This window comes from Stutzerimonas stutzeri KOS6, from assembly GCF_000307775.2.
Classification (GTDB): domain Bacteria; phylum Pseudomonadota; class Gammaproteobacteria; order Pseudomonadales; family Pseudomonadaceae; genus Stutzerimonas; species Stutzerimonas stutzeri_B.
In genome coordinates, this window is the sequence record NZ_KK020676.1 from 2,177,471 (window position 1) to 2,233,321 (window position 55,851).

The following is a 55,851-nucleotide window of genomic DNA, read 5'->3' on the forward strand; positions in this document are numbered from 1 at the left end:
CGGGATCAACGACCAGGGGCTACCCGTCATCGTCGTCTACCCTGAATATGCCACCAAGGAAAGCCTGCTGGTCGGTGGATCATTGAAGCAGGCGGTCAAGAACCTGTGGGGAAATCTTCCCGTATTCCGGGATTCGATGAGCAAAATCCCTACGCTTCATGTCCCAATGAACAAGGAACTCATAAAAAAATCCTTGCAGGACGGCGAGTTCATGGTTGGGAGCATGAAGGCCCCAGGCATCTACAGGTACAACCCATAATCAATCGACATATCGGAGCGAATGATCCACGTCATGGCGAAGGTCAACTTTTTTGACAGGCGGGTCATCAAGAAATTCCTTGAGATCACCGCTGTCATCAGCGGTACGCTGTCATTCGTAGTTATTTTTGTTGACGTCCCTACCGAGTGGAAGCTGAAGGCTGGCTTGGCCTTCTTAGTAATACTGGCGCTCACCTACTTGGTGATATGGCTCTGGTCGAACAACCTGAATAGTATCGACATCAATGTCGAGGGCAGCGATGTCGCGATCAAGACTGGAGACATTTTCCAGCAGCCTGGATTGAAGGCAATCGCCTTCAATGAGTATTTCGACACGCAGGTTGATAACAAGATAATTGGCGAGACTTCCCTCAACGGCGTTTTCATCCAGAAGCATCTCGGCGTCCCACTCTCCGAACTGGACCGCCACATCGAGGAATACGCTTTTGATATCAGCGAAGTGCTGGATGAGAACGAGGCCAGGAAACAGGGGAAGAAGAAAAGATATCAGATAGGCACGATCTGCCTGTACAAGGACTACCTCCTGACCGCGTTCTCCAAGTTCGACGAGAACAACAAGGCGCTGCTAACGATGCCGGAGTACCTTGAGTTTCTCATCAATTTCTGGGACAAGGTAAACAACGTCTACGCCCAGCAAAGCGTATCGACCACAATCTTCGGTTCGGGAATCACGCGAATCAAAGGACACAAGAACATTTCCGACGAGGATCTCCTGAAGATAATGCTGTGGACGTTCAGGATCAGCGAAATGCGATTCAAGTATCCCGCGAAGCTGACCATCGTGATCCACAAAGATAAGATTGACCAGATCAATCTTCTTGACATTAAATCCGCTAGGAACGGCGTGTAATTTCCAATAGCGGTTCGGAACGAGCCTGCTTCTCATAGGTGCTGACTGGATAGGTGCTGTACCAACAGCACAGCGCCCCGCCGCGATGGGCGGGGCGCTGCGGCGGTCACGCCGCCTGGGGCTTGCTGCGCGACCAGATCAGGTCGTGCGTGCCGTCCTCGCCTTCGATCAGGCGGGCATAGACCGGAGCCGGGAACGAAGGATCGTCGAGGGTCACGGACTTGTATTCCCGCCCGGCCTCGCTGGTCTTGTTCCATGCCGCGCCGATGTCGTGGCTGGCGGCCTGGAGGCGGAAATCGGGGGCGTTCTCGCTGCTGCCCTTGTCGTTGGGAACCAGCTTGACCTTGACGTTGAGCGTCAGGGTGCGAAGCGTGCCGGTGAAGCCGTCTTTGTCGGTGGTGAAGGTGCCGATGTTGGCCATGATGTTTTCTCCTTTCGGTTGAACAAGGTTCGCGCCCATCGCGTCCTTGTTGTGATCCGGCCGGCGGGGGACGGGCTGGCTGCACCGCTTGCGGTCGCAACGCAGTGGAGAGCCGGGAGGCGAAAAGAATTTGGCCCGCGAGGAATGCGCGCAGCGCAGGGGAAATTGTTTTCGCCGGACGGTTGCAGCCATGAAGCCCGAGGCGCAGCCGCGCCACCGCCAGGATTCACAACGAGACAAGGACGGCCTTGGGCCGGACCGCTCCGAAAGGAGATGGGGCCGGCTCGGCATCCCCGCACGAAGGCTTCTCCGGCTCGCCCACTGACGCGGGCCAGGTCAACCACCCGACGACAGGCGAGAACGCCCCCGCCGCACCTTGCGGCGCCGCTCTTGAGGCGTGGCGTGGAAGCTCCATAGCGATGCCGGGCGGGTTGTCCGTGAACCGTCCTTCGTGACGTGATGGGCAGGAACCGCCAGCGTTGAGGACGGCACGCACCTGCACAACCTGCCGCAGCGAGCGCCAGCGTGTTCGCCAGCGCCCCGCCCATCGCGGCGGGGCGCTGGCCGGGCCGATCCGGCGCAGCCGGTTCGGCGTCATCGAGGGGCGCCAAGCATCGCGCGGCGGGGATAGCCCGCAGGACTTTCCCCTGGAGGCAAGCGAAGCGCGCAGCGCCGCAGGCGCGAAGGCGTGAGGGATTGAAGCCGAATGGCTGTGACGGCAAAGGCGGCACGGGGCGCAGCCCGAAAGCCCGGCGGCGCAGTGCGCCGACACGCCCAGGCTGTTCTATATTTTCAGGAAGCAATCGAAGACAAGCCCATGACCCTCCAGCTCCGACACGAAACCCCGGACGACATTGCCGCCATCGAGGCCGTGACCATCGCCGCGTTCGCTGATGCACCACACACCAGCCACACCGAGCAATTCATCGTGCGCGCCTTGCGTGCCGCCAACGAACTGACGCTTTCCATCGTGGCCGAAGAACATGGGCGCGTCGTCGGTCACGTCGCGCTGTCGCCAGTAACGATCACCCATGAGCACGGGCGAAAGACCGAGGGCTGGTATGGGTTGGGGCCGATCTCCGTCCTGCCGCCAAGGCAGGGGCAAGGCATCGGTTCGCGCCTGATGGAACAGGCGCTGTCTGAACTGCGGGCTATGCAGGCCGCAGGCTGCGTGCTGCTGGGCGATCCAACGTACTACACGCGCTTTGGCTTCCAGGCCCATGCGGGCTTGCAACTGCCGGGCGTGCTGCCCGGCCATTTCATGGCGCTGGCCCTGCATGGGACAGTGCCGGAAGGCATCGCGCACTACAGCGATGCCTTCAACGCCGCCGCCTGAGCCAGCGCGAAGGCGGCGGCGTTTTAATTCGGCTATTGGGCCTTGAACACCGGGCGCGGCCACTGTCGCACCCGGATTTCGCGTCCACCGCGCCCAGGGCGCGGTGCTGATCGCGGTTATTCCTTCGTCTCGGTGCGCCACCACACAAAGCGAAGCGCCCCGGTCGAGGCCGGGGCGCTTGCCTTCAGCGCGGGTCAAGCGGCCAGCGCCTCGGCGGGTTCATCCGCCATTGCTTCGGCATCCTCCGGGGCTTCCTGCTCCGAGCTTTCCTCCTGCGCGGCATCCTGCGGGCTTGCGGCCTTGAAGATAGCGGGCATCCAGCCCGTGCCATCGGCCAGCCGCTCGGCCTCGCTGGCAATGTCGGCCTTCTTGAGTTTCGCCAGCCGGGTGACGGATTCCGGTGCAAACGCGCCCACGGCATCCAGAATCACAGCCTTGGAAACGTGCTTGAAGTAGCCTTCTGCGGTCGGCTTCCACCATGCGGCCATGTCGAGGCCCACGGCCTGCGCCAGTTCCTCGCCGGGCTGGTGCGGCGTGGCACGGGGCGTCACCACGTCCACCGTGGAAGCCACGCACACGGCCAGCAGCCGCACCAGTTCGTCTTGCGACTTCGCCAGCAGCGCGGCGAACAGTTCGGCGCTGTCCTCCGGCAAGGCTTCGCCGGCTACCTGTTGCAGTTCGCGCAGCGCCACGGCGGCAGGCGATTCCGGCCAGTCCGGGGCCATGCCTTCCAGCCGGTCTTGCGCCGTGAGGCGCACGCCCAGCGGCAGGTCGTGGCCGTAGTGGCTGTCCTGCAAGACGGTCTGCACCATGCCATGCACCAGCGCGGCGAGCGCGACGTGCGGATGCCGGGCGACTTCGATTTGCAGCGCGGCGGTGCGGTGGGCGCTCAACCGCTGCGCCAGCCGGTCGGACAGGCTCGCGGCCTTGGGCTGCTCGGCGTCCTCGCCTTCGTCGTCGTTCCCGGCTTCGCCTTCTGCGCTGCCGAAACCCTGCCGCAAGCGCTCCAGCGTGCGCAGCGCCTTGGCTTCGGCTTCGCGCAGCAGCCCGCGATGAATCACGGCTTCTCCCTCACGGTCGAGCGTGACGATGGCACCGGCCACGGCGCGCACGTCCGGGGCGTAGCCCTGCAAGGCTTCCTCTACGGCTTGCAGTTCCCCGGCGACCTGTTCACGGCGCGGTTCCAGCGCTTCGGTCTTGTCCTCGTCCTCGGCGTCGTAGGCTTCTTCCAGTTCGGCGTCGATCTTGTCGAGGCGGCTTTGCAGCGAGGCAATGCGGCGGGCTTCGCGGGCGGTCGGTTCGCGGCGCTGGCGCGGCGCGTTCTGGAATGCCTGCCGCTCGGCGTAGCTCATGTGCGGCACGGCTTCCACCCACGCCCAACCCTCGGCGCGCACGTTCCCGGCCAGCGCATCCAGCTTGCCGCGCACCAGCGTTTCCAGCAGCGCTGCGTCGGTCAGGTAGGTTCCGGCATCGCCTTCCGCGAACAGGTCGCGGCGGATGCCGCCGCCCGCCGCCGTGTAGGCGTCCAGCCCGACGAAGCGCACCAGCGCGTGCGTGGCGTCGATTTCGCGCTCGGTCAGGCGCTCGCGCAGCTTGGACGGGCTGCGCTGCCATTCCGGCGCACCATAGAACGCGGCTTCCTGCGCGGCGTGGTCGTCGGTGATGGTCAAGGCCATCAACTGTTCCAGCGTCACGCTGCCGGCGCGATAGTCGGTCATCAGGCGCGGCGAGACGTTCGCCAGCTTCAAGCGGCGCTGCACCACCAGCGGGGTCACGCCGAAGTCGGCGGCAATGTCTTCCACCGGGCGACCTTCCTTGACCAGCGCGGCGAAGGCCGCGAACTGGTCGGCGGGGTGCATGGCCTCGCGCTGGACGTTCTCCGCGAGGCTGACGGTGCGGGCGGAAGCATCGGCCACCAGCAGGCACGGCACTTCGTAGTCGGCGGGGATGCGCTTCTTCTTCGCCAGCAGCTTCAAGGCGGCCAGGCGGCGGTCGCCTGCGACGACTTCGTATGGCTCCCCATCGGCGGCGAGGATGACGATCAGGTTTTGCAGCAGGCCGATGCGGGCAATGCTCGCGGCCAGTTCGGGGATGGACTGGCGTGGGGTCGTGCGGGCGTTGCGCTTGGAGCGGCGCGGCAGCAACTGCGAGAGGGGAACCAAGATCAGGTTCTTGGTCGGGTCGGCCACTTCCAGCGGTGCGGCGGCTTCGATGGCGACGGCTTCGGTTTTGAGTACGGCGTTCATGGTGATAACTCCTATCGGTTCAGGGATGCAGCAGCGAGAGAAGCGGCAAGGGCTGCTGCCTGCCCCTGCCGCGTGGGGGTTCAGGCTTTCAACTGGCGCAGGCCATCGGCCAGCAGCCACAGGGCGCGGTTCAGGCGCACGCTTTGGTCAATGCCCTGCACGGGCCGGGTGGTCTGACGGCGGCCATTCGCGGCGCGGGCGGACAGGCCGCCTTTGGTCAAGTTCTCCTGCGTGCGGTTGAACACGCTCCACAGGTCGCGGCGGTCGTCGTCATGGCGGCGCGGCATCAGGATTTGCGATTCCGTGATGGGCGCGGGCTTGTCTTCGTCGTACTTCAACGCCAGCGCAGCGCGGGCGAACACTTCCGATTCCCCGGCGTCCAGCGTGATGGCGCGCATGGCATCGCGGGATTCCTGCGCCCGATCGAAGCCGTGCAGGACTTCGTAAGCGCCTTCGATGACGTGCCCGGCTACGTCGCCCTTGTGCGGCACGCGCACGTCGGCCACGGTGTCGCCGCAGACAAGGCCATTGCTGCAAACGAAGCGGAACATCCCGGCCAGCATCTGATAGCTGCTGGTGCCGTCATGGGAGTTCAGGAGGATGATTTCGTTGGCCTCGCGGCCGTTGATCTGGCTGGCGTGGCGCAGCCGGATCATGTGCTTGGTGTAGTCGCGGCGGTCTTCGTGGCGCACGCGGGTTTGCGTCACCATGAAAGGCTCGAAGCCTTCCCCGCGCAGTTCTTGCAGCACGGTCGCGGTGGGGATGTAGCTGTACCGCTCGGAGCGGCTTTCGTGCGGGGCGTCCGCGAAGATGGACGGGGCCACCCTGCGGATTTGGTCATCGGACAGCGGGTAATCGCTGCGCAGTGCCGGGGAGCGGGAAGCGAAACGGGATGCGAGTTGCATGGTCTTTCTCCTGACAAAAAGAGGTTTGCTGTTCACACCGCACACCGGATTCCTAGATTCGGAAGCCCAGCCTTTCGGCTGTTCGGTGCGGTCGGCACGAGGAACCCGGTTGGCCCTGTTGCCACCGTCTTTCCTGAGTTCATCGCCCGCGACGGTCAGGAGCGCGCGGACGGGGGCCGTCAAGGAGAAAAGCGCAGGGTTGGTGCGGCCCGCAGGCGAAGCCGAGGACACGGCCCTGCGCGCCTTGACGGCACACGGCCGCGGGCTACAGTCGCGGACAAGGTGATGGAGTCAGGGAAGACGGCTGGACATGGCAACGGCCATCCCACACGCCGACCGCACGGCAAGCGAAGCGCGCAGGCCCGAAGCTGGAAGCCGGGCCGGAGGCGTCAGCCGAGCGGAGCGAGGGAACGATGGAAGCCCGTCAGGGGCGAGACGCCGCAGGCGGCTCGATGCGCCACGCGCACGACAGCGCGACCGGCCATGCTTCTTGGCCGGGGACGCACAGCCTTCAAGGCTCGATGCACAAGCTCATGCGCCAGTCATCGGGAAACAGGTTCGACAGCGACTACTGTGGTCTGGCCGATCCGGCGCAGCCGGTTCGGCGGCATCGAGGGGCGCCAAGCATCGCGCGGCGGGGATAGCCCGCAGGGCTTTCCCCTGGAGGCAAGCGAAGCGCGCAGCGCACCAGGCGCGAAGGTATCGGCAACGGGCGCAGCAGAAAAAAAGGTGCGCCGCCCCCGCAGGAACGACGCACCGAAGGCAGCGCGGCGCGATCAGTTCGCCGCCGGCGCCGTCATCGACTGCAACTGGTCGATCACGCCAGGCTCAACGAACACGCAAGCCTGCTCGTCCGCGATCGGCACGTTGAACACCTGCGCGAACACCGTGCGCCGCAGATGGGCCAGGCGGCCCGTGCGATATGCCTGCTCGGGCTTCATGCGGCCACCGGCCTGCGAGCCGCTGCGCTGCGGATCGCATTCGACCAGCGCGACAAAGCCGTCGTCGGACAGTTTCTGATGCTCGGGGCAAAGCCCCCAGCCGGTTGCCGTATGGCGCTCCATGCTCGCGCGCAGGCGCTTGTCCAACAGGACGGCGCCGGTATCGAACGCTGTGCCGCAGACCAAGCAAACGTGCTGTTCGAGGGAAACGTGTGATTTGTCGTGCATGACTGTTCTCCGGTTGCACGGGCGGAATTGCCCGGAACCGTCGCCAGCACGGCGCAGCGCAGCAGTCAGGGGTCAAGGACGGCCACGGGCCGCAAGCGTGCTGGCACGCGCCGCCCTTGACGGCGAGAACGCCGTGATACGGTGAAGGGACACAGCAAGACCGCCCCCAACCCGACACCACCACACCTGTTTTTGGCAAGTGCGTAGCACGCGCAGGCCCGCGAGGGCCGGAGTTGCGCCGCCGGGCGCAGCAAAAAGGGGGCCGAAGCCCCCTCAGTCAAATCAGGCCGCGTTCGGCGAAGGACGTGGTGCTGCCGCCCGCCACGACGATGTGATCCAGCGTGCGGACGTCCACCAACGCCAGCGCCTCCTTGAGTCGCTGGGTCAGCACCTTGTCGGCGCCGCTCGGCTCGGGATTTCCGCTCGGGTGGTTGTGCGAAACGATGACCGCCGCCGCATTGAGCCGCAGCGCCTCCTTGACCAGCTCGCGCGGATACACCGATGCGCTGTCGATGGTGCCGCGGAACATCTCCGCGTACTCGATCAGGCGATGCTGCGTATCGAGGAACAGCACCGCGAACACTTCGTGCTCGAAGCCAGCCAGCTTGGCGCGCAGGTACTCCTTGACTGCCGCCGGCGAACTGAACGAGGCACCACGCTGCATCTTCTGCTCGATGGCGTGGCGCGCGGCCTCCAAAATCTGGTCTGCCGTCGCCAGCAGGTAGCGGCCCTGTGCGTCACGCACCATCAGCGAGGCATCGAACGAGGAAAAGGACAGTTGCGACATGATCGTGCTCCGGTTGCTCGGGCGGAATTGCCCGGAACCGTGGCCAGCACGGCGCAGCGCAAGCAGTCAGGGGTCGCAGACGGCCGCCAGGACGCAAGCGCGCACAAGCGCGCGCCGCCCTTGACGGCGAGAACGCCGTGATACGGTGAAGGGAACAGCAAGACCGCCCACACCCCGCCCACTGCACACAGTCGGCTTTTGGGGCAAGCGGAGCGCGCAGGCCCTCAAGGGCCGGAGGCGTCAGGGATCAAGCCGGATGGCCGCGATTCGGCACGAAGCGCGGGGCGCAGCCCGCGAGCCCGACGGCGGTACGCCGGTACGCGATGAAGACTGTCAGATAAAATAAATAAGCATCGCGTCGACGAAAGATTCCCGTGCAGCGAAGCTATTTTTTCTTTGCTGCGATCATTCATGGCTCACAGCTTTGACACGACCGGAGATACGGCATGACTTTCAAAGCGGACAAATACAACCGATCGGTCAGCCTGAACTGCCCGACATGCGGTAGCACTGAGTTTTCGCACGATGGCGCTGATGGGCAGACGAGCGAGCTGTTCACTTGTGGCAACTGTGGGCTGCAGATTTCCAAGGATGATCTCATCAGAGCCAACGACGAGAACGTGCAAGCGCATGCCAAAGAGATCGGACAAGCCGTCGTCAAGGATCTTCAGAAGGAACTGCACGAATCGCTGAAGAGGGCATTCCGCGGCAGCAAGAACATCAAGATCCGATGATGCCCTTCCCAATCAGTGTTGGTGATGCCATCGCCATAGGCGCTCTTTTGCTGTCCGCGTATGCCACCTGGACGACGTTCAGATTCAATCAGAAGCAGAACAAGTTGATTGAGAGCCAGGATCGCCTGAACAAGCTACTTCTGGAAAAAGAAACCACCGAAGTCCTCAACGTCAAGAAAGCAGACCTGGGCGCGACGTTCATCAAGATCGGCAGCAACAATAGACGGCTAAAAATCTGGAACAAGGGGAAATCGGCCGCGCGCAACGTGTCTTTGTCGTTTCCCGACGGCAACGACTGCCTGGTTCAATCGGACATCGACTCGAAATTCCCGCTAGAGACACTGGACACGCTCCAGTCGGTGGAACTGATTGCCTCCATATCACTGGATAGCAAAAGCAAGCATCCCATCAAGCTGACGTGGAGCGACGATTTCAGCGATCACAACGAGAAGGTGGTCTACCCGACGATCTGAATAGGATGCCTGCGCAAGGCCACTGCCTAGGAATCGAGCTGGCCGTCGGGACAGAGCAGGCCAAACCACCGCTGCAGCTTCTTTTCTCGCGTGGCGAACGATCCTTCCAGCACTCCCAACAGCAGGTAGTGTGCGTCGAGAACATCGTGCTCGATCTTCTCATAGGCTTTTCCGCTCAGTGTGTCGGGTACATGTCCGCCATAGCGGCAATATGCGTCCAACGCGAAAAGCAACTGGACCTGCTGCCAACGAAACAGCGCCCAATCCCGGGTCATGATCGTGACAGGCGGTAGTGGAAGTTCGCCCGGAGGGGCTACCAAGCTCCCGTAGAACTTCAACATGGCATCGGTATCGGTCGCGATGACATCCTCGGCGGCCTCCCGCAGCGACTGCAGCTCCGCGCTGGTGCCTTCCAGAAGATTCGGGATCAAGGTCGGGATCAGGCGTACGCGGTCAAGAAATCGTTCGACATCTTCACGGAGTTCCGCCGTCTGCTCCTGAAGCGCCTCAGCCGCCGAAGGCGGTAGCGCGTAGTTCGTGCTGGCCAGCGCTTCGTTAAACTGGAAGCGAATATCCTCGTACCGCGTAGAGGGCTTCCCGCAGGCTTCGTGCGACTCGATCTCCTGCTTCAGCAACGCCCCCATCTGATGGACCAAGACTACCGGGTTCTCGGTCTTGGGAAACTTGGCGAAGCAGCGCGAGCGTCCTGGCTCTGACGACGAGATCAACTCGTAGAAAAGTACGTCGGCCATCAATAATTGGTGCGACTGCGCGAGCTGCAGGATGTGCGCCGCCGTCGATCCTTGCAGGTAGTTCTTGTCGAGAACAATCGTGGGCTTTGCCATTGATGTCCGATCAGCTAAAGGTCGCCGCCTGGGGCTTGGCTTTCTCCCATGCCTTGCGCGCTGTGCCGTATTCAGCCTTGATGCGGTCCATCTGCGCCAATTCGTCAACCACGAAATCAATCGTCAACGGCACTTCGTGGAAGTCTGGCGAATGGGAGTGAGCATCGATGTATCGGGACAACATCACCATGCGCGTGTGAACCTGTGCAGCAATGCCTTCATCAAAATACACCTGACTGAGCGTGAAGGTGATGTTCTCCCGCCAGCGGCGCACGACATTGCCGAACAGCTTTCGCTGGATGAAGTCCTCATAGGCGGTACGCAGGCTGCCACACGCCTTCTCCAGGCTGTCGCGCTGCTTGTCGCCATCTAGCGTGCGGGCCACGTCGAGGTGCTTTCGTGCGCGATCGTGTGCAGCACCTTCGTAGTGTTCGTGAGGGAAGGCCAGGCTGTCGATGACACCTGGCTCTTCGGCCTCGCCACGCCACACGGTCCGGCCCGCGAAATCGACACCCTTATCCACCGCAGCCGTCGCCAGATAGTTCGTAAACAGGATGTCGTGCGTAAAGACGATCACCTGCCGCTTGGCGGCTTCGTCCACCAGGCGTTGCGCGATCGCCTCTTTGCGTACATGGTCCATCGAGGTCACGGGGTCATCGAACACCACGCCCAAACAGGAACCATTGAGTTCCACTTCGGTGAGGAAGTCGGCCAGTGCCGCTGCTGTCTGTTCGCCCTCGCTCAGCACCGAAGAAGGGTCGATGCCGGCCACGCTGGCGTTGGCAATCTCAATTTTGCGATCAGTCGTTCCAGCATCGCCCGCGAAGCGGAACTGCACCGGCAGCTTCAGCTGCAGGGCGGCGCAGTTGTCCGTGAATCGCGCGATGAAGCCCTGCGCGACCAGTTCTGTGGCCAGCGCTTTCTGCTTGCTGGTCACTTCGCGTTGGGTTACAGCAAAGCTGCGGATGCACGCATTGGCCTTCACCACCCATTTGAGGTCCGCCACCGCCGTGGCGATGGCATCGTACTGGCTGGAGAGCACCTGGCGATCGAGTAACAGCCGCTCCTCGGCCATCAACGACTCCATCAGTACCTTGGGGTCCTTCTGTCGCAAGGCATCGTTGTCGGATTTCAGGCGCTCCACCAACTCCGTGATGCGTACCGAGACCGGGTCATGGTCCAGCATGCTCAAGCCAGGGTCGAAGGCACCGGCAACCGCCCGCACCAATGCTCCGATGACTTCCCGATAGCCTTCGACATGACTGGAAACCGCCGCGGCCATTGCGGCATCCACCTCAGTCAAGGTCCGGCGCGCAACACTGCCCTCGTCGAAGAAGGCTAGACTGATCTTCGACAACTTCGTGCCATACCCTGCGAGCGTTGTCTTGGCCTGGCCCAGCTGCGCTTCGACATCGCTGGTTGCGAACTGATAGAAGCGGGTCAATCGTGCAAGGCCGTCTTCGTCGAGAACCTGATGGCAAAGCACGCATCGGGCCGCATCCGCCTTCGGTGGAAACGCCTCGTCAGGGTAGGCTTCGGCGTTATATGCGATGGCTGCAGCCAGCAGGTCACGCCATGCTGCTGTGCCGATGGGCTGCACCGGCTCCTCGCCCAACTGTGCCGCTGAGAGCGCGGCTGCCTTTTCCGTCAACGACTGAATCTGCTTGACGGCATTGATGATCTGTTCCGCGAGTGCTGGCGATACAGCCGTGTGCAAGCCGGAGAGCGATGCCTTCAGTGCGTCCAGATCGGTGATGCGCTGCTCATTCTGGCGAATGATCTCCTTGGGATCGGTGGTCCTGAGTGTCGCGAGTTGCTGGACAACCGATTCCAGGCGCGCGTGCTCCTCGTCGCCAAAGACGGCCAATGCCTTCAAGCGAACGAGGTTCGTCTGTGCCGTCAGGGTGGCCAGCAGCGTAGCGACTTCGGACGTACTGCCTGGAATCGCGAACTTGTCCGTAGCGTGGGAACGTGGAGCGACGTCATCGCGCAACTTGCGCTGCAGCTTTCCGAAGACCTCCACCATGCGGGGAAAAACATCGAACAGATAGGGCATGACCTGGAAAGCGTTGCGCTCATCCAGATGGACACGCACGCAGGTCGAGTCGAACACCGCGAAGTTGTCGCGCAGCCGCTGGCAAGGCTCCTTGTAGACGAACGCCGTGTTGGAGCCGTCGTCGAAGGCAAACGTCGCGCTCGGCGTGGGTTGCTTGTGTTTGGCCAACTTCACATCGCCAAGAATCGCGGTTTGCTTGGAACGAGTGAAGCATGCGGCTTTCAGCACTCGCGCATAGCCGGACTTGCCCGCACCGTTGGGACCATAGATCACAGTGAGCTTGCGCCCGAAAGTCAGTGTTTCACCCGGCGCCAGGGCGTTGACGCCGGTCAGTGCGGTCATGGCGGTCACTACGCTTGCGGCCGTTGTGGGGCCGCCTTGGATCTGAGGCAAGGCAATGTCCCATGTGGCGCGTGGCATCTCCGCGGGGGCCAGTTGCTGGTCCATCAGGTACTCCCGGTAGACCTCATCCAAAGCCTCGTCCGGGAAATCGACGGCACCGACGAGCTTGACCAGCAGGCACCGCTGCCAGTTGGAAAGCGTCTTGCCCCAAGCGGACAGCGCATCGAAGACATTGAACGCCGCTTGGGACATGAAGACTCCTTGTTTTAAGCCGTCTCGACTTCGTTCACCAACTCGGGGTGGCGATCCAAGACCTTGAATAACTTCGTCAGCGCCGGCATCTTTCGTGAATTGGCGATGAAGCTGAGTTCTACGACCGCGGCATTGAGCAGCCTGCTCAAGGGAGGCATGGTCGCGCTCACGCGTGCCGACGCGGCAGCATCACGCGCGCTTTTTCAATAGCCGTGTAGTAGTTGCTAGCCGCCGCAAGTATTGATGATCGGTGCGCCGCTGTTTCATTTTGTAAGTGTACGGTGACTCCGGACCCTCTGTCAGGCTCCCACACCCCGTCACTGCACGCACCTGTGCTTCGGCAAGCGGAGCGTGCAGGCTCGAAAGGGCCGGAGGCGGCAGGGGTCAAAGCAGAATGACCGCCGCGACTCGGTGCGAGGCGGGGGGGCGCAGCCCGCGGACCCGGCGCCGGGACGGCCTATTCAGTGGAGGCGATTAATTGTCGTATCACGATACGACAATCGAGCAGGACGGCATTGCGATGCCTACGAAAAGGACACGGCCGCTTTCTGCACGCCATCCAGTTTTCTATGGATCAGTGACACCAGGGTCAAGATGTCGAGCGCATCCTGCTCAGACATAGGCCAATTCGTCTTCGGGGCATGGGCCAAGGGATTGCGCACGGCGCCGAACAGCCCGATCAGCAGGTTCGCAAATCCTCTCTGCTCGCTCTTTTCGGACTCGGTGCTCAGTGGCCCCAAGACCAAGATTGGCTGCTGGCCCGCGAACGCCTTGTTCACCAAGTCGCCACCATCGCCGGTTAACCCCGACAATATGCGAATTCGCTCGGCGACACCCTTGCTCGCCTCGAAGACCGCATGAAAATAGTTCTCGTCCAATAGCTCGGCGCGGCAGTAGTTCAAGACCTCTGCATGGACGACCCGGCTTTCCAGCGCCGCTTTGAGACGGCCAGCGCGTGCGCGGGCTGCATCCAACGTCGTCGCCTTGTCGGCATATCCCACCCTGCCATCGTCGCGCACATAGAAGCCCGAGAACGACAGCACGACATTGAGTTCATCGCGCAGCCAAGCAAATGTCCCAGGATCGCGCACGTAGTTCACCGGGTTCATTGCGCGGTTGATGAACATGATCAGATGGTTGCCTCGCTGATGCTTGTTCTGCACCTCGGCAAGCGCGTTGAACAACCGCTTCCACTTCGTCATGCTCGGTGACGGGTCGGCAACCTCCATCTCTTGCAGCAGCCTCCCAATCTGCGTGCCACTCAAGCCGCGCTCGGTGTCTGCAAGCACACGGCAGGCAGCTTCAAGATGCTGCGAGCTGAACGGGTCAATTTGCGCCGCCATTGCCGACCTCTCCGCGTCTATCGAACGGCAACATCGAACGGTGCATGCACCGAGCGGAAGGTGGTGAGGACGCGGTCACGGGCGGCATCCAGTTCGTCGGCCACACGAGAACCGAGCATGTAGGTAGGGCAGTCCGCTTTGCCGCATCCACAATGCCGGATCTCGCCCTCTCGGAGGCGAGAGACGAAAATGCGGCGTAGTTCATCGACCTGACGCACAACCTGGGCCAGCACCTTGCGAACACGCTGATCTCTGATGTGATGGATCGATGGGATGCGCCGGATTTCGGTGCCTTCACGTGTTCTCCACGCGCCGGTGTTGAGTGCTCCGATGGTGTCCTCAACAGCTTGCTGGAAAGCGGGCAGCGAACTTTCCTGCTGAAACGGTGTGCGAAAAGCGGGCCGGTCGAATACAGCGGCCATCAAACCCAGCGCATCGGCGTCGGATAAATCAGGGAAGTCGTCAGCGAACTTGCGGATTTCAGCTTCGCCTTCGGGGAACTCGACGCCCTGGACGAAGCGGTGCAAGAGATATTCGCCACGCAGACGCAAGTTCTCCTCGAACTCGACGCTCGACCAAATCGTCACATGCGCTACGCCAAGTGCAGCAGCGGCATCGCTGATCCGTGTTCTGCTGGCGTCGGAGACTGAACCACGACAGATGAATTTGAAGGCATCTGGCTTACCGCCAGCAGCCGCAACAGCCTTCTCCATGTCGGTTCGGGCTTTCGCCAGGGTCAGGGTGTCACGATTGGCGCACTGGATGATCGTTTTGCGCGCAGGTCGATCGTCAAACTCCTCGATCCCCAAGATATCTCGCCCCTGGTCGCCCCCCGATTGGCCGTGCCAGATCAGATCGCGCCAGCCAGCACGAACGTGATAAGCAAAAGCAAGACGCTCAAATTGAACGCCGCTGTAGTCTTCAAAGTGAATCGGGTGAACGGTGCTCGCCATAGGCATCGAACATCAAGCGGCGTGCGCCGAGGGCGCAGAGGCCAGCGGCTGCACCGCCAAACGCAGGCCCATCGTCTTGAGGATGGCGGTCAAGCTGTTCAGGGCGGGATTGCCCTTCGGCGACAGCGTGCGGTAAAGCTGCGTCGGGTTCAGGTGAGCCTGTTCGGCCACCGCCTGCACGCCGCCGACTGTCTGCGCAAGCTGGCGCAGCACGGTCATCAACTCGGCCTGGTCGCCCTCGGCCAGGATGTTGTTGATGACTTCAAGTGCGAGCGCCGGATCGCTGCGGTACAGCTCGGCCATCGCCTCGTCATGGGGTCTGCTTCTCATTCGTCGGTTCTCCGTTGCCAGTCCTGCCAATAGTCCACCGCCCGGTCAATGTCCGCATCCTGCGTGCGCTTGTCGCCACCGCACAGCAGCAACACCAGCCGCTGGCCTGCTAGGCCGTAATACACCCGATAGCCCGGCCCCACGTCGATGCGCAGCTCCCACACGCCATCGCGGCAGAACTTGTGGTCGCCAAAGTTGCCTTGCTCGACACGGGCCACGCGACGGATGACCGCCACCTTGGCTTGGGCATCACGCAAGCGCCGCAGCCAGTCGGTGTAGAGATCCTTCTGCCCGTCGCCCGTAAGGTAGTGCTCGATCCGGTACATGGTCATTTTCGTTTATAGACGAATGAAAGTCAAGGAGAAGGGGGCGAGCCAGCGCCCACATTTCCGAGACACTGTCTCGGATTTCCTTGTGGGCCGGCTGTGGCAGCGCCCCGCGCAGCCCCCGTGGGCGGCGTCCTTCTCATGCTTCTACCTCTGCCGGGCGCTGCGCGCTCGTGATCGTCTTGCGCCGGGCCGCCACCAATTCGGCCGCTTGCCGCACCGGATCGTCCTCGGTATGGACGTAGCGCATGAACATCGCCACGGTCTTGTGCGCCGTCAGCGCCATGCCGACCTTGAGGGGCACGCCCGAATTGGCAATGTCGGTCGCCGAGCGGTGGCGGATGCCGTGGGTGCCGACCTTCGGTACACCGGCATTGCTGAGGATGCGCCGCCACGCCTGGTAGTACGTATGGGGGCTGAGGGGCTTGCTGTGGTCGAGGATCGCCGGGCAAACGTAGGGCGAATCGCCGTAGCGCGGGGCATTCGTCAGCCGCCGGCGGGCTTCCTCGCTCAAGGGCTTGGACATATCGCCGGTCTTGCTGTCCGGCCAGACCACCCGGCCATTGGGCAGGTCGAGCCAATCCCACTGCAACAGAAGAACCTCCGACATGCGCGCAGCGAACTCGAATTGCAGGCGGACGGCAAGCAGGTGGATGGGATGTTCCAAGCCTTCGGCCTCGGCCTTGTCCAGATAGGCGAACAGCTTGACCATCTGCTCGTCGGTAATGAGCCGGGTCGAACCCTTTTCGGGATACTTGGGCACGTGGCGGCAGGGGTTGGAGCCATCGGGTCGGTAGCCCCACAGTTCGGCCAGGTTGAACATCTTGCGGACGAGCGACAGCACGCGGTTGGCTTGGGTGGGCGACTTCTCCATGCGCTTCATCAGCGCGGTGATGTCGTGGCGCGTGACCTCGTGAACCTTCTTGCTGCCGAAAGCCGGGATGACGAAGCTGTCGATCTGGTACTGGTAGCCGGCCTGCGTACTCGGCTTGTTGTGCAGCTTGGAGTGGTCGTCCATGAACCGGCCGCACAGCTCCTTGACTGTCGGAGCCTTGCGGGCTTCGGCCTTGTCGAGTCCGGGGTCGCCGCCGCGCCGGACTTCGGCCAGCCAGTCTTGCGCCAGCGACCGGGCCTGTTCGACAGTCAGCTCGCCGAACTGGCCGAGTGCCGGCTTGCGCCGCACGCCGGAGTTCGTGCGGTACTGAACCATGAATACCTTGCGGCCGGCTGGTGTAACCTTGCACAAGAAGCCCGGAACGAGCGTATCCCGGAGTTCCACGTCGCAGGTTTGCGCCTGCGCCGTGTCAACGACGGACTTGGTGAGTTTGATCTTCGCCATGAGGTGCTCCTGAAAGGCCCCGATTCCAGGGGCCGGCTAGGAGCCAGGCGGAAGGGAGCCGGGGCGGTTTGCATCGCGCACCGGGATATGATGGAAGACCTTGGCCTGGCGGAAAACCTGCTACAGCAAGCCTCATCCAAGCCCATCGTTAGCCCGGCGCGGATGCCATGCTCTGGCTTAAAATCCCTCATCCGAAAGGGTATGCGGGTTCGACCCCCGCTCCGGGCACCAATCCCCTGCGCGCATCACATGCGCCTCGCAACCATCCATGCCAGCCCCCAGTCTGCTTGTGGAACCATGAGCTCCGCCGTGCCTTGCTGCGCGCGAACATAAAATGACGGCGACCTCTATCTGTAGACTCATACAGTGCTAATATCGATCTACAGATACAGCGGAGATCGATGGCATGACAGCGACGCTTCTGGCTCCCTCTTTAACCAAGGACCAATGCACCATTGGTCTGCGTGCCGCAGTGAACATTCTCGATAAGTGGAAGGCCTCCACGGATCAGGCATGCCGCATCCTGCGGATTTCACGCAGCACTCATGCGCGGGCCAAACTGGGAACTACCGACTGGTCCGTCAGCCTCGACTCCGATCAGATGCAGCGGGTCAGCTTCATTCTCAACATTCATGCGGCGCTGCGGCTCGTCTTCGACAACCCCGACAATCAATACGGCTTTGTGGGGATGCCAAACCACAACGAGTTCTTCAATGGGCGCTCCCCCCTGGAGGTCATGGCTCAGGGGGACATGATCTCGTTGTATGAGTCGTTTCGCCGGATCGATTCACTGCGAGGCGCACAGTGGTAACACCCGCGCAGCTGCCGTTACGGGCCGATGCCAAGGTGCACGCATATCGGTTGGTGAATTCGAAATTTCCGCCGCTCCACCTGTTCGATGACGTGGCCGACGCCGACGAGTTCGACGCGCTGTATCAAGTGCAGGCCCTTACCAATCCGCGGCTGCACAATGAAACCGGACGCCTGGAACTGATACCGCGCGCGGAGATTCCATTCGGCATTCCAGGCTGCTCCTATGCCACCGCCCCGTTCACGCATCTGAATCCGGCTGGCTCGCGCTTCAGTGACGGCAGTTACGGAGTGCTTTACCTGGCCGACACCATGGAGACGGCAGTTGCCGAGGTCCGGTATCACCAAGAACTGTACTGGTCAAACGTCGAGGGGCTGAACTTCGAGCGCTTCGTCTTTCGCGGCCTGTCATGCCTGTTCAACGAGGCCGGACTGCTGGATGCCACCGCCGTGGCACTGTCCGATCCGATCTACGACGCTGACGATTATTCACAGGCGCGCCATTTCGCGAGGCAGGCAAGACAGGCGGGCTTCCCCGGCTTGCGTTACCACTCCGTACGCAAGCCCGGCCAAGACTGCTGGGCGCTGATGACGCCGAGGTCGTTGATTTCCATCGTCCAGACCAGTCATTACGAGATGATCTGGAATGCGGGGATTACCAGTGTCAGTGCGATTGGTGAAGTCTGAGTGTCATTCAGGCACCGCACGAAGGCGCCGGCTCCTTCCAGCTTATGACCGATCATCGGCTATCGGCAGTTGCCAAACAGCTGTAACAAACAGCGCGCACTCTTTGCTCAAGGATCACCCCAATGGCGCAGGGACGCGCCACCCAATCACGATGTGAGGACGCGACCATGAGCAAGCGATCACTCGAAGAACTGGTTACCCGATCGGATATCAGCGCCCTCCAGCCAATGGCTCACTGGCGCCGCGGCCGTCGTGGCGGTAACGACAGGTCGGGGCCGAACGCCGCTGCGCTGATCCAGCGTGCAGCAGGCGATGTTGGCATGCTGCGCTCGATCCTGCCCAGGCACTAACGCAGTCCCCTCTCCTTTCAATCGCTCGCAAAGGCCGCTCCCGGCGCCTCGTCGCCCTCTCGACGATCAGCGCAAACACAGCAGGCAGCCCTTAGGGTTACCACGGGGCAGCAGACGAAATCCGCTTCACTCAGCTGCCCTCACCTTTGCGCCGGACCGTTATCCACCCGCCCCTGCTGTCACCGGCACCCCGCCGGTTACTGCGGGTGACGGGGCAGCCTCAGCGAGATGAAGGCCGCGAGCATCACGAACAGCGACGAAACCCACAGGCAGGCCTGCAGCCCATAGGCCTGGAACACCCAGCCAGAGAGCAAGGTACCGATCAGGCGGCCCATCGCGTTGGACATGTAGTAGAAGCCCACGTCCAGCGAGACGCCATCTTCCTTGGCATAGCTGACGATCAGGTAGCTGTGCAGCGAGGAGTTCACTGCAAACAGCGCGCCGAACAGCAACAGCCCGCCGATCAACACCCACTGAGGCGATACGCCACTCGCCAGGCCGAGTGCGATGGCCGCCGGAAGGGCCGCCAGCAAAGCCGCCCAGATGAAGGCAGCGCGCCCATCCGGCAGTTGCCCGCGGCGCTTGCCGGTGATCGCAGGTGCCAGCGACTGGACGATGCCGTAGCCGATGACCCAACATGCCAGGAAACCTCCGACCATCCAGAAGTTCCAGCCGAACACCGTGCTCAGGTACACCGGCAAGGCGATGACGAACCACACATCACGAGCCCCGAAGAGAAACAGGCGCGCCGCAGAAAGCACATTGATCGCCTGGCTCTTGGACAGGATGTCCTTGAATTTCGGCTTGGCCTTCGCCTTGCCGAGGTCCCTCTTCAACAGCATCAGGCTGCCCAGCCAGATAACAGCCAGCACTGCAGCCATTGCCAGCACGGCGCCGGCGAACCCCAGCAGCGTGAGCAAGGCGCCGCCGAGGAAGAACCCCACGCCCTTGAGCGCATTCTTCGAGCCGGTCAGGATAGCGACCCACTTGTACAGCGTGCCCTGCTGACTGTCGGGTACCAGGAGCTTGATCGAGCTCTTGGCCGACATCTTGTTCAGGTCCTTGGCAATGCCGGACATCGCCTGTGCACCCATCACCCAGGGGACGGTCAGCCATGCGGCTGGCACGGTCAGCATCAGCAACGCCACCACTTGCATCGCCAGGCCAAGGTTCATCGTCCGGTTCAGGCCAAGTCGCGCACCGAGATAGCCGCCGACCAGGTTGGTGATGACGCCGAATATCTCGTAGAACAGGAATAGCGCAGCGATCTGCAGGGGCGAATAGCCCAGCTCATGAAAGTGCAGCACCACCAGCATGCGCAGCGCGCCATCGGTGAGCGTGAAGGCCCAGTAGTTACCGGTGACGATCAGGTACTGGCGCACCTCGGGGGACAGTCGGGCAAGGGCTTGCATGGCGGATTCCGGTTTGGTTGGCCTGGGGGTGACGCGAAGACGAGGACGGCGAAGATGCGGCTCAGCAGAGACGTGGGTGGAGGCGGAGCGGTGGCTGGAGCCCACTCATCGAGGCCGGGGCCGGTTTCGGCCCGTACCTCCCGCGTCACTCCAACCACGAGCACCTCGCCGTTTCAGCCAGCCAGTCCCACCTTGCGCGCCAGTTCGACGGTGCGGTTGGCGTAGCCCCATTCGTTGTCGTACCAGGCGTAGATCTTCACCTGCGTACCGTTGACGACCATCGTCGACAGCGCATCGATGATCGACGAGCGCGGGTCGGTGCGATAGTCGATGGAAACCAGCGGGCGCTCCTCATACCCGAGGATGCCCTTCAGCTCACCTTCGGCAGCTGCCCTGAGCAACTGGTTGACCTGTTCGGCATCGGTTGGGCGTTCGACCTCGAACACACAATCGGTGAGCGACGCGTTGGCCAGCGGCACTCGCACGGCGTGACCATTCAGCTTGCCGCGCAGTTCGGGAAAGATCTCGGCGATGGCAGTGGCCGAACCGGTGGTGGTCGGAATAAGGCTCATGCCCGACGCCCGCGCGCGGCGCAAATCCTTGTGTGGCTGGTCGAGGATGCTTTGCGTATTGGTCAGGTCGTGGATCGTGGTGATCGAGCCGTGGCGGATGCCGAGCTGCTCGTGGATGACCTTGACCACCGGAGCCAGGCAATTGGTGGTACACGATGCGGCCGTGACGATGCGGTGCTTCGCCGGGTCGTACAGGCCGTCGTTCACACCCATGACCACATTCAGCGCACCCGGCTCCTTGACCGGCGCACTGACCACGACACGTTTCACGCCCTGATCCAGATACTGCTGCAGCACCGCGACGGTCTTCATCTTGCCGCTGGCCTCGATGACCAGGTCGCAACCCGACCAGTCGGTTTCAGCAATCGTCTTGTTCGCGCTGACCGTCACACGTTGCCCATCGATCACCAGGCAGTCGCTGTCGAAACCGGCTTCATGCTGCCAGCGGCCATGTACGGAATCGAAATTCAGCAGGTGCGCATGGGTCGCTGCATCGCCTGCCGGGTCGTTGATATGGACGAATTCCAGCTCTGGCCAATCCCACGCCGCCCGCAGCGCCAGGCGTCCGATGCGGCCGAAGCCGTTGATGCCAACTTTGATGCTCATGGATGACTCTCTTCGAAGTGGATGAATCAGGGGGTTCGTGGCGCGAACATGATGATCGCCATGCCCAGCATCGCCACGGCGCAGCCGAGCAGGTCCCACCAGGTCGGGCGGATGCCGTCGACCAGCCACAGCCAGACCAGCGCAACACCGACATACACGCCACCATAGGCGGCGTACACGCGCCCGGCAGCGGTGGGATGCAACGACAGCAACCAGGCGAACAGCGCCAGGGAAAACGCAGCCGGCACCAGCAACCAGATACTCTTGCCGTGTTTCAGCCAGAGGTACGGCAGGTAGCAACCGACGATTTCTGCCACGGCGGTGATGACGAACAGGCCGAGCGTCTTCAGCATGGGGGCCTCGTCACGCGTCGAAGCGTTCGATCCAGCCGACGTGCGCCGGATGCTGGATCGCTCTGGGGCGAAGCGCCTGGACGCTGGCGATGGCGGCTTCGCGCGACACTTGCCGCTCGATCAGGATGCGTGCGGCGATCAGTCCGGTACGACCGGAGCCGCCCTTGCAGTGGATGGCGATGCTTTTTCCGGCATCCAGCAGTTCGTTGATCCGGGTAACGGATTGCGCCCAGGCCTGGTCGAAATCGTCCAGCGGTACCTGTTCGTCGGCTACCGGCAGGTGCAGCCACTCAAGGTCTCGTTCGGTACAGAGCTGCGACAGCTGCGCCACTTCGTTGCGCACCAGCTCCTCGCTGGGCATCAAGGTGATCAGCGCCTCGGCGCCGGCCGCCTGCAGGGTAGCCAACGCCTCGCCGACGCTGGTGGCTTTGCTACCGGGGCACGGTGTTAAGATCAGCCGGGCGGTGCTGCCGGGCACATCGAGAACATCGTAGGGATGGTTGGGCACGCGGGCGATTCCTGATAGTCAGATTGAACGTTGGTTGACGCGACGGGACAGCTCTTCGGCCGACTCCTTGCGCTCCGAATAGCGATCCACCAGATAGTCGGCGCGACCGCGGACCAGCAGGGTGAACTTGATCAGCTCCTCCATCACATCCACCACGCGGTCGTAGTAGGCCGAGGGCTTCATCCGCCCGGCATCGTCGAACTCGAGAAAGGCCTTGGCCACCGAGGACTGATTGGGGATCGTGAGCATGCGCATCCAGCGGCCCAGCACGCGCATCTGGTTCAGCGCGTTGAACGACTGCGAACCGCCACTGACCTGCATGATCGCCAGCGTCTTGCCCTGGGTCGGCCGCACCGCCCCCATTGCCAGCGGCACCCAGTCGATCTGCGCCTTGAATACCGCGCTCATCGAGCCGTGGCGCTCGGGCGAGCACCACACCTGCCCTTCCGACCACTGCATCAGTTCGCGCAGCTCCTGAACCTTGGGGTGGCTGTCCGGCGCATCGTCCGGCAGCGGCAATCCAGCCGGGTGAAAAATGCGTGTTTCAGCGCCGAAACGTTCGAGCAGGCGCGCCGCCTCCTGGACCAGCAGACGACTGTAGGAGCGCTCGCGGTTGGAGCCGTAGAGCAGAAGAATACGCGGCTTGTGCTCCGGCCCTGACGGCAAGCCGAGCGTGTCCAGATCCGGTAGGTCGAACAACTCGGAATCGATATTGGGCAGATCGTCGTACATGTGGCGTCCTGAAATCATTATTGGGGCCGGTGCGCATTTCAACGCAGCCAAGCCATTGTCGAGCGGAATCAGGCGCACACCGCCGAGCGTTCGGGGCGGTTGCGCATGTGTTCGAGGCGCTGCACGTTGTCACTCAGCCAATTTTTATTGGCCGCCAGGATCGGCTGCAGCATGTCGGTAATCCAGTCAGGCAGATGCGGGTGCAACCGGTAATAGACCCATTGGCCCTGGCGGCGGTCTTCCAGCAGTCCGCAGCCGCGCAGCAGTGCCAGATGGCGCGATATCTTCGGCTGGCTTTCATCAAGCGCGCAGGTCAGCTCGCAGACGCACAACTCGCCTTCACGAGCGATCAGCAGCGCGATCCGCCCCCGGGTTTCGTCTGCCAGGCATTTGAATACGGTAGTGGGTGTCAGGTGCTCGACCACGGGAATACCTTCGGCGAAATGTTCTGATCAGCACGGACGCGATCCGCTCATGGACCGTCTGAGCTGCGTGCCGATATGCATCCGGTTGCGCCGCTGCGTGCGGACCGGACATGGATGCTGCCCGCGCCCGGAACGTATGGCCAGGCAAATATATTGCTTATCGTATGAACAAGTAAAGCGCACTGAGCGGGCTTCACACCCAAGGAAAATGCAATCAGCATGCGTTTGCTTCAGTCAGAGCAATGGGCGTATATTCCGATCAGCGTATATAGCCGGATTCGAATATTACCGCTTGCTTCCAGAGAGAGCCCCTGATGACAGCATCCAACGTCTTCGATGTGATCATCATTGGCGCTGGGCAGTCGGCCCTGAGCACAGCCTACTTCCTGCGTCGCACATCGCTGTCCTATCTGCTGCTCGACGCCCAGCACGGCCCCGGCGGAGCCTGGCTGCATGCCTGGGTATCGCTGAAGCTGTTTTCACCAGCTGCCTGGAGCTCGATTGCCGGCTGGCCGATGCCTGCCCCTGGCGAACCGGGCAACCCTGCCCGCAACGACGTTATCGATTATTTGCGACGGTATGAAGACCGCTATCGATTTCCCATCCTGCGGCCGGTTCATGTCGACGCTCTCCGGCACGTGGACGACCTGTGGCAGGTAGAGGCCGGCGACCAGCGATGGCAGGCACGCGCCGTGGTCAGCGCGACCGGCACCTGGAGCAAGCCATTCATACCGCCCTACCAGGGCCGCGAGCTTTTCCAGGGCGAGCAGACTCATTCGGCGCATTACCATGCCCCCTCAGCGTTCGCAGGCAAGCGCGTAATGGTGGTCGGTGGTGGCAATTCCGGCGCACAGATTCTCGCCGAGCTATCCAGCGCCAGCGAAACACTATGGGTCACCCAGCAGCCGCCTGCATTCCTGCCCGACGACGTCGACGGCCGTGTGCTGTTCGAGCGAGCGACCGCACGCTGGAAGGCGCAGCAGGAAGGCCGCAGCATCGACGAGCCGATAGGTGGCTTCGGCGACATCGTCATGGTTCCACCGGTACGCGAAGCCCGCGAGCGCGGCGTGCTGGTGGCCGAGCGTCCATTCATGCGCTTTACCGAGAACGGCGTCGAATGGGCAGACGGGCACCGCGCCGAGCTCGATGCGGTGATCTGGTGCACCGGATTCCGCCCGGCCCTTGATCACCTCCGCGAACTTGATGTCATGGAAGACGATGGGAAGGTGCAGATGGATGGCACTCGTGTCGTGAGACAGCCCAACCTCTGGTTGGTGGGGTACGGCGATTGGACCGGCGCAGCCTCCGCCACGCTGATCGGCGTCACCCGTACCGCGCGAAGCACCGTCGATCAGATCGTCGAAGCGCTCGCCAGGACACCGCGGCAGCAACTGCAATAACCCCGATCATCATGCGAAAAGGTGTAGATATTGATGTCCAACCAATGTGAAGTGGTCGGCAAGAAGGCCGCCGGGGCCCCGCTCGGATTTTTCGAGCGCTACCTGACGCTGTGGGTATTCCTCTGCATCATAGCCGGGACCCTCCTGGGCCTGGGCCTGCCTGCCGCGGCGCAAGCGGTCGGCGCGCTGGAAATCGCCCACGTCAACATCCCGGTCGGGCTGCTGATCTGGGTAATGATCATCCCGATGCTGATGAAGATCGACTTCTCAGCGCTGCGGGAGGTCTATGCGCAGCGGGCGAGCATGGGGATCACGCTGTTCGTCAACTGGGCGGTCAAGCCGTTCACCATGGCGCTGCTGGGCTGGCTGTTCATCAAACATGTCTTCGCGCCCTGGCTACCGGCGGCCGAACTGGACAGCTACATGGCCGGCCTGATCCTGCTGGGCGCCGCTCCCTGCACCGCCATGGTGTTCGTCTGGAGCAACCTCTGCAATGGCAACGCCAATTTCACCCTGACCCAGGTCGCCCTGAACGACCTGGTGATGGTATTCGCCTTCGCCCCGATCGTCGCGCTGCTGCTCGGCGTATCCTCCATCCCGGTTCCATGGGACACCCTGCTGCTCTCGGTGGTGATGTACATCGTCATTCCACTGGCCATCGCCCAGTTCATCCGCACACGCCTGATGAAGCGCGGCGAACCGGCTTTCCAGGCCGTCCTGACGAAGGTTCAGCCGTTCTCCATCATTGCCTTGCTGGCGACCCTGGTCCTGCTGTTCTCCTTCCAGGGCGAAGCCATCGTTGCCCAACCGCTGATCATTGCGATGCTGGCCGTGCCCATTCTGTTGCAGACCTTGTTCATCGCCGCACTCGGCTACTGGCTCAACCGCCGTTTTCAGGTTCGTCACGATGTTGCCGGACCGTCGGCGATGATCGGAGCATCGAACTTCTTCGAGCTGGCGGTCGCGGTCGCCATCGTGCTCTACGGCTTCAACTCGGGTGCCGCCCTGGCGACGGTGGTCGGAGTACTGATCGAAGTCCCGGTAATGCTCTGGCTGGTACGCAGCGTCAATCGCAGCCGCAACTGGTACAACCGCGCGCTCGCAGCTGCCTGAGCGGAGAACCGCCAGCCAGCTGGCTGGCGGGGCCGCGCCGGACGGTGCTGGTCAGGGCTTCAGACCCAGCAGGTACAGCGCTCGACCAAGCACCCGTACCGAGTCCGCATGCTTGCCGGCATGGTGCAACTGCTCACCCTCGGCGCGCAGCTCGCGCACCTGCTGCAGCGTTGCCGCATCTTTCGGCGGATTGGTCTTGAGCTGCTCGTCGATCTTGGCCATGTCCATGGGACAGTGCATGGCCAGCAGCGGCGAGCTGAACAGGATTGCAAAAGCAAAAGCCGGGAGGCGTCGCATGGCTATTCTCCTGTGCAAGAGGCGCTCATGCAGTATAGCCAGCCCCGGCAGAAGCGCTGGCCGTCGAACCTGCCGACATGATCACAAGGGATTTTTTCGCCGCAAAAGAAAAAGCCCCAGACAGATAACCGTCTGGGGCTCTTCAATATGGAGGCCGATGTCGGAATCGAACCGGCGTACACGGATTTGCAATCCGCTGCATAACCACTCTGCCAACCGGCCTCAAAACGAGAGCGCCGCATGAAATCTGCGGCGCAATCTTACAAACTGGAGCGGGAAACGAGACTCGAACTCGCGACCCCGACCTTGGCAAGGTCGTGCTCTACCAACTGAGCTATTCCCGCGTTGTCTTGGTGACGGGCGCCATTCTATACGATCGGATGCTGCCGTCAACCCCTTGATTAAAAAAGTTTTATTTCTTTTCCGTGGTGCTCAGGTGAGGCCAGGCGGCCATCAGGTAATTGATCATGGACCACAGCGTCAGGCCCGCCGCGACGATCAGCAAGGCATAGCCCAGGCCAACCCACATGGTGGGCTGTGGCGGGTTCGCCAGCAGGATCACCAGCGCGACCATCTGTGCGGTTGTCTTCCATTTGCCCAGGCTAGAAACCGCCACCTGGGCTCGCGCGCCCAGTTCGGCCATCCACTCGCGCAGCGCCGACACGACGATTTCCCTGCCGATGATGATCGCGGCCGGCAAGGTCAGCCAGAGGTTCGCGTGCTCCTCGACCAGCAGCACCAACGCGACGGCCACCATCAGTTTGTCCGCGACCGGGTCGAGAAAGGCGCCGAACGGAGTGCTCTGCTGCAGTCGGCGCGCCAGATAGCCATCCAGCCAGTCGGTCAGGGCCGCCACGCTGAATACCGCGCTGGCAGCCAGATAGCTCCAGTAGAACGGGAGATAGAAAAGCAGGATGAAGATAGGTATCAGCAGCACGCGCAGTACGGTGAGCAGGTTCGGGATATTCATCGGTACCACTGATCGAAGGAATTCGGGACACAGTTTACTCACTGTGCAGAGCGGCATAAATCGACTCGGCAAGCTTTTTACTGATACCGGGCGCCTTGGCTATCTCATCGAGGCTGGCCCTGCACAGTTCCTGAAGACCGCCGAAATGCCTGAGCAGTTCGCGCCGGCGCTTCGGGCCGATACCCGGAACATCTTCCAGCGTAGACGTCCGCCGCGTCTTGCCACGCCGCGCGCGGTGACCGGTGATGGCGAAACGGTGTGCCTCGTCACGTACCTGCTGGATCAGGTGCAGCGCCGGCGAGTCTGCTGGCAGGGTGAACTCGTGCGCCGCATCGTTGAGATAGAGCGTTTCCAGCCCGGGCTTTCGAGTCACGCCCTTGGCTACGCCGAGCAGTATGAGATCCGGCACCGCCAATTCTTCCAGCACTTCGCGGGCCATGTTGAGCTGCCCCTTGCCACCGTCGACCAGCAGGATGTCCGGCAGCTTGCCCTCCCCCTCGGCCGCCTTGCGGAAGCGTCGCGACAATGCCTGGTGCATCGCCGCATAGTCATCTCCGGCGGTCACGTCCTCGATGTTGTAGCGTCGGTAGTCCGACTTGAGCGGCCCCTCCGGACCGAATACGACGCAGGAGGCCACTGTCGCCTCGCCACTGGAATGACTGATATCGAAACATTCGAGGCGCATCGGCGGCTCGTCGAGCTCCAGTGCCTCGGCCAGCGCCTCGAAACGCGCCGACAGATGCTGACGGTTGGCCAGACGTGCCGTCAGCGCCTGTTCGGCATTGGTCAGTGCCAGCTGCTGCCAGCGCGCACGAGTACCGCGCACACGGTGGGTAATCGTCAGCTCGAGGCCTCGCAGCTCGACGATGGCATCGATCAAGGTGGCGAAGTCTTCATGCACGGCATTGACGATCAACTCGCCGGGCAGATCGCGCTCGGACGCACCCAGGTAATACTGCTCGAGAAACGCCTGCAAGACCTCGCTGACGCTTTCCTCGATTGCGACCTGCGGGAAAAAATTCTTGCTGCCCAGCACGCGACCACCTCGCACGCTGATCAGATGTACGCAGGCCCCACCCGGACTCACCGTCGCCGCAACGATGTCGACGTCGCCGGAACCGCCTTCCATGCTCTGCTGGTCCTGAACCCGGCGCAGAATGCCGATCTGGTCGCGAATCTCGGCGGCGCGCTCGAAATCCAGGTTCATGGCGGCCTTTTCCATGTTGCGCGACAACTCTTCGGCCAGCGCATTACTGCGCCCTTCGAGGAACATCACCGAGTGCCGCACATCCTCGGCATACTCTTGCGGGTCGACCAGTTTCACGCAGGGCGCCTTGCAGCGCTTGATCTGGTATTGCAGGCAGGGCCGGGTGCGATTGCGGTAATAACTGTCCTCGCACTGACGCACGAAGAAAGCCTTCTGCAGCAGGCTGAGGCTCTCGCGAATGGCGCCGGCGCTTGGATAGGGGCCGAAATAACGGCCGGGTTCCTTCTTCGCGCCGCGGTGGATGCTCAACCGGGGAAATTCGCCTGCCGAGAGAAATACGTACGGATAGGATTTGTCGTCACGCAGGAGGATGTTGTAGGGCGGCCGCCACTGCTTGATCAGCGTCTGCTCGAGCAGCAGCGCCTCGGTCTCGTTCGCGGTGATGGTGGTTTCCACCTGCGCGATCTTGGCCACCAGCGCAGCGGTTTTCGGCGCCTGTCCGGTTTTGCGGAAGTAGCTGGCCAGGCGTTTCTTGAGGTTCTTGGCCTTACCGACGTAAAGCAGTTTGGCCTGCGCATCGAACATGCGATAGACACCTGGCCGGCCACTGCAGGCCGCCAGGAACGCCGAGGAATCGAAGGTTTCTGTCATCAGTTGACGGTATCGACCATCCCGTGGCGAACGGCCAACAGGGCGAGTTCGACATCACTGGTAATCGACAGTTTTTCGAAAATGCGATAGCGATAGGTGTTGACCGTCTTCGGCGAGAGGCAGAGTTTGTCGGAAATGCTCTGTACCTTCTGACAGTTGGCGATCATCAATGCTATCTGGATTTCCCGCTCCGAGAGCAGGTCGAACGGCGACTCGCTGAGTTGCGGCTGGAACGACTTCAGGGCCAGCTGCTGGGCGATCTGCGGACTGATGTAGCGCTGGCCGCCGAATACCATGCGGATCGCCTGGACCATTTCCTCCAGCGCTGCGCCCTTGGTCAGATAGCCCGCCGCGCCAGCTTGCAGCAGCCTCGTGGGAAAGGGGTCTTCTTCACAAATGGTCACGGCTATGACCTTCAGGTCTGGATAGCTGCGCAGCAGCTTGCGGGTCGCCTCGAGGCCACCGATGCCCGGCATCTTGACGTCCATCAGGACGACATCGGGCTTGAGCTCCCGGGCCTTGCGGATGGCATCTTCGCCGGAGTCCGCCTGGCCCACCACCTGCAGACCGGAGATGTCCGCCAGCATGCGGCTGATGCCCGTGCGAACCAGATCGTGGTCATCGACCACCAGCACCCTAATCAAGCAGACACCTCATTGACCGTATTGAAAGCTGGCTGGCTGCTCGCTTTTTCAGGAGCGCACTCTAACAAAAAAAACATCGATCTGGCCGATCCCGGCATAGGTAACTGACCGAGATCATGAGACTCGCGCTACAGCCGACGAACTGCATGATGAACACGGATGGACGGTCAAAGTCATACACCAAAGGGCTATATCTGGGGTAAGCCATGCTCACGTTGATCGCCGCACTGGTGCTGACGGCGACACACCTGCTGGCCGGCAAGCTACACGAGTTGCACAGGTTGCCGCGCAGTCGTTGGTTGTCAGCAGCCGGCGGCGTCGCCGTTGCCTATGTGTTCGTGCATCTGCTTCCGGAACTGGCACGCGGACAGCAGGTGATGGAGGACAGCGGACTACACCCATTGCGCTACCTGGAACATCACGCTTATCTGCTGGCCTTGATCGGCCTGGCCTGCTTCTACGGACTCGAACGGCTGATCAAGTCGCACCGCAGCGAACACCCCGACGAAGCGCCCTCGCATGCCAGCGTGTTCTGGCTGCACATCGCGGCGTTCGCCGGATACAACGCGCTGATCGGCTATGTTCTGGCGAACCGTGACCCCGGGCGAGCGCTCGAACTGATCTGGTACACCGTGGCCATGAGCCTGCACTTCATGGGCAACGATGTCGCACTTCAGCACGACCATCAACAGCTGTTCGCCCGACGCGGGCGCTGGATACTGGCGACTGCAACGCTGGTGGGCTGGGGCTTTGGAACGATCGCCGAGCTGTCCGATCTTGGCGTATCCGCCGTCACGGCATTCATCGCAGGAGCGGTCATTCTCAATGTGCTCAAGGAGGAACTGCCCTCCGAGCGAAACAGCCGCTTCGGCGCGTTCCTGCTGGGGGCGCTTGGCTACTCCTTTCTGTTGCTGCTGGCCTGAGCAATCCCGGTGGCATAGCGCAGTCGACCCAGATCTATCAGCCCGCTTCGGCGCCGCCGGTGCTGCCGTTGCCAGCCAGCAGATGGCTGAGTACCGAACGCATCTTGCCGGGCTTGACCGGCTTGTTCAGCACCGGCACGCCGCAGCCCTGCAACTGCTGGCGACACTGGTCGCTGCGGTCGGCGGTAATCATCACCACCGGCAGCGTATCAGCGAAGTGCTCGCGCACCGCCAGTACGACCTCCCAACCGGTAATACCCTGGTCGAGGTGGTAATCGGCAAGGATCGCGTCCGGCGCAACCCCGTTCAGTGCCGCCAATGCGCTCTGCTCGTCGGTGGCCGTCACTACCGTGCAGCCCCATTGCCCGAGTAGCGCGGCCATGCTGTGCAGAATGCTTTCCTCGTTGTCGATCACCAGCAGCCGCCGCCCAGGCAGCGGGTCGCCCAGTTGCGGAGCGATCACCGGTGCACTGATCCGCTCGCGAGGCACTGCCTCGGCCAAAGGCACGTCGATACTGAAAACCGAGCCGCATCCAGGCCTGGAGCGCACCAGCACGCGGTAGTCCAGCATCTTGGCGATGCGCTCGACGATGGCCAGGCCCAGCCCTACCCCGCTGCTCTTCGCGGACTTGCCGGTCCCAAGCTGGTTGAACTCGAGGAAGATCGAGTGCAGGTCCTCCTGCGGGATACCGCGGCCGCTGTCCCAGACTTCGATCCGCAGGGTCCCGGCGCGCCGCCGCGCCCCGATCAGCACGCTGCCGTGATCGGTATAGCGACAGGCATTGCTGAGGAAATTGCGCAGAATCCGTGTCAGCAGGCGGAAATCGCTCTTGATGGCATAACGGGGAATGTAGTGCTTCAGCTCGAGCCCTGCGGCGGCCGCTACTGGCTGAAACTCGGAAACCAGCGGCAGCAGGATGTCATCCAGTGGATAGACATCTATATCCGGCTTGATCGCGCTCTGATCGAGCTTCGAGATGTCGAGCAGATCGGTGAGCAGATCCTCGGCGCCCTCCAACGCCTGATGGGCACGCTCGACCAGATGCTGCTCGCTCGCTGGCAGGCTGCGCTCGCGCAATGTCGAAACCAGCAGGCGAGCCGCATTGAGCGGCTGGAGAAGATCATGGCTGGCGGCGGCAAGGTATTTATCCTTGCTCAGGTTGGCCGCCTCTGCTGCATCACGAGCTTCACGCAGTTCGCAGGTGCGCTCGGCCACGCGCTGCTCAAGCTCCTCATTGAGTTGCAGCAGGCGCAGCTGCGCCAGCTTGCGTTCGGTCACATCGGCCACGAACCCTTCCACCAGGCCTTCCTCGTCCGGCTTGAGCAAGAGGTTCATCACCACATGGATGGCACTTCCATCCTTGCGTCGCAGAAGCGTCTCGTAGCCGAACAGGCCGTGTTGCCGGCTCAAGATCTGGCGAATCCGCAACAGTTCGTCCTCGCCACCGATGAACAGGTGATGAGACAGATCGGTCAGTACCCATAGCGCCTCGTCAGGGCTGTCGTAGCCCAGCATGCGCGCCAGCGCCGGGTTCGCTGCCCGAATGCCTTCGTGCAGACTCGCCTGAAAGATGCCATGTACCGCATGCTCGAACAGCCATTTGTAGCGGTTGCGCTCGCTTTCCAGCTCTTCCAGGCGCGCCAGCAGCTCGGGGTAATGGCTTTTGCGCGCCGAATGGCTGCCGAAGCCGAGCAGTTGTGTCAGGGCCTGATGCTGGTCATCAGAGGGCTTCGGCATAAACGACCTCGACGTCCCGCTGCGTCGACGAGCGTGGATTGGTGAGAATGCAGGGATCTTGCATCGCATGCTGCGACAGGAACGGGATATCGGAAAGGTTCACGCCGTGCAGACTGAGGGTTTCCCGGAAGCCGATTCGCTGTTTGAGATCGATCAGATGCTGCACCAGCCGCTCGCGAACCTGACGGTGACTGAGCCCGCGCGCATCGATCCCGAGTGTTTCGGCGACCATCCGATAACGCTCCGGCGCGGCGTCGTAGTTGAACGCCACCACATGCTCGATCAATACCGCGTTGCAGACGCCATGCGGCAAGTCGAGGTAGCCGCCAAGGCTATGCGACATGGCATGCACGGCGCCGAGAATCGCGTTGGAGAAGGCCAGTCCGGCCTGCATGCTGCCGAGCATGATCTGTTCGCGCAGGACGATATCCGCCGGGTTGGCGATCATCTGCACCAGGTTGCCGTTGATCAAGCGCATGGCTTCCAGCGCATGCGGATCGGTCAGCGGGCCGTGGCCGGTGGAAACGAACGCCTCGATGGCATGCACCAGCGCGTCGATACCGGTACAGGCTGAAAGGAACGGGTCCATGCTGAGCGTGGTTTCCGGATCGATCAGCGAAACATCCGGCACGGCTGCCTTGCTGACGATGGAAAACTTCATCCGTTCTTCCTGGTTGGAGATGATCACGAACTGCGAGACATCCGCCGAAGTGCCCGCGGTGGTGGGAATCAGGATCAGCGGCGGGCTCGGCACTCGGAGCGTGTCCACGCCCTCGAACTCGTAGATATGACGTCCGTGGGCGGCGACGATACCGATGCCTTTGGCGCAGTCCATCGGGCTGCCGCCGCCGACCGCGACGATCACGTTACAGCCTTCGCTGCGATAAAGCTCCGCGCCCAGCATTACCTCTTCGCAGCGCGGATTGGGCGATACATCCGTAAACAGGCAGTGTGCGATGTTCTGTCGGTCGAGGCTTGCCTGCACATCGCCAACCCAGCCGGCCTTGACCACGCCGGGGTCGGAAACGACAAGCACCTTCCGCGCGCCGAAATTGGCGGCACAGTTACCGACGCTGTGGCGGCAGCCAGCGCCAAAGATGATTTCAGGGGATACGAACTTGCGCTGAAGGCTGATATTCGGGCTCATCAATGCGGCCTTTTTTATTTTTTGTAACAACGGGCACAAGCCTACTGCATTGGTTAGGTAAAGCAATGCGCCTAATGGCTGGCCGAGCCGCCCATCTAGCGCAAAGCGTCAGAGCAACTGCTGGTAGAAACGCCATTCGCGCTCCAGGGCGTCCGCGAGATTGCGTGCTTGGCGCAAACCATGGCGCTCCTCGGGATACAGGCGATATTCCACCTGGATTCCACGGCTACTCAACGCCGCCAGCATCGACTCGGTCTGTTCGGGCAGCACCACGGCGTCCTGCCCCCCCTGCAGGAAGATCACCGGCGCAGCTATACGCCCGGCGTTGTGCAAGGGCGCCCGCTCAAGAAAGCGTTCCGGCACTTGCTGCGGATCGCCGATCAGCCAATCCAGGTAGTCACCCTCGAACTTGTGTGTCACCCGGCGCAGGGCCAGCGGGTCGCTGACGCCGTACAGGCTGGCGCCGCCGCGGAACAGATCGGTAGCCGCCAATGCGCTGAGTGCGGTGAAGCCACCGGCACTGGAGCCGCGGACGAACAGCCGCTGCGGATCGACCACGCCCCGCTCCACCAGTGCCCGTGCGGCCTGACAGGCGTCTTCTACATCGACAACGCCCCACTGTTGGTGCAGGCGCTGCCGATAAGCACGCCCGAAACCACTGCTGCCGCGGTAATTGACATCCACCACGGCGAAACCACGCTGGGTCCAGAACTGGATGCGCGGATCGAACACCGGGTAGCTCGCAGACGTCGGCCCGCCATGGACGAAGACCACCAGCGGCGGCAGAGACTCGGCCTCGCCGCGGCAGTTTGCATTGGCCGGGAGGTAGAAGAAGGCATGCGCGACTTCCCCGTGCCCGGTGGCAAATTGCAAAGCCTGTGGGCGCGACAGCTGCGTGGCCGCCAGCGGCGCCACCCCGCCCGCCAGAATCTGCACGGCACCGCTGGCCCGCTCGATGGCCAGGACAGCTGGCGTGCGCTCCGGCGAACCGGCGATGCAGAACACATAGGTCGCGTCCGCAGCCAGCTGACGGCAGCGGCTGAAGCTGGTCGCCAGCTGACGCTGGCGGCCGTCGGCTGCATGCTCGAACAACAAGCCATAGCCGCTGAGCATGTGTGTCAGCAACAGACCGCCATCGGCCAGCGGCAGGTAACTGCTGGTGCCGAGCTGCCAGGGTGCCGGGGCGCAGTCGAAATCCGTGGTTTGCGCATGGCTGGAAGGAGTCACCAGCTGTCCGCCCGCCTCGACCCAGGGTTGCCAGTACCCCTGGCGGTCACCAAGACAGAACAGGCGTCCATCAGCGGCGAAGCGTGGCTGTTGCAGGGACTCACCACCCGCAGCGCCAGCCAGGCACTGCCTGTTGCCCCAATGCCCGTCGGGCATGCGTTCGGCGAGGCACAGGCGCGTCGAAGTCCAGGGCTGCTCGGGACGGTCCCATTCGATCCAGGCCAGCCGCCCGCCATCCGGACTGAGGACAGGAGACGAATAAAAATCGGCCCCCTCGACCAGAACCCGACGCTCGCCGTTTGCAATGGCCGTGCTCACCAGGCGATGGACCACGCCACCCGCCTGGTGGGACTCCTCCAGCGCCACGATTGCATTGGTGTAGCGGTCATGCTGCAGGTCACCATACCTGCAAGCTGGCTGCCGGCTCAGCACTACGGGTTGCGACGCTACATCTTCGCCGAGCGCCTGCAGGTAGATCTGCTGGTCCGCTTCGTTGACGAAGGCGAGGCCCTGCTCGGTCAGGCAGAACGCACCGCCGCCATACTCGTAGACGCGGCTGCGCACCGAGAAGTCCACCGGGGTCAGGCAACGCGTGCTTCCGGCCCGCCAGAACCACAGCGTGCAGCGCCCGTGGGCGGGATCGTACTCGTTCCAGAACAGCCCGCCCTGCCCAGCGCGCAGCTCGGCATAGTCCTGGCTGGCTGCCGCAGCTGCCTCGGCACTCCAGCTGCTGGGCCAGAAGCCGTAAGGCAGACACTCGGCGGCTGGGTTGGCAGTCGTTGAATCGTGGCTGCTGTGCGACTTCATGCCTTGAGAATCAGCCTGGAGGCCTTCTCGTTGCGCGGCTTTAGCTGATCGAGCCCCAATGCGCCGTAGTCAGCCTGATCACGGGCCGCAAGGATCTTGCCGTGATGCTCGGACTTGCTGCACACGGGGTCGGCATTGGCGGCATCACCGGTGAGCATGAAGGCCTGGCAGCGACAGCCACCAAAATCATGCTCCTTCTCGTCGCAGCTGCGGCAGGGTTCGGGCATCCAGTCGTAGCCACGGAACTTATTGAAACCGAACGAGTGCCGCCAGATGTGCTCGATGCTGTGCTCACGTACGTTAGGGAATTCCACGGGCAATTGCCTTGCACTGTGGCAAGGCAGCGCGGTGCCGTCCGGGGTGATGTCGAGAAACAGGTTGCCCCAGCCGTTCATGCAGGCCTTCGGCCGTTCTTCGTAATAATCGGGCGTCACGAAGATCAGCTTGCACGGATGGTTTTCGGCGGCGAGCTTGTCGCGCCACTCGTTGGTGATGCGCTCGGCACGTACCAGCTGCTCCTTGCTCGGCAGCAATCCGGCGCGGTTCAGTTCGGCCCAGCCGTAGAACTGGCAGGTGGCGAGTTCGACGAAATCGGCTTCGAGCTCGATGCACAGACGAATGATCTGGTCGATGTTGTCGATGTTGTGCCGATGGGTGACGAAGTTGAGCACCATCGGGTAGCCGTGTTTCTTCACCGCCCGGGCCATTTCCAACTTGTGGGCAAAGGCCTTCTTCGAGCCGGCGAGCAGGTTGTTCACTTCTTCGTCGGCGGCCTGGAAGCTGATCTGGATATGGTCCAGGCCGGCCTCGGCGAAGCTGGCGATTTTCTCTTCGGTCAGGCCGATGCCCGAAGTGATCAGGTTGGTGTAGTAGCCGAGTCCGCGTGCAGCCTCGATCAGCTCGGCCAGGTCCTGGCGCACCAGCGGTTCGCCACCGGAGAAGCCCAGCTGTGCCGCGCCCATCTCGCGTGCCTGGCGGAACACCTCGATCCATTCGGCGGTGCTCAGCTCGTCGTGGCTGCGGGCGAAGTCCAGCGGGTTGGAGCAATACGGGCATTGCAGCGGGCAGCGATAGGTCAGCTCAGCCAGCAGCCAGAGCGGAGGGCCGGGCTCGTAGCCGGGCTTAGCGTAGCTCGATCCAGAACCGTTCAACGGCAACCTCCAGGAACGCGACAATATCTTCTTGAATCCCTTCAGCCTCGGGATAGCGGGCCTGCAGATCGGCGACGATGGCGCCTACGCTGCGCACGCCATCAACCTCGGTAAGAACCGCCGCAGCGCTCTCGTTGAGTTTGATCATGCCTTCGGGATAGAGCAACACATGGCAGTTCTGCGCCGGTTCCCATTGAAAGCGGAAGCCGCGGCGAAACGCCGGAACCTGGGTCAATTGGATTTCGCTCATGTCTTTTCTCGTCAATGGGCGGGCCGGCGTCAATCAGGTCCTGGAGGTGGTGGGCTGAAGCCCACCCTGCTGGGCGCGGAGCCACCGTCCGGCCCTGGTCAGAAGCTGATTCCCTTGTGCCAGACGCGCTCGCGGGTCACGGTATGGTATGGCGGACGATCCAGCTCGTAGGCCATGCTCATCGCGTCGAGCATGCTCCAGAGTACGTCGAGCTTGAACTGCAGGATTTCCAGCATGCGCTCCTGGGATTCGCGGGTGCGGTAGTGATCCAGGGTGATACGCAGACCATGTTCGACGTCACGACGGGCCTCTTTCAGGCGCTTGCGGAAATAGTCGTAGCCCGACGCATCAATCCATGGGTAGTGCTGCGGCCAGCTGTCCAGACGCGATTGGTGGATGGTCGGAGCGAAGAGTTCGGTCAGGGAACTGCTGGCCGCTTCCTGCCAGCAGGCACGCCGGGCGAAGTTGACGTAGGCATCCACGGCGAAACGCACGCCAGGCAGGACCAGCTCCTGCGACAGCACCTGCTCGCGATCCAGCCCGACGGCTTCGGCCAGCCGCAACCAGGCTTCGATACCGCCCTCCTCGCCCGGTGCACCGTCGTGATCGATGATTCGCTGAATCCACTCGCGACGCGTGTCACGGTCCGGGCAGTTGGCCATGATCGCGGCATCCTTCACCGGAATGCAGACCTGGTAATAGAAACGGTTGGCGACCCAGCCCTGGATCTGTTCACGCGTCGCCTGCCCGGCGTACATGGCCCGATGGAACGGGTGATGGATATGGTAGTACTCGCCCTTGGCGCGTAGTGCCTGTTCGAATTCCGCAGAGCTCATGGCTGGCAGGATCATGGCAGTGTCGTTCCTTTTCTTGTCGTTCCGGTGTTCGTGAAGCGGCGTGGGTGGCAGCCTGGAGCCCTCGTTCAGAGCTACAGCTCGATGTCCATGCCATCGAAGGCGACTTCGATCCCGTGCTCGCCGAGTATCTCGCGCTCGACGGAATCCTCGTCGAGGATCGGGTTGGTGTTGTTGATGTGGATGAGAACCTTGCGCACGGCAGGCATGCCATCCAGCACTTCGATCATGCCGCCCGGGCCACGCTGCTGCAGGTGCCCCATCTCGCTGCCGAGCTTGGTGCCCACCTCGCGCACCAACATCTCGTCGTCGCGCCACAGCGTTCCGTCGACCAGCAGGCAATCGGCCTGGCGCATGGTGGCGAGCAGTTCGTCGCTGACCTTGCCCAGCCCCGGCGCATAGAACAGCGTTCCGCCGGTGTTGCGGTCTTCGATGAGCAGCCCGATGTTGTCACCCGGATGCGGATCGTTGCGGTGCGGCGAATAGGGCGGTGCCGAGCTGCGCAAAGGAACCGGCGTGATATGCAGGTTCGGGCAGCAGGGAATGGTGAAACTGCCGGCCAGGGCGATGGGGTTCCATTTCAGCCCGCCGTTCCAGTGCTCCAGCATATTGAACAGCGGAAAGCCACTGGTCAGATCCTGGTGGACCATTTCGGTACACCAGACTTCGTGCGGACAGCCCTCGCGCAACGTCAGCAGGCCGGTGGTATGGTCGATCTGGCTGTCCAGCAGGACGATGGCACCGATGGCGGTATCGCGCGGCGCCCGGGCAGGCTGCAGGGTCGGAAACGATTCGAGCTGCGCACGGATGTCCGGCGAAGCATTGCACAGGATCCAGTCGACGCCGTTGTCGCTGATGGCGATCGAAGACTGGGTACGCGCCCGGGCATTGAGCGTGCCGGCACGCAAGCCTGCACAGTTGGCGCAGTTGCAGTTCCATTGCGGAAAACCTCCGCCCGCAGCGGAACCGAGAATTCGGATGAACATGGACAGCCCCCAAAAGCGAAGCCCCGGCCGAAGCCGGGGCTGATCGATCAACGGTTTGCGAAGTACATGGTGACTTCGAAACCAATACGCAGGTCGGTGAAAGCGGGTTTAGTCCACATGGGTCGGTCCTCTTGTTATGGCGCCGGAGTATTCCGACACCCCAATTAAGCCCCCTGTTCTGCCTGAAGCAGAATGGTACTTTGGAAGGAGACAGCGCCGTGCCTTGGTAGTGCCCGACAGGCGGCTGCATTGAATTGGCGTCTCAGGTGCCAGCTAACGCCTGCTCATGCCCGGGTGTCAACCCGGACGCTGTGCGGGCCGATCATTGGCGTTGCGCCAAGCCAGCTCATTGGTGATCGTCGCCATGGGAGCGAACATGGCGCCATCGAACTCGTTCAACGCCAGGCCCCGTTGGATACGCTGCGGCCAGTCGTTGTTGGCCAGTGCTGCCTTGCCGATGGCGATAAGATCCATCTCGCCACGGGCGAGCATGCCCTCCGCCTGCTCGCCGGTCACGATACCACCGTTGCCGATCAGCGGGATCGAGACGCTGCCGCTGGCGATCGCAGCGAAGCTCGGCCCGTCGCCGAACGCCGGGGCCGCAGCGTCGGGCTCGGTGACGTGGAGGTAGTCGAGGCCGGCCGCAGCCAAAGTGGTGAAACGCTGCCGGGCTTCGTCCACCCCGCCCTGCCATTTCATTCGGCCGTCGCACACCATACTCTGGGACAGTCGCATGCCCACCACGAAGTCGCTGCCCACCTCGGCCCGCACTGCGCTGATCACAGCCAGTGGCATGCGCAAGCGCTCGAGGAAATCGCCGCCCCAACGATCGTCGCGCTGGTTGAACTCGGCACTGATGAACTCGTGCAACAGATAGCCATTGGCAGCATGGAGCTCGACGCCGTCGAAGCCCGCCTCGCGGGCATGACGCGCCGCCAGGGCAAATCCGGTGATGGCCTGTTGAATTTCCTCTTCGCTCATTTGCGCCGGGGTCGCGTAGGGACCTTCGCCGCCATAGAGCGTCAGTTGGGAGCCGCTGGGCTGCACGGCTGAAGGGGCGACATGCCGCGCATGGTGGATGTTGCCCTGGGCCTGCGCACCGCCATGCATGAGTTGAGCGATGAAGGCCGCACCGGCATCGTGCACGGTTTGGACCACCAGCCGCCAGCTGTCGCGGTGCGCCTCGGTGGCAAGTCCGGGCTGATTGAAGTAGCCCTGGCTGTAAGCGGTATCGGTATAGACGCCCTCACTGATGATCAGGCCGAAACCGCCCCTGGCGAACGACGCGTAGTAGTCACGCATCAACTCGTTGGCGGTGCCCTCTGCTTCGGCGCTGACGCGGGTCATGGGCGCGACGACCGCACGATTGCGCAGGCTCAGGTGCTTCAACGAATAGGGCTCAAGCAGTTGCGACATGGTGATTTCCTCATCCTTCCGACATGTGGGCGATGCAGATGTGAGACGTGTCGGCGGCCGGGAGTTCGATGCTCGCGATGGCTGGTTTCCCTCGGGTATAAAAAAACGCGGCCGAAGCCGCGTTGCGATAGGAACCTTGCGCTCGGTTCGAAAGGGGATTCATACAGAAGCGGCGCGGGTCCCTGCACATGACGTGCCTAGCAAAAAACCGGCGCGCTGGAGCACACGCGCCGGGGCCCTCATCAGAAGAAGCCGAGCGGGTTGATGTCGTAGCTGACCAACAGGTTCTTGGTCTGCTGATAGTGGTCGAGCATCATCTTGTGGGTCTCGCGGCCGACGCCGGACTTCTTGTAGCCACCGAAGGCGGCATGCGCCGGGTACAGGTGATAGCAGTTGGTCCAGACGCGACCGGCCTTGATGCCACGACCCATGCGATAGGCACGATTGATATCGCGGGTCCAGACGCCGGCGCCCAGGCCGAACTCGGTGTCGTTGGCAATCGCCAGGGCTTCAGCTTCGTCCTTGAAGGTCGCGACACCGACCACGGGTCCGAAGATCTCTTCCTGGAACACGCGCATCTTGTTATGACCCTTGATCAGGGTCGGCTGCACGTAATAACCGGAGGCCAGGCCGCCCTCAAGCTTCTCGGCGGCGCCGCCGGTGAGAATCTGCGCGCCTTCCTGCTGGGCGATCTCCATGTAGGAGAGGATCTTGTCGAACTGCTGCTCGGAGGCCTGGGCGCCGACCATGGTGTCGGTATCCAGCGGATTGCCGCGTTTGATCGCCTTGATCTTCTTCATCACCACTTCCATGAAGGGTTCGAAGATCGACTCCTGAATCAACGCGCGCGACGGGCAGGTGCAGACCTCGCCCTGGTTGAAGAAGGCCAGTACCAGACCTTCGGCGGCCTTCTCGATGAACGCAGGCTCGGCATTCATGATGTCTTCGAAGAATATGTTCGGGCTCTTGCCGCCCAGTTCGACCGTGCTCGGAATGATGTTCTCGGCCGCGCAACGCATGATGTGGGCACCGACCGGAGTGGAACCGGTGAAGGCGATCTTGGCGATGCGGGTGCTGGTGGCCAGCGCCTGGCCAGCTTCCTTGCCGAAGCCCTGCACGATGTTCAGCACGCCCGGCGGCAGCAGATCACCGATCACTTCGACGAACACCATGATCGACAGCGGAGTCTGCTCGGCGGGCTTGAGCACGATGCAGTTACCGGCAGCCAGGGCCGGAGCCAGTTTCCAGGCTGCCATCAGCAGCGGGAAGTTCCACGGGATGATCTGTCCTACAACGCCCAGCGGTTCATGGAAGTGATAGGCCGCGGTGTGCTCGTTGATCTCGGCGGCGCTGCCTTCCTGGGCACGGATGCAGCCAGCGAAGTAGCGGAAGTGGTCGGCAGCCAGTGGCACGTCCGCGTTCAGCGTTTCACGCACAGCCTTGCCGTTGTCCCAGGTTTCAGCGACGGCGAGCTTTTCCAGGTTGGCTTCGATGCGATCGGCGATCTTCAGCAGGATGTTGGAGCGGTCCTGGACAGAAGTGCGACCCCAGGCATCGGCAGCCGCGTGGGCGGCATCCAGTGCGCGCTCGACGTCTTCAGCGCCCGAACGCGGGAACTCGGCGATCACTTCACCGTTCACCGGCGAAGTGTTGACGAAATACTCACCTTTGACCGGCGGAACGAATTCACCACCGATGTAGTTGCCGTAGCGTGGCTTGAAGGAAACGACGGCGCCTGGGGTACCGGGCTGGGCGTAGATCATGATGGGCCTCTCTTCTGCTTGTCGGAGCCTGCGCCGGGAAGTGCGCAGGACATGGACCGATCTTAGGCAGCGCGGTCTTGGCTCCGGTATGCACCCATGGCAGCGGAGGACTCCTCATTTGGTAGTAGATGCCAAGGCGCAAGGGCAGGCGTGAAGGCTGTTTGACGGGTACGTCAGATGCTCGATCCGGCGCAAAAAAAAGCACACAGGTTAGGGCGTTTCCGGCAACTCAAAATTGACCATGCACAAGGGCGTCCTGACGCATAGCAAAAGCTTTTCCAACATCGAGAAAATACGACCAAAAGCGGAAAAAAGCGACCTGAAAGTCCTATTAGGTACCACTAAAAAGCGCCTTAGCTTCGACCTGCAACATCATGTTCACCCTAGCTAACCGATTGAGGAGATACGCCATGCAGTGGATCAATCCGGACTTCTGCGACCTGCGACTGGGCTTCGAAGTCACCGCGTACGTATACGTGCGCTGAGTCCCGGGCCGGCGCGAAGGTCAGACCTTCGCGCCGGTCGAGCGAGGAAAAATGGATATGACGACAACGACGAACATATCACCGGCCAGCTGCTACGAGATTCGTCCACCCTTCCTGTTCCGCTGGGAAGAATCACAGCAGGCCCACGTGCTGCTCTACCCCGAAGGTATCGTGAAGCTGAACGCCACCGGGGGCGAAATACTGAAGCGTTGTGACGGCACTACCAGTGTTGCCGAGCTGATCGAGCAGTTGAGCCATCACTACCACGCATCCGATATCGACGCGATCTGCGCAGGCGTGCTGAACTTCCTGGAGGTATCCCATGGCAAAGGCTGGATCCGAGCTAAGGCTTGATGGCAGCGGCAACCCGGTTTGGGTGCTGCTGGAGCTGACCTACCAATGCCCGCTGCAGTGCGTGTTCTGCAGCAATCCGCGCGACTTCGCCGACTACCGCCAGGATGAGCTGAGTACCGCGGAATGGATTGACGTGATGGCTCAGGCCCGCGCCATGGGCGCCATGCAGATCGGCTTTTCCGGAGGCGAGCCCACGCTGCGCAAGGACCTCGAGACGCTGGTCGCTGAAGCCGACCGCATAGGTTACTACACCAACCTCATTACCTCGGGTATCGGCCTGACCGAAGCGCGCTTGCGCGCGCTGAAGCATGCCGGGTTGCGACACGTCCAGCTCGGCTTTCAATCCACCGATCGCGGCGTGGCGCGCCAACTGGCCGGTGTCGATGCCTGGGAGCGCAAGCTCGGCATGGCGCGGCTGATCAAATCCATGGACTTCCCCATGGTGCTGAACGTGCCGATCACTCGGCAGAACATCGGCCAGGTACCGGACATCATCGAATTTGCCGTGGCACTCGGGGTGGAATACCTCGAGCTGGCGAATGTCCAGTACTACAACTGGGCGTTGCTCAACCGCGAGCACCTGATGCCGAGCCACGCCGAACTGCAGCGCGCCGAGGCCGAGGTGCACGACGCCCGTGAACGCTACGGCGATCGTCTGACGATTTTCTTCGTCATCCCCGACTATTACGAAGGCCGCCCGAAGGCCTGCATGAACGGCTGGGGCGCCATTCATGTGACCATCGCGCCGAACGGCAACGTGCTGCCTTGCTCCCAGGCAAGCAACTTCCAGGATCTCAACTTCCCCAACGTACGCCAGCAACGGCTTGAGCAGATCTGGCATGACTCACCGGTATTCAACCTCTACCGCGGCGATGCCTGGATGCCCGAGCCCTGTCGCAGTTGCGACGAGAAGGATAAAGATTTTGGCGGCTGCCGCTGCCAGGCCCTGCTGCTGACCGGCAACGGCGCCAACAGCGATCCGGCGTGCAGCAAATCACCGCATCATCAGTTGATTCGCCAGGCCGTCGAACTGGCGCAGGATGCCACGCGTCCCAGTGGCGCGCTGATCACAAGACAGGCCAGCCAAGGGGTGGAAATTGAAACTGCCCCATGACTCCCTTGCCGGCACCATCGGCGCCGGCCTCACGCTGACGTTTGGCTGCTACCTGCTGCTGTGCGTTCTGGTCTAGAAGGCGCTCCGATGTCACTGTCCCTGCTCGATGTACTCGCCCGCTACGCGCACCTGTTGTTCGCACTGGTCTGGGTCGGCCACAACTATGCCAACTTCATACAAAATACGCGCTTCGTGCCGCTGCAGAACGGCATCGACACCGCCGCGCTGAACCGCGATCTGGAAGCACGGATGAAGCGTGAGCACGGCATCTTCCGCTACGCATCCGTAGTGGTCTGGGTGTCCGGCATGTCCATGCTCTGGCAACGCGGTTGGCTGCTCGATGCCCTACTGCTGCAGGGCCCGCTGGCGGTGATTGGCCTTGGTGCCTGGATCGGCACGCTGATGCTGCTCAACCTCTGGCTGGTGCTCTGGCCGCATCAGAAGAAACTGCTCGGATTCGTCCCGGCGACATTGGAGGAACGGGTGCGCTGCTCAAGAATTACCTTCCTATCCTCGCGCAGCAACACGATTCTCTCTTTTCCTCTGCTGTTCCTGATGGCGGCAAGCGGTCATGGCCTTCATCTCTTTTGAGCAACCCGAACGTTACAATTTCGCGGCCGGCCCCGCGATGTTGCCAGCCGAAGTGCTGGAACAGATTCGCGAGGAGCTACCCGACTGGCGAGACACTGGCCACTCCCTTCTGGAAGAGCCGTTCACCAGCCCCGCTTTCAAGCAACTGATGGCCGAGACAGAACAAGAGCTGCGTTCGCTACTGGCGATTCCTCGGCACTATCGCGTGCTGTTCCTGCACGGCGGTGCCTCAGCCCAATTCGGCCTGCTGCCGCTCAACCTGCTGCAACCCGGGCAGAGCGCCGACTATCTGGAAAGCGGCCACTGGGCGCGCAAGGCGATTGCCGAAGCACGCCGTCATGCACCCGTGAACGTCATCGCCAGTGGTGCAGAGCAGGATTTCACCGCCCTGCCCTCATCCGAATACTGGTGCCTCGATCCAGACGCCGGCTATTGCCACATCACCAGCAACGAAACGGGCAACGGCCTGCAACTTCCGGACTTTCCGGAACTGCCTGTACCGCTGGTGGCGGACATGACCTCAGATTTCCTTACCCGACCGCTTCCTGTCGAGCGCTTCGGGCTGATCTATGCCAGTACGCAGAAGAACCTCGGCGTCGCCGGGCTGTGCGTGGTGATCGTACGCGACGACCTCCTGCGCGCACCTCCACGCGGACTGCCCGCTGCGTTCAGTTACGCAGTGCAAGCCAAACAGCAGAGTCGATTCAATACACCGCCGACCTTCGCACTCTATGTCGCCGGGCTGATGCTGCGCTGGATAGCAAGACGTGGCGGGCTGCCAGCGATGGCCGAGATGGCTGATGCCCGCAGCCGGCAACTTTATCGTTATATCGACTCGAGCGGCCTCTACCTGTGCCGGCAAACTCATGCCCACCGCTCGATGATCAACGTGTGTTTTCAACTCGCTGATGACCGACTGCTCGAGCGGTTCATCGCCCAGGCAGCAAATGCCGGACTTGCAAACCTGCAGGGCCACAGCGCCGTAGGCGGCGCCCGAGCCAGTCTCTACAACGCCATGCCGGCATTGGGCGTGGCCCGGCTGGTGGAGTTCATGAAAGAGTTCGAACATGATCACGGCTGACCGATTCCATCTTCGCGCCCTGCGCAACCACCTCACGCAGCAACTGGCGCTGCATGTCTCCAGCATGGCCTGCCGCATGGCTGGGCCGGGCGTACGAATCGGCCGACCGGTTACGGCTATGGGATTGCAGTTTTGCTCGCCCGTCGGGCTTGCCGCAGGCTTCGATCGCGACAACCGACTGGGACGACGGGTCTCCGTACTGGGCTTCGGCTTCAACGAGGTAGGCAGTCTTGGCGCAGAGGGCGTTGCAGCGTTGAAATCTGCCAATGACGGTACTGCAAGGCTCGGCATCAATCTCACGCTGGATTCCCGGCAATCGCCCGCACAAGCTTGCAAGGTGCTGCGCGATGCCTGGCCTCACGCGGACTATCTGATGTTGAACCTGATGGGGCCAGCCAGCAGGCCGCTGCTGCAGGAGCATGCACTATTGCGGCAGATGCTCGTCGCGCTTCGACACGAACAGCACCAGTTGAACCGAGCCGGCGCCCGCAGCGTTCCGTTGGCGGTCAAGCTGCGCTGCCTGCCGGGGCAGGCGCCCCTCATGCAGGCCGACATGCTGCTGGAACTGGGCTATGACGGACTTCTCGCGGCACACGACCCTGGCCCTCCGGCGACACGCCAGCGCTACCGGGACTGGCAGCAAGAGCACCGGCAACGGCAGGCCTGTGACCAGATCGAGCAACTGCAAGGACTGTGCGGGACTGTGCGGGACCGAGCTGACCCTCATGTCGGTAGGCGGCATCCAGACCGCCACCCATCTGCGGATGCGCATGGACGCTGGTGCCCGGCTGGTTCAGGTCCATGCAGCGCTTGGACGCCAGGGCCCATGGCTGGCAGCGCGACTGCTACAGCCGGTCCCGATCTGAAAAGAAAACGCCCCGAACCGGTCGGGGCGCTTGGTGCTCCATGCCATTACCAGAACGCATGCGCTTGAAGGCCCATGCGCGTCTGCCGGCGGCAATCAGAATCGCTCGATTTCCGCCTCGGCTTGCAGCTTCTGGCGGAACGCCGCGAAGTCCTGCTGCCCCATGCGGGATGCAAGGAAACGCCGGTAGTTCAGCTTCTCTTCGTCGGTTAGCGCAGTCTCAGGCTCGTTGACGCCGTTGAGTCGAACTACAACGTAGTCACCGTTGCCAAGCGCCACTCCGGCATAGCTCGGCTTGTCCTGATCCGCAGGATGCGGCATGCGGAAGACCTCCTGCAACAGCGCAGGCGCAACACCTTCCTGGCTTCGCGTCGCAGCCTCGATCGCCTGCCATTGACCGTCCGCCTGTTGACCGTTGCGCAAATCGGCCAGCAGACGCTCGCCCTCGCTGCGAGCACGCTCGGCGGCCAGGTTCTGCTGAAGCTGCTGGACGATATCGTCACGCACATCGGCAAGCGGAATGGCCGCGGGCTGAAGGTGCTCTTTCACGCGCAGCGCGATGGACGTGTCGGGATCGAGTTCGATGACGCTGCTGTTTGCCCCATCGACCAGGACCTCTTCGCTGAAGGCAGCTTGAATGACCTGGCGATTGGCAGCGATGCCGTCCCCACCGTCACGCCCGAAGGCTTCGGTAGCCTGCACCATCAGACCGAGGTCCTGGGCCGGCTGGCTCAGGTCCGCAGCTTCGAACGCAGCGTCTTCAAGCTGCTTGCTGGCTTCGACGAAACGCTGCTCGACCTGCTGTGCCTTGAGCTCGCGCACCAGCTCCGGCCGCATGTTCTCGAGCGGCGGGACTTCGGGCGACTGAACCCCCAGCAGCTTGATGATGTGCCAGCCGAATTCGGACTTTACCGGTGCCGAAACCTGTCCTTCGTTCAATGCATACAGCGCATCTTCGAAAGCCGGGTCATACACGCCCGGCCCGGCGAAGCCCAGATCGCCGCCCTCGTTGGCGGAGCCCGGATCCTGCGAAACTTCCTTGGCGACAGCGGCGAACTCTTCACCCGCCTTCAGCCGCGCAGCTATTTCATCGATCTTGGCCTTGCCTTCGTCGTCACTCAACTCAGCGCCGGTTTCGATGAGAATGTGAGCGGCGCGACGCTGCTCGGCCAGGTTGGCGATCTGCTTCTGATACAGATCCTGCAGCTCCTCGTCCGAAACCTCGACCTGATCGAAGAACGACTCTTTCTTCAACTCGACATATTCGACGATGACCTGCTCGGGCGTACGGAAACGCTCGGCGTTGGCGTCGTAGTATTCCTTGATCTGCTCGTCACTGACATCGATCGTCTCGCGCTGCGCAGGCACGGTAAGCGTTGCGAAATCGCGCGTCTGCGTTTCCAGGCGAGCAAAACTCTCCACCTGCTGATCCGTCACGAAACCGGTCCCGGAAATGCCCGCTCGCAGTTGCCCGATCAGCATTTCCTGCTCGAGGAGCTGACGGAACTGAACGCGCGAATAGCCCATCTGCTGCAGGACCTGGTCGAAACGCGCCGCATTGAAGGCGCCTTCGACCTGAAATTCGGGCGTCTGCAGTATCAGTTGGTCGAGCGCCTCGCGGGAGAAAGCGAAGTCAGCGTTTTTGGCGCCCTGCAGAAGCAGCATGCGCTCGATCAACGAACCCAGCGCTGCGTCGCGCAGAAGCCGATCGTCGAGCAGGGACGGATCGAAGTCCCTGCCAAGCTGCTGGGCCAACTGGCGGCGCTGCATGTTCATCGCCTGATCGAGATCGTAACGGGAAATCTCCTCGCCATTGACCTCTGCCGCATTCTGGCTGTTGCTGGCAGCATTGAAGATGGCATCGAAGCCGGTTAGCGCAAGCAGCACCACGATGACGCCAATGATTGTTTTGGCTATCCAGCCTTGTGAATTGTCCCTGATGTTCTGAAGCATGCGACCCCCAGGAGTCTGCGGCGCGACGGGATGCGCAACGCGTGGAAACCGGATAAAAGAAAGGCGCATCCAGGGATGCGCCTTCTCGGAGCTTGTGGAGCGTTGGGCTTATCCCCCAAGCCAGGTTGCAGCAGGCCTGGCCTGTTCTGCAACCGCCCCAAGCCAGAGCAGCGCAAGCTGACTGGCCGGGTAAAAACGCTTAGTTGACAGCGTCTTTCAGAGCCTTGCCAGCTTTGAAACCCGGGATCTTGGCGGCAGCGATGTTGATCGGCTTGCCAGTCTGCGGGTTGCGGCCAGTGCGCGCAGCGCGCTCCTTGACAGCGAAAGTACCGAAACCAACCAGTACCACGGAGTCGCCAGCCTTCAGGGCGCCGGTGACGGATTCGATTACTGCATCCAGCGCGCGGCCAGCAACAGCTTTTGGGATATCAGCAGATGCAGCGATGGCATCGATCAGTTCCGACTTGTTCACTCTAAGTCCCCTTATTTCTGTTGAGTCGTATCTTTAATTTGCGGGTGTAGGCAAAGCGGTGCTAGACGGCTATGACACAAGAGGCCGATTAAACAAGGGCACCTGAAATGTGTCAACGTGGCCTTCCAGACTAATGCGTGCTGATTCGCTCCTTGGAATCAGACTCGCGCTTGTCATCCTTTGCAACAATCTCGGGAGCCGCATCGGGCAAGGGCTCCGGCGCGTATTGCAGCGCAATTTGCAGGACCTCGTCAATCCACTTGACCGGTTTAATCTGCAGGTCTCGCTTAATATTTTCAGGAATCTCTTTCAGATCACGCTGATTTTCTTCCGGGATGATCACCGTCTTGATCCCGCCGCGGTGAGCCGCAAGAAGTTTCTCCTTCAATCCACCAATGGCAAGGACTTGTCCGCGCAATGTAATTTCCCCGGTCATTGCGACATCGGCGCGCACCGGAATTTGAGTCAACGCGGAAACCAGCGCCGTGCACATGCCGATGCCCGCACTCGGTCCGTCCTTCGGTGTTGCGCCTTCCGGCACGTGGATATGGATGTCCTGCTTCTCATGGAAATCTACCGCTATTCCAAGGCTGGCAGCACGGCTGCGAACGACCGTAAGCGCTGCGGTTATCGACTCTCCCATGACCTCGCCCAGCGAGCCGGTCTTGGTCAGACGCCCCTTGCCGGGCACCACGGCAGCCTCGATCGTCAGCAACTCACCACCAACCTGGGTCCATGCCAGCCCAGTCACCTGCCCTATCTGATCCTGCAACTCTGCGAGGCCATAGCGGAACTTGCGAACGCCCAGGAAATGCTCCAGCGATTCGGCGTCCACGGTCACATGGAAGCGCTTTTCCGCCGCATGCTCCTTCACCACCTTGCGGCAGACCTTCGCCAGCTGGCGCTCCAGGCTGCGCACGCCCGCCTCACGAGTGTAGTAGCGAATGATGTCCCTGATTGCCGCTTCGTGGAAATCAAGCTCTGCCGTCTTGAGCCCGTTGGCCTGTATCTGTTTGGGTGCCAGGTAGCGCGTCGCGATGTTGACCTTTTCGTCCTCGGTGTAGCCGGGAAGCCTGATGACCTCCATGCGATCGAGCAAAGGCGCCGGGATGTTCATCGAGTTCGCAGTGCACAGGAACATGACATCCGACAGATCGTAATCGACTTCCAAATAGTGATCGTTGAAATTGTGATTCTGTTCCGGATCGAGCACCTCGAGCAGCGCCGAAGCGGGATCACCGCGCATGTCGCTACCCATCTTGTCGATCTCGTCGAGCAGGAACAACGGATTACGAACCCCGACCTTGGTCATTTTCTGGATCAAACGACCCGGCATGGAGCCGATGTAGGTGCGCCGGTGGCCACGAATCTCGGCTTCATCGCGCACGCCCCCCAGTGCCATGCGGACGAACTTGCGATTGGTCGAACGAGCGATGGACTCGGCAAGAGAAGTCTTGCCTACACCGGGCGGACCGACCAGGCAGAGCACCGGCCCCTTGAGCTTCTTGACCCGCTTCTGTACCGCCAGATACTCGAGGATGCGATCCTTGACCTCCTCCAGGCCATAATGGTCGGCGTCGAGCACTTCCTCGGCCTTGGCCAGATCCAGGCGCACCTTACTCGCAGCCTTCCACGGCACGTTTACCAGCCAGTCGATATAGGTACGAACCACCGTGGCCTCAGCCGACATTGGTGACATCTGCTTGAGCTTGTTGAGCTCAGCCTGAGCCTTGGCATAGGCATCCTTGCTCAGACCGGCATTCTCGATGCGCTTTTTGAGGTCATCGATCTCGTTGTGCCCTTCGTCGATATCGCCGAGTTCTTTCTGGATGGCCTTCATTTGCTCATTCAGGTAGTACTCGCGCTGGCTGCGCTCCATCTGCTTCTTCACGCGCCCGCGGATGCGCTTCTCGACCTGTAGCAGGTCGATTTCGGCGTCCAACAAGGCCAGGACGTGCTCAACACGGGCAGGCAGCTCGGTTATCTCAAGGATTTCCTGCTTCTGCTCGATCTTCAGGGCCATGTGCGCCGCCATGGTGTCGACCAGACGAGCGGGCTCGTCGATGCTGCTCAGGGACGACAGCACTTCAGCCGGAACCTTCTTGCCCAACTGCACATATTGCTCGAACTGGCTAAGCAGGCTGCGAGTGAACACCTCGGATTCCCGCGAATCGACCTCTGCCTCTTCGATCAGCGCAACTTCTGCACGGCAGTGGCCGTCGTCCTCGATAAATCGCTCGATCACGCCACGCTGCTCGCCCTCCACCAGCACCTTGACCGTTCCGTCAGGCAACTTCAAAAGCTGCAGCACCGTGGCCACCGTACCGACGCGGTACAACGCATCTTCGACCGGATCGTCATCAGCCGGATTCTTCTGAGCCAGCAACAGGATCTGCTTGTCGCCAGACATGGCCGACTCGAGGGCCTCGATCGATTTCTCACGGCCAACGAAAAGCGGTATCACCATGTGCGGGTAGACCACCACATCGCGCAGCGGCAAAAGGGGCAATTCGATGGTTGTCTTCATAAATTCAGCTCTACGACGGCCATACGGCGGTAAACGGACGGGGCAACACCCTTTCAGCAAAGATGAGGGCGTGCATCGCAAAAAACAAGGCGACGTACAAATGCAAAGGGGCCCGCAGGCCCCTTCCTTCAATCAAACCTCAGGCGCAGCCTTAGCTGGCGGCTCGCTGTTCTCGTAAATCAGTAATGGCTGGGATGTGCCTTCGATCACGCTTTCATCGATGACCACCTTGCTGACATCCTTCTGCGAAGGAATCTCATACATGGTATCCAGCAATACGCCTTCAAGAATCGAGCGCAGGCCCCGCGCACCGGTCTTTCGCTCAAGTGCACGATGGGCCACGGCCTTCAGTGCATCCGAACGGAATTCGAGATCCACACCTTCGAGTTCGAACAGCTTCGCGTACTGCTTGGTCAGCGCATTCTTCGGCTCGGTGAGAATCTGGATCAGCGCGGCCTCGTCGAGTTCATCGAGCGTGGCGATAACCGGCAGACGGCCAACGAATTCCGGAATAAGACCGAACTTGACCAGATCATCAGGCTCTACGGCACGCAGCGCTTCACCAATCTTCTTGCCTGGGTCCTTGCTGCGAACCTCGGCATTGAAGCCGATACCGCCCCGGGTCGAACGCCCCTGAATCACCTTTTCCAGGCCGGCGAAAGCTCCACCACAGATGAACAGGATATTGCGCGTATCGACCTGCAGGAATTCCTGCTGCGGGTGCTTGCGCCCGCCCTGCGGTGGCACGGACGCAACGGTACCTTCGATCAGCTTGAGCAGCGCCTGCTGCACGCCTTCGCCCGAAACATCGCGGGTGATCGACGGATTGTCGGACTTGCGTGAGATCTTGTCGATTTCATCGATATAGACGATGCCCATCTGGGCCTTTTCTACATCGTAATCGCACTTCTGCAGCAGCTTCTGAATGATGTTCTCGACATCCTCACCCACGTAACCCGCTTCGGTGAGCGTGGTGGCATCGGCGATGGTGAACGGAACATTGAGCAGGCGAGCCAGCGTTTCGGCCAGCAGCGTCTTACCTGAACCGGTGGGACCGATCAGCAGAATGTTGCTCTTGCCCAGCTCGACTTCTTCTTTCTTGTCGCGCTGGTTCAGACGCTTGTAATGGTTGTAAACAGCCACTGCCAGGATCTTCTTCGCGCGCTCCTGACCAATGACGTACTGGTCGAGAATGCCGCTGATCTCCTTGGGCGCAGGCAGTTTGTGCGCACTGCTCTCGGCCTGCGCTTCCTGCACCTCCTCGCGGATGATGTCGTTGCACAGGTCGACGCACTCGTCGCAGATGAAAACGGAGGGCCCGGCGATCAACTTGCGTACTTCATGCTGGCTTTTGCCGCAAAAAGAGCAATAGAGCAGTTTGCCGGAATCCTCGCCGTTGCGGGTGTCAGTCATTCGATCGATCCAATCGGGAAGGCTTGAAACACAAGATGAAGGCAATCGTGGGCTTTTTCAAGCCCACGCAGCAGCCGGATATCGCAGGCTGCGAAGATCAGGCCGTCAGTTGACGCTGAGTCAGAACCTGGTCGATCAGCCCGTACTTGACGGCCTCATCGCCACTCATGAAGTTGTCGCGGTCGGTGTCGCGAGCGATCACATCCATCGGCTGGCCGGTGTGATGAGCCAGCACCTTGTTCAGGCGCTCGCGAATGGTGAGTATCTCGCGCGCGTGAATCTCGATGTCCGAAGCCTGACCCTGGAACCCTCCCAGCGGCTGGTGGATCATCATCCGCGAGTGTGGCAAGCAGTAACGCTTGCCAGCTGCACCGCCGGCCAGCAGCAAAGCCCCCATGGAGCAGGCCTGACCGATGCAGATTGTCGACACGTCCGGCTTGATGAACTGCATGGTGTCGTAGATCGACATACCGGCTGTCACCGAGCCACCTGGGGAGTTGATGTAGAGATGGATGTCCTTCTCGGGGTTCTCCGCCTCTAGGAACAGCATCTGCGCGACGATCAGGTTGGCCATGTAGTCTTCGACCTGGCCAACCATGAAGATCACCCGCTCCTTCAGGAGACGGGAATAGATGTCATAGGCGCGCTCACCGCGTGCGGATTGCTCGATCACCATCGGGACCAGGCCGCCGGCGGCCTGAATGTCCGGAGCTTGCATAAAAGGATTGCGGGACATGTTCCAACGATACTCCCTATGTCATGCCTAAAAGACATAAGCCAGCACGAGGCTGGCTTATGTTTGTGCACTCGGTTATGTGAAGAAGTCAGGCTGCTTGCGGGGCTTCCGCAGGCTTGACAGCTTCTTCGTAGGAAACCGACTTGTCGGTCACTTTGGCCTGCTGCAGGACAGTATCTACAACTTGCTCTTCGAGCACAACCGAACGGACTTCGTTCAACTGCTCGGCGTTCTTGTAGTACCAGGCGACGACCTGCTCCGGCTCCTGATAGGCCGAAGCCATTTCCTCGATCAGCTCGCGAACGCGTGCCTCATCGGGCTTCAATTCCTTCTGCTTGACGACTTCAGCGACGAGCAGGCCCAAGACTACACGGCGCTTGGCCTGCTCCTGGAACAGCTCGGCCGGCAGTTGGTCGGGCTTGATGTTGCCGCCGAACTGCTGGACAGCCTGAGCGCGCAGTCGGTTGACTTCGCTATCGATCAGCGCCTTGGGCACTTCGATTGGATTGCCGGCGACGAGTCCTTCCATGACCTGGTTCTTCACCTTGGTCTTGATGGCCTGGCGCAGCTCGCGCTCCATGTTCTTCTTCACTTCGGCACGGAAGCCTGCGAGACCGCCTTCCTGGACACCGAACTGTGCGAAGAACTCATCATTGAGTTCCGGCAATTGCGGAGCAGCAATGCTGTTGACGGTGACGGTGAACTCAGCGGTCTTGCCGGCCAGATCGAGGTTCTGGTAGTCCTCGGGGAAGGTCGGGTTGATGACGCGCTCTTCGCCAGCCGTGGCGCCAACCAGAGCATCTTCGAACCCGGGGATCATACGACCCGAGCCGAGCACCAGCTGAGTGCCTTTGGCCGAACCACCGGCGAAGGCTTCACCGTCGATCTTGCCGACGAAGTCGATGTTCAGCTGGTCGCCATTCTCGGCAGCGCGCTCGACGTTCTCGAAGCGGGTGTTCTGCTTACGCAGGATGTCCAGCATGTTGTCGACGTCGGTATCAGCCACTTCAGCCTGAAGACGCTCGATCTCGATGGCGTCGAAACCGGCAACTTCGAACTCGGGGAATACTTCGAAGGTGGCAACGTATTCGAGATCCTTGCCCTTCTCGAACACTTTCGGCTCCACCGAAGGAGCGCCAGCCGGATTCAGCTTTTCCGCAACGACGGCCTCATAGAAGGTCGACTGGATAAGGTCGCCCAGCGCTTCCTGGCGAGCGGCTTCTTCGTAACGCTGACGGATTACGCTCATCGGCACTTTGCCGGGGCGGAAGCCAGGAATCTTTGCACGGCTGGCGGTCTGTTGCAGACGCTTGTTGACTTCGGTCTCGATGCGCTCGACCGGCACGCCGATGGTCATGCGGCGCTCAAGAGCGGAGGTGCTTTCAACAGAAACTTGCATGGATTTTCCTCGTTGCACAGACATAAGCCGGGCGTTCCGGCCCCAGAATGGGCAAGCATTCTAGTGGCTCGGCTAACATAAGTCACCCTGCCTGTCACACTGACTGAAAAGGCACGCGATCCATGGCGCCCGCTGGATTGACTGTGTACCGATACCACGGCTCAAGCATGGAAATTCGCAGAATCACCCAAGCCCCCTGATCCGCAACCGCCTCCGCTCCTACCCCGTACGCTGCACCGGTCGGCTAGGCGCTGCCGGCGTCCGCTATAGCGAAAACACCTGGCTTCAGCCCCGAAAGAACAGCACGGTCATGATCGAACCGGTCACGATCACGACCGCGCGCACCAGGGACGGAGGCAAGCGCCGACCTACGCGCGCCATGACGTATCCGCCAGCAGTGGCTGCCAGCATCATGACCAGGGCTTCCTTCCACAGGATGGCACCTCCGAACGCATATACCGACACAGCGATCGCGGTCAGGACCGACGAGACCAGATTCTTGAGCCCCTGCATCGAATTGATGTTGCTGTGGCCAAGCAGACTGAATGCCGCAAGCAGGACGATGCCCAGTCCACCGTTGAAATATCCTCCGTAAACGCTCACCGCGGCTAATGTACAACCCTGCATCAATGCGCCGGCTTCGCCGGAGGACGCAGTGCGCGTGAACGTGCGCAGCAGCCATGGCCCGAACGCGAACAGCAGGGTCGCGACCAGCAGTAGCCATGGGACAAGGGTGCGAAACAGCTCATCTGGCGTCGTTAGCAGGAGCGCCGCGCCAACGGCACCACCGCCCAGGCTGATGACGACAAGTGCAGTCATCGTCAGCGTCGCGGGCGGCTTAATATCCTCCCGATACCCCCACGTACTGGCGAAATA

At 61.7% G+C, this 55,851-nt stretch carries 56 protein-coding genes, 2 tRNA genes and 1 pseudogene (1 of these 59 running past the window's edge); 18 read left to right on the forward strand and 41 right to left on the reverse strand.

Going from position 1 to position 55,851, the window contains the following annotated elements:
- Both B597_RS37995 and B597_RS38000 read left to right on the forward strand, forming a co-directional pair.
- Nucleotides 1-259: pseudogene (locus tag B597_RS37995) on the forward strand (hypothetical protein); the annotation flags it as partial.
- A gap of 33 nt (nt 260-292) precedes the next feature.
- Entirely contained in the window at nt 293-1,129 is an 837-nt protein-coding gene (locus B597_RS38000; RefSeq protein ID WP_024162204.1) for a macro domain-containing protein, read from the forward strand.
- A gap of 106 nt (nt 1,130-1,235) precedes the next feature.
- Here the strand turns inward: B597_RS38000 and B597_RS38005 are convergent, their stop codons facing one another.
- A complete protein-coding gene (locus B597_RS38005; RefSeq protein WP_003296362.1) occupies nt 1,236-1,550 on the reverse strand; it encodes a DUF736 domain-containing protein in 315 nt (104 codons plus the stop codon).
- A gap of 817 nt (nt 1,551-2,367) precedes the next feature.
- Here B597_RS38005 and B597_RS38015 point away from each other — a divergent pair.
- Nucleotides 2,368-2,886, forward strand: coding sequence for a GNAT family N-acetyltransferase (locus B597_RS38015; protein ID WP_003296363.1), 519 nt, complete (start codon nt 2,368-2,370; stop codon nt 2,884-2,886).
- Nucleotides 2,887-3,080: 194 nt separating this feature from the next.
- Here the strand turns inward: B597_RS38015 and B597_RS38020 are convergent, their stop codons facing one another.
- The 4 genes from B597_RS38020 to radC form a co-directional block, all read right to left on the reverse strand.
- Complete coding sequence (locus tag B597_RS38020) at nt 3,081-5,132, reverse strand: ParB/RepB/Spo0J family partition protein (protein WP_003296364.1); 2,052 nt, start codon at nt 5,130-5,132, stop codon at nt 3,081-3,083.
- An 80-nt stretch (nt 5,133-5,212) separates the two neighbouring features.
- Nucleotides 5,213-6,037: a DUF932 domain-containing protein gene (locus B597_RS38025; RefSeq protein WP_003296365.1), complete on the reverse strand. Its 825-nt coding sequence runs from the start codon at nt 6,035-6,037 to the stop codon at nt 5,213-5,215.
- 776 nt (nt 6,038-6,813) lie between these two features.
- A complete protein-coding gene (locus B597_RS38030) occupies nt 6,814-7,206 on the reverse strand; it encodes a hypothetical protein (protein ID WP_003296366.1) in 393 nt (130 codons plus the stop codon).
- A gap of 277 nt (nt 7,207-7,483) precedes the next feature.
- A complete protein-coding gene (gene radC / locus B597_RS38035; protein WP_024162205.1) occupies nt 7,484-7,993 on the reverse strand; it encodes a RadC family protein in 510 nt (169 codons plus the stop codon).
- A 446-nt stretch (nt 7,994-8,439) separates the two neighbouring features.
- Between radC and B597_RS38040 the strand changes: the two genes are divergently transcribed.
- Entirely contained in the window at nt 8,440-8,727 is a 288-nt protein-coding gene (locus tag B597_RS38040; RefSeq protein ID WP_003296367.1) for an ECs_2282 family putative zinc-binding protein, read from the forward strand.
- On the forward strand, nt 8,727-9,200 hold the full coding sequence (locus B597_RS38045; protein WP_024162206.1) for a hypothetical protein: 474 nt from the start codon (nt 8,727-8,729) through the stop codon (nt 9,198-9,200). Before B597_RS38040 ends, B597_RS38045 begins: the two co-directional genes overlap by 1 nt.
- Before the next feature lie 26 nt (nt 9,201-9,226).
- On the opposite strand, the gene B597_RS38050 is transcribed toward B597_RS38045, so the two are convergent.
- Both B597_RS38050 and B597_RS38055 read right to left on the reverse strand, forming a co-directional pair.
- Nucleotides 9,227-10,045 (reverse strand): hypothetical protein, encoded by an 819-nt coding sequence (locus B597_RS38050; RefSeq protein WP_003296369.1) that lies wholly within the window; start codon nt 10,043-10,045, stop codon nt 9,227-9,229.
- A gap of 10 nt (nt 10,046-10,055) precedes the next feature.
- The gene (locus B597_RS38055; RefSeq protein ID WP_003296370.1) at nt 10,056-12,695 is read right to left on the reverse strand and encodes an AAA family ATPase; all 2,640 of its coding nucleotides are present in this window, start codon (nt 12,693-12,695) and stop codon (nt 10,056-10,058) included.
- Nucleotides 12,696-12,758: 63 nt separating this feature from the next.
- Here B597_RS38055 and B597_RS47390 point away from each other — a divergent pair, with 63 nt between their 5' ends.
- Nucleotides 12,759-12,905, forward strand: a complete 147-nt coding sequence (locus tag B597_RS47390) for a hypothetical protein (RefSeq protein WP_192939405.1) — start codon at nt 12,759-12,761, stop codon at nt 12,903-12,905.
- Between the two features lie 314 nt (nt 12,906-13,219).
- Here B597_RS47390 and B597_RS38060 read toward each other — a convergent pair whose 3' ends face one another.
- From B597_RS38060 to B597_RS38080, 5 genes are all read right to left on the reverse strand, one after another.
- A complete protein-coding gene (locus B597_RS38060; RefSeq protein WP_003296372.1) occupies nt 13,220-14,038 on the reverse strand; it encodes a TIGR02391 family protein in 819 nt (272 codons plus the stop codon).
- Nucleotides 14,039-14,055: 17 nt separating this feature from the next.
- Nucleotides 14,056-14,991: a hypothetical protein gene (locus B597_RS38065; RefSeq protein ID WP_031323557.1), complete on the reverse strand. Its 936-nt coding sequence runs from the start codon at nt 14,989-14,991 to the stop codon at nt 14,056-14,058.
- A gap of 12 nt (nt 14,992-15,003) precedes the next feature.
- A complete protein-coding gene (locus B597_RS38070) occupies nt 15,004-15,321 on the reverse strand; it encodes a helix-turn-helix domain-containing transcriptional regulator (RefSeq protein WP_003296374.1) in 318 nt (105 codons plus the stop codon).
- Nucleotides 15,318-15,653, reverse strand: coding sequence for a type II toxin-antitoxin system RelE/ParE family toxin (locus tag B597_RS38075; RefSeq protein WP_031323558.1), 336 nt, complete (start codon nt 15,651-15,653; stop codon nt 15,318-15,320). Before B597_RS38075 ends, B597_RS38070 begins: the two co-directional genes overlap by 4 nt.
- Before the next feature lie 133 nt (nt 15,654-15,786).
- On the reverse strand, nt 15,787-16,986 hold the full coding sequence (locus tag B597_RS38080; RefSeq protein ID WP_024162208.1) for a tyrosine-type recombinase/integrase: 1,200 nt from the start codon (nt 16,984-16,986) through the stop codon (nt 15,787-15,789).
- 406 nt (nt 16,987-17,392) lie between these two features.
- Here B597_RS38080 and B597_RS38085 point away from each other — a divergent pair, with 406 nt between their 5' ends.
- From B597_RS38085 to B597_RS38095, 3 genes are all read left to right on the forward strand, one after another.
- On the forward strand, nt 17,393-17,797 hold the full coding sequence (locus B597_RS38085; protein ID WP_003296377.1) for a hypothetical protein: 405 nt from the start codon (nt 17,393-17,395) through the stop codon (nt 17,795-17,797).
- Complete coding sequence (locus B597_RS38090; RefSeq protein WP_003296378.1) at nt 17,791-18,483, forward strand: RES family NAD+ phosphorylase; 693 nt, start codon at nt 17,791-17,793, stop codon at nt 18,481-18,483. Before B597_RS38085 ends, B597_RS38090 begins: the two co-directional genes overlap by 7 nt.
- Nucleotides 18,484-18,650: 167 nt before the next feature.
- Nucleotides 18,651-18,833, forward strand: a complete 183-nt coding sequence (locus B597_RS38095) for a hypothetical protein (protein ID WP_003296379.1) — start codon at nt 18,651-18,653, stop codon at nt 18,831-18,833.
- Between the two features lie 197 nt (nt 18,834-19,030).
- On the opposite strand, the gene arsJ is transcribed toward B597_RS38095, so the two are convergent.
- The 6 genes from arsJ to B597_RS38125 form a co-directional block, all read right to left on the reverse strand.
- Nucleotides 19,031-20,245: an organoarsenical effux MFS transporter ArsJ gene (gene arsJ / locus B597_RS38100; RefSeq protein WP_003296380.1), complete on the reverse strand. Its 1,215-nt coding sequence runs from the start codon at nt 20,243-20,245 to the stop codon at nt 19,031-19,033.
- Between the two features lie 173 nt (nt 20,246-20,418).
- A complete protein-coding gene (locus B597_RS38105; protein WP_003296381.1) occupies nt 20,419-21,423 on the reverse strand; it encodes an ArsJ-associated glyceraldehyde-3-phosphate dehydrogenase in 1,005 nt (334 codons plus the stop codon).
- A 26-nt stretch (nt 21,424-21,449) separates the two neighbouring features.
- Complete coding sequence (locus B597_RS38110; protein WP_003296382.1) at nt 21,450-21,776, reverse strand: YnfA family protein; 327 nt, start codon at nt 21,774-21,776, stop codon at nt 21,450-21,452.
- Nucleotides 21,777-21,786: 10 nt separating this feature from the next.
- Nucleotides 21,787-22,284 (reverse strand): cyclin-dependent kinase inhibitor 3 family protein, encoded by a 498-nt coding sequence (locus tag B597_RS38115; RefSeq protein ID WP_003296383.1) that lies wholly within the window; start codon nt 22,282-22,284, stop codon nt 21,787-21,789.
- Between the two features lie 18 nt (nt 22,285-22,302).
- Nucleotides 22,303-23,016, reverse strand: a complete 714-nt coding sequence (arsH, locus tag B597_RS38120; protein WP_003296384.1) for an arsenical resistance protein ArsH — start codon at nt 23,014-23,016, stop codon at nt 22,303-22,305.
- 68 nt (nt 23,017-23,084) lie between these two features.
- Nucleotides 23,085-23,441: a metalloregulator ArsR/SmtB family transcription factor gene (locus B597_RS38125; RefSeq protein WP_003296386.1), complete on the reverse strand. Its 357-nt coding sequence runs from the start codon at nt 23,439-23,441 to the stop codon at nt 23,085-23,087.
- 314 nt (nt 23,442-23,755) lie between these two features.
- Here B597_RS38125 and B597_RS38130 point away from each other — a divergent pair, with 314 nt between their 5' ends.
- Together B597_RS38130 and arsB are read left to right on the forward strand one after the other, a co-directional pair.
- Nucleotides 23,756-24,841 carry an ArsO family NAD(P)H-dependent flavin-containing monooxygenase gene (locus B597_RS38130; protein WP_003296388.1) on the forward strand — a complete coding sequence of 362 codons (1,086 nt, stop codon included), beginning with the start codon at nt 23,756-23,758 and terminating at the stop codon, nt 24,839-24,841.
- A 33-nt stretch (nt 24,842-24,874) separates the two neighbouring features.
- Nucleotides 24,875-25,954, forward strand: coding sequence for an ACR3 family arsenite efflux transporter (gene arsB / locus B597_RS38135; protein ID WP_003296389.1), 1,080 nt, complete (start codon nt 24,875-24,877; stop codon nt 25,952-25,954).
- Nucleotides 25,955-26,005: 51 nt separating this feature from the next.
- Here arsB and B597_RS38140 read toward each other — a convergent pair whose 3' ends face one another.
- The 6 genes from B597_RS38140 to uvrY form a co-directional block, all read right to left on the reverse strand.
- Nucleotides 26,006-26,251: a hypothetical protein gene (locus B597_RS38140; RefSeq protein WP_003296390.1), complete on the reverse strand. Its 246-nt coding sequence runs from the start codon at nt 26,249-26,251 to the stop codon at nt 26,006-26,008.
- Nucleotides 26,252-26,399: 148 nt separating this feature from the next.
- Nucleotides 26,400-26,473: transfer RNA gene (locus B597_RS38145), tRNA-Cys, on the reverse strand.
- A 46-nt stretch (nt 26,474-26,519) separates the two neighbouring features.
- A tRNA-Gly gene (locus B597_RS38150) sits at nt 26,520-26,595 on the reverse strand.
- Between the two features lie 68 nt (nt 26,596-26,663).
- The gene (gene pgsA, locus B597_RS38155; protein WP_003296391.1) at nt 26,664-27,221 is read right to left on the reverse strand and encodes a CDP-diacylglycerol--glycerol-3-phosphate 3-phosphatidyltransferase; all 558 of its coding nucleotides are present in this window, start codon (nt 27,219-27,221) and stop codon (nt 26,664-26,666) included.
- A gap of 34 nt (nt 27,222-27,255) precedes the next feature.
- Complete coding sequence (gene uvrC / locus B597_RS38160; protein ID WP_024162209.1) at nt 27,256-29,079, reverse strand: excinuclease ABC subunit UvrC; 1,824 nt, start codon at nt 29,077-29,079, stop codon at nt 27,256-27,258.
- On the reverse strand, nt 29,079-29,723 hold the full coding sequence (gene uvrY, locus B597_RS38165) for a response regulator transcription factor GacA (RefSeq protein WP_003296393.1): 645 nt from the start codon (nt 29,721-29,723) through the stop codon (nt 29,079-29,081). The genes uvrC and uvrY overlap by 1 nt, the downstream gene beginning before the upstream one ends.
- A gap of 206 nt (nt 29,724-29,929) precedes the next feature.
- Between uvrY and B597_RS38170 the strand changes: the two genes are divergently transcribed.
- Nucleotides 29,930-30,646, forward strand: a complete 717-nt coding sequence (locus B597_RS38170; RefSeq protein ID WP_003296394.1) for a hypothetical protein — start codon at nt 29,930-29,932, stop codon at nt 30,644-30,646.
- 37 nt (nt 30,647-30,683) lie between these two features.
- Here the strand turns inward: B597_RS38170 and B597_RS38175 are convergent, their stop codons facing one another.
- From B597_RS38175 to B597_RS38215, 10 genes are all read right to left on the reverse strand, one after another.
- The gene (locus tag B597_RS38175; RefSeq protein ID WP_003296395.1) at nt 30,684-32,384 is read right to left on the reverse strand and encodes a hybrid sensor histidine kinase/response regulator; all 1,701 of its coding nucleotides are present in this window, start codon (nt 32,382-32,384) and stop codon (nt 30,684-30,686) included.
- Nucleotides 32,368-33,531 carry an alcohol dehydrogenase-like regulatory protein ErcA gene (gene ercA / locus B597_RS38180; RefSeq protein ID WP_003296396.1) on the reverse strand — a complete coding sequence of 388 codons (1,164 nt, stop codon included), beginning with the start codon at nt 33,529-33,531 and terminating at the stop codon, nt 32,368-32,370. The genes B597_RS38175 and ercA overlap by 17 nt, the downstream gene beginning before the upstream one ends.
- Before the next feature lie 108 nt (nt 33,532-33,639).
- Entirely contained in the window at nt 33,640-35,565 is a 1,926-nt protein-coding gene (locus B597_RS38185; protein ID WP_024162210.1) for a S9 family peptidase, read from the reverse strand.
- On the reverse strand, nt 35,562-36,716 hold the full coding sequence (pqqE, locus tag B597_RS38190; RefSeq protein WP_003296399.1) for a pyrroloquinoline quinone biosynthesis protein PqqE: 1,155 nt from the start codon (nt 36,714-36,716) through the stop codon (nt 35,562-35,564). The genes B597_RS38185 and pqqE (B597_RS38190) overlap by 4 nt, the downstream gene beginning before the upstream one ends.
- Nucleotides 36,688-36,966: a pyrroloquinoline quinone biosynthesis peptide chaperone PqqD gene (pqqD, locus tag B597_RS38195; protein ID WP_003296400.1), complete on the reverse strand. Its 279-nt coding sequence runs from the start codon at nt 36,964-36,966 to the stop codon at nt 36,688-36,690. The genes pqqE (B597_RS38190) and pqqD (B597_RS38195) overlap by 29 nt, the downstream gene beginning before the upstream one ends.
- A 98-nt stretch (nt 36,967-37,064) precedes the next feature.
- A complete protein-coding gene (pqqC, locus tag B597_RS38200; protein ID WP_003296401.1) occupies nt 37,065-37,817 on the reverse strand; it encodes a pyrroloquinoline-quinone synthase PqqC in 753 nt (250 codons plus the stop codon).
- Nucleotides 37,818-37,894: 77 nt separating this feature from the next.
- Nucleotides 37,895-38,806, reverse strand: coding sequence for a pyrroloquinoline quinone biosynthesis protein PqqB (gene pqqB / locus B597_RS38205; RefSeq protein ID WP_003296402.1), 912 nt, complete (start codon nt 38,804-38,806; stop codon nt 37,895-37,897).
- Nucleotides 38,807-38,853: 47 nt separating this feature from the next.
- Complete coding sequence (gene pqqA, locus B597_RS46520) at nt 38,854-38,925, reverse strand: pyrroloquinoline quinone precursor peptide PqqA (RefSeq protein ID WP_003253598.1); 72 nt, start codon at nt 38,923-38,925, stop codon at nt 38,854-38,856.
- A 178-nt stretch (nt 38,926-39,103) separates the two neighbouring features.
- Complete coding sequence (locus B597_RS38210) at nt 39,104-40,222, reverse strand: oxidoreductase (protein WP_003296403.1); 1,119 nt, start codon at nt 40,220-40,222, stop codon at nt 39,104-39,106.
- Nucleotides 40,223-40,464: 242 nt separating this feature from the next.
- A complete protein-coding gene (locus B597_RS38215) occupies nt 40,465-41,985 on the reverse strand; it encodes an acetaldehyde dehydrogenase ExaC (protein ID WP_003296404.1) in 1,521 nt (506 codons plus the stop codon).
- A 410-nt stretch (nt 41,986-42,395) separates the two neighbouring features.
- On the opposite strand from B597_RS38215, the gene pqqA (B597_RS47990) reads away from it, so the two are divergent.
- The 6 genes from pqqA (B597_RS47990) to B597_RS47935 all read left to right on the forward strand — a co-directional run bounded on the left by pqqA (B597_RS47990) (nt 42,396) and on the right by B597_RS47935 (nt 46,544).
- Nucleotides 42,396-42,470, forward strand: a complete 75-nt coding sequence (gene pqqA / locus B597_RS47990) for a pyrroloquinoline quinone precursor peptide PqqA (protein WP_003296405.1) — start codon at nt 42,396-42,398, stop codon at nt 42,468-42,470.
- Nucleotides 42,471-42,527: 57 nt separating this feature from the next.
- Complete coding sequence (pqqD, locus tag B597_RS38220; RefSeq protein WP_003296406.1) at nt 42,528-42,824, forward strand: pyrroloquinoline quinone biosynthesis peptide chaperone PqqD; 297 nt, start codon at nt 42,528-42,530, stop codon at nt 42,822-42,824.
- Nucleotides 42,793-43,938, forward strand: coding sequence for a pyrroloquinoline quinone biosynthesis protein PqqE (gene pqqE, locus B597_RS38225; protein ID WP_003296407.1), 1,146 nt, complete (start codon nt 42,793-42,795; stop codon nt 43,936-43,938). Before pqqD (B597_RS38220) ends, pqqE (B597_RS38225) begins: the two co-directional genes overlap by 32 nt.
- Nucleotides 43,939-44,025: 87 nt before the next feature.
- Complete coding sequence (locus B597_RS38230) at nt 44,026-44,529, forward strand: urate hydroxylase PuuD (RefSeq protein ID WP_003296408.1); 504 nt, start codon at nt 44,026-44,028, stop codon at nt 44,527-44,529.
- Nucleotides 44,510-45,610: a 3-phosphoserine/phosphohydroxythreonine transaminase gene (gene serC / locus B597_RS38235; protein WP_003296409.1), complete on the forward strand. Its 1,101-nt coding sequence runs from the start codon at nt 44,510-44,512 to the stop codon at nt 45,608-45,610. Before B597_RS38230 ends, serC begins: the two co-directional genes overlap by 20 nt.
- On the forward strand, nt 45,597-46,544 hold the full coding sequence (locus tag B597_RS47935; RefSeq protein ID WP_003296410.1) for a beta/alpha barrel domain-containing protein: 948 nt from the start codon (nt 45,597-45,599) through the stop codon (nt 46,542-46,544). The genes serC and B597_RS47935 overlap by 14 nt, the downstream gene beginning before the upstream one ends.
- A gap of 27 nt (nt 46,545-46,571) precedes the next feature.
- Here B597_RS47935 and B597_RS38245 read toward each other — a convergent pair whose 3' ends face one another.
- The 7 genes from B597_RS38245 to B597_RS38275 form a co-directional block, all read right to left on the reverse strand.
- The gene (locus B597_RS38245; RefSeq protein ID WP_003296411.1) at nt 46,572-48,428 is read right to left on the reverse strand and encodes a SurA N-terminal domain-containing protein; all 1,857 of its coding nucleotides are present in this window, start codon (nt 48,426-48,428) and stop codon (nt 46,572-46,574) included.
- 199 nt (nt 48,429-48,627) lie between these two features.
- A complete protein-coding gene (gene hupB / locus B597_RS38250; protein ID WP_003282502.1) occupies nt 48,628-48,900 on the reverse strand; it encodes a nucleoid-associated protein HU-beta in 273 nt (90 codons plus the stop codon).
- Nucleotides 48,901-49,030: 130 nt separating this feature from the next.
- Complete coding sequence (gene lon, locus B597_RS38255; RefSeq protein WP_003296412.1) at nt 49,031-51,427, reverse strand: endopeptidase La; 2,397 nt, start codon at nt 51,425-51,427, stop codon at nt 49,031-49,033.
- Nucleotides 51,428-51,559: 132 nt separating this feature from the next.
- Nucleotides 51,560-52,840 carry an ATP-dependent Clp protease ATP-binding subunit ClpX gene (gene clpX / locus B597_RS38260; protein WP_003296413.1) on the reverse strand — a complete coding sequence of 427 codons (1,281 nt, stop codon included), beginning with the start codon at nt 52,838-52,840 and terminating at the stop codon, nt 51,560-51,562.
- Between the two features lie 97 nt (nt 52,841-52,937).
- A complete protein-coding gene (gene clpP / locus B597_RS38265) occupies nt 52,938-53,576 on the reverse strand; it encodes an ATP-dependent Clp endopeptidase proteolytic subunit ClpP (protein ID WP_024162213.1) in 639 nt (212 codons plus the stop codon).
- An 88-nt stretch (nt 53,577-53,664) separates the two neighbouring features.
- The gene (gene tig / locus B597_RS38270; RefSeq protein WP_003296415.1) at nt 53,665-54,975 is read right to left on the reverse strand and encodes a trigger factor; all 1,311 of its coding nucleotides are present in this window, start codon (nt 54,973-54,975) and stop codon (nt 53,665-53,667) included.
- 285 nt (nt 54,976-55,260) lie between these two features.
- Nucleotides 55,261-55,851, reverse strand: the 3' portion of a protein-coding gene (locus tag B597_RS38275; RefSeq protein WP_024162214.1) for a sulfite exporter TauE/SafE family protein. 171 nt of this gene lie beyond the right edge of the window; 591 of the gene's 762 nt are visible here — the last part of the coding sequence; the start codon falls outside the window, past its right edge — the gene reads right to left on this strand; it ends in the stop codon at nt 55,261-55,263.

Excerpts from the sequence above, each read along its gene's own strand:
- B597_RS38000 (WP_024162204.1), top strand. The coding sequence starts at position 293 with ATGGCGAAGGTCAACTTTTTTGACAGGCGGGTCATCAAGAAATTCCTT.
- B597_RS38005 (WP_003296362.1), bottom strand. The coding sequence starts at position 1,550 with ATGGCCAACATCGGCACCTTCACCACCGACAAAGACGGCTTCACCGGC.
- B597_RS38015 (WP_003296363.1), top strand. The coding sequence starts at position 2,368 with ATGACCCTCCAGCTCCGACACGAAACCCCGGACGACATTGCCGCCATC.
- B597_RS38020 (WP_003296364.1), bottom strand. The coding sequence starts at position 5,132 with ATGAACGCCGTACTCAAAACCGAAGCCGTCGCCATCGAAGCCGCCGCA.
- B597_RS38025 (WP_003296365.1), bottom strand. The coding sequence starts at position 6,037 with ATGCAACTCGCATCCCGTTTCGCTTCCCGCTCCCCGGCACTGCGCAGC.
- B597_RS38030 (WP_003296366.1), bottom strand. The coding sequence starts at position 7,206 with ATGCACGACAAATCACACGTTTCCCTCGAACAGCACGTTTGCTTGGTC.
- radC (WP_024162205.1), bottom strand. The coding sequence starts at position 7,993 with ATGTCGCAACTGTCCTTTTCCTCGTTCGATGCCTCGCTGATGGTGCGT.
- B597_RS38040 (WP_003296367.1), top strand. The coding sequence starts at position 8,440 with ATGACTTTCAAAGCGGACAAATACAACCGATCGGTCAGCCTGAACTGC.
- B597_RS38045 (WP_024162206.1), top strand. The coding sequence starts at position 8,727 with ATGCCCTTCCCAATCAGTGTTGGTGATGCCATCGCCATAGGCGCTCTT.
- B597_RS38050 (WP_003296369.1), bottom strand. The coding sequence starts at position 10,045 with ATGGCAAAGCCCACGATTGTTCTCGACAAGAACTACCTGCAAGGATCG.
- B597_RS38055 (WP_003296370.1), bottom strand. The coding sequence starts at position 12,695 with ATGTCCCAAGCGGCGTTCAATGTCTTCGATGCGCTGTCCGCTTGGGGC.
- B597_RS38060 (WP_003296372.1), bottom strand. The coding sequence starts at position 14,038 with ATGGCGGCGCAAATTGACCCGTTCAGCTCGCAGCATCTTGAAGCTGCC.
- B597_RS38065 (WP_031323557.1), bottom strand. The coding sequence starts at position 14,991 with ATGGCGAGCACCGTTCACCCGATTCACTTTGAAGACTACAGCGGCGTT.
- B597_RS38070 (WP_003296374.1), bottom strand. The coding sequence starts at position 15,321 with ATGAGAAGCAGACCCCATGACGAGGCGATGGCCGAGCTGTACCGCAGC.
- B597_RS38075 (WP_031323558.1), bottom strand. The coding sequence starts at position 15,653 with ATGACCATGTACCGGATCGAGCACTACCTTACGGGCGACGGGCAGAAG.
- B597_RS38080 (WP_024162208.1), bottom strand. The coding sequence starts at position 16,986 with ATGGCGAAGATCAAACTCACCAAGTCCGTCGTTGACACGGCGCAGGCG.
- B597_RS38085 (WP_003296377.1), top strand. The coding sequence starts at position 17,393 with ATGACAGCGACGCTTCTGGCTCCCTCTTTAACCAAGGACCAATGCACC.
- B597_RS38095 (WP_003296379.1), top strand. The coding sequence starts at position 18,651 with ATGAGCAAGCGATCACTCGAAGAACTGGTTACCCGATCGGATATCAGC.
- arsJ (WP_003296380.1), bottom strand. The coding sequence starts at position 20,245 with ATGCAAGCCCTTGCCCGACTGTCCCCCGAGGTGCGCCAGTACCTGATC.
- B597_RS38105 (WP_003296381.1), bottom strand. The coding sequence starts at position 21,423 with ATGAGCATCAAAGTTGGCATCAACGGCTTCGGCCGCATCGGACGCCTG.
- B597_RS38110 (WP_003296382.1), bottom strand. The coding sequence starts at position 21,776 with ATGCTGAAGACGCTCGGCCTGTTCGTCATCACCGCCGTGGCAGAAATC.
- arsH (WP_003296384.1), bottom strand. The coding sequence starts at position 23,016 with ATGTACGACGATCTGCCCAATATCGATTCCGAGTTGTTCGACCTACCG.
- B597_RS38130 (WP_003296388.1), top strand. The coding sequence starts at position 23,756 with ATGACAGCATCCAACGTCTTCGATGTGATCATCATTGGCGCTGGGCAG.
- arsB (WP_003296389.1), top strand. The coding sequence starts at position 24,875 with ATGTCCAACCAATGTGAAGTGGTCGGCAAGAAGGCCGCCGGGGCCCCG.
- B597_RS38140 (WP_003296390.1), bottom strand. The coding sequence starts at position 26,251 with ATGCGACGCCTCCCGGCTTTTGCTTTTGCAATCCTGTTCAGCTCGCCG.
- pgsA (WP_003296391.1), bottom strand. The coding sequence starts at position 27,221 with ATGAATATCCCGAACCTGCTCACCGTACTGCGCGTGCTGCTGATACCT.
- uvrC (WP_024162209.1), bottom strand. The coding sequence starts at position 29,079 with ATGACAGAAACCTTCGATTCCTCGGCGTTCCTGGCGGCCTGCAGTGGC.
- B597_RS38170 (WP_003296394.1), top strand. The coding sequence starts at position 29,930 with ATGCTCACGTTGATCGCCGCACTGGTGCTGACGGCGACACACCTGCTG.
- B597_RS38175 (WP_003296395.1), bottom strand. The coding sequence starts at position 32,384 with ATGCCGAAGCCCTCTGATGACCAGCATCAGGCCCTGACACAACTGCTC.
- ercA (WP_003296396.1), bottom strand. The coding sequence starts at position 33,531 with ATGAGCCCGAATATCAGCCTTCAGCGCAAGTTCGTATCCCCTGAAATC.
- B597_RS38185 (WP_024162210.1), bottom strand. The coding sequence starts at position 35,565 with ATGAAGTCGCACAGCAGCCACGATTCAACGACTGCCAACCCAGCCGCC.
- pqqD (WP_003296400.1), bottom strand. The coding sequence starts at position 36,966 with ATGAGCGAAATCCAATTGACCCAGGTTCCGGCGTTTCGCCGCGGCTTC.
- pqqC (WP_003296401.1), bottom strand. The coding sequence starts at position 37,817 with ATGATCCTGCCAGCCATGAGCTCTGCGGAATTCGAACAGGCACTACGC.
- pqqB (WP_003296402.1), bottom strand. The coding sequence starts at position 38,806 with ATGTTCATCCGAATTCTCGGTTCCGCTGCGGGCGGAGGTTTTCCGCAA.
- B597_RS38210 (WP_003296403.1), bottom strand. The coding sequence starts at position 40,222 with ATGTCGCAACTGCTTGAGCCCTATTCGTTGAAGCACCTGAGCCTGCGC.
- B597_RS38215 (WP_003296404.1), bottom strand. The coding sequence starts at position 41,985 with ATGATCTACGCCCAGCCCGGTACCCCAGGCGCCGTCGTTTCCTTCAAG.
- pqqD (WP_003296406.1), top strand. The coding sequence starts at position 42,528 with ATGACGACAACGACGAACATATCACCGGCCAGCTGCTACGAGATTCGT.
- pqqE (WP_003296407.1), top strand. The coding sequence starts at position 42,793 with ATGGCAAAGGCTGGATCCGAGCTAAGGCTTGATGGCAGCGGCAACCCG.
- B597_RS38230 (WP_003296408.1), top strand. The coding sequence starts at position 44,026 with ATGTCACTGTCCCTGCTCGATGTACTCGCCCGCTACGCGCACCTGTTG.
- serC (WP_003296409.1), top strand. The coding sequence starts at position 44,510 with ATGGCCTTCATCTCTTTTGAGCAACCCGAACGTTACAATTTCGCGGCC.
- B597_RS47935 (WP_003296410.1), top strand. The coding sequence starts at position 45,597 with ATGATCACGGCTGACCGATTCCATCTTCGCGCCCTGCGCAACCACCTC.
- B597_RS38245 (WP_003296411.1), bottom strand. The coding sequence starts at position 48,428 with ATGCTTCAGAACATCAGGGACAATTCACAAGGCTGGATAGCCAAAACA.
- lon (WP_003296412.1), bottom strand. The coding sequence starts at position 51,427 with ATGAAGACAACCATCGAATTGCCCCTTTTGCCGCTGCGCGATGTGGTG.
- clpX (WP_003296413.1), bottom strand. The coding sequence starts at position 52,840 with ATGACTGACACCCGCAACGGCGAGGATTCCGGCAAACTGCTCTATTGC.
- clpP (WP_024162213.1), bottom strand. The coding sequence starts at position 53,576 with ATGTCCCGCAATCCTTTTATGCAAGCTCCGGACATTCAGGCCGCCGGC.
- tig (WP_003296415.1), bottom strand. The coding sequence starts at position 54,975 with ATGCAAGTTTCTGTTGAAAGCACCTCCGCTCTTGAGCGCCGCATGACC.